46 protein-coding genes are annotated in these 53,385 nt (G+C 55.2%); 29 read left to right on the plus strand and 17 right to left on the minus strand.

Going from position 1 to position 53,385, the window contains the following annotated elements:
• A partial coding sequence (locus WCC56_RS10315) for an MFS transporter (protein WP_424692280.1) occupies positions 1 to 287 on the minus strand: 287 nt, incomplete at its 3' end.
• A gap of 116 nt (positions 288 to 403) precedes the next feature.
• Here WCC56_RS10315 and WCC56_RS10320 point away from each other — a divergent pair.
• From WCC56_RS10320 to WCC56_RS10330, 3 genes are all read left to right on the plus strand, one after another.
• The gene (locus WCC56_RS10320; protein ID WP_424692281.1) at positions 404 to 1,264 is read left to right on the plus strand and encodes a helix-turn-helix transcriptional regulator; all 861 of its coding nucleotides are present in this window, start codon (positions 404 to 406) and stop codon (positions 1,262 to 1,264) included.
• A gap of 162 nt (positions 1,265 to 1,426) precedes the next feature.
• A complete protein-coding gene (locus WCC56_RS10325) occupies positions 1,427 to 2,299 on the plus strand; it encodes an NAD(P)-dependent oxidoreductase (RefSeq protein ID WP_424692282.1) in 873 nt (290 codons plus the stop codon).
• 211 nt (positions 2,300 to 2,510) lie between these two features.
• Positions 2,511 to 2,993: an RrF2 family transcriptional regulator gene (locus WCC56_RS10330; RefSeq protein ID WP_424692283.1), complete on the plus strand. Its 483-nt coding sequence runs from the start codon at positions 2,511 to 2,513 to the stop codon at positions 2,991 to 2,993.
• A gap of 258 nt (positions 2,994 to 3,251) precedes the next feature.
• On the opposite strand, the gene WCC56_RS10335 is transcribed toward WCC56_RS10330, so the two are convergent.
• Positions 3,252 to 6,413, minus strand: a complete 3,162-nt coding sequence (locus WCC56_RS10335) for an efflux RND transporter permease subunit (protein ID WP_424692284.1) — start codon at positions 6,411 to 6,413, stop codon at positions 3,252 to 3,254.
• Between the two features lie 20 nt (positions 6,414 to 6,433).
• Complete coding sequence (locus WCC56_RS10340) at positions 6,434 to 7,597, minus strand: efflux RND transporter periplasmic adaptor subunit (RefSeq protein WP_424692285.1); 1,164 nt, start codon at positions 7,595 to 7,597, stop codon at positions 6,434 to 6,436.
• Positions 7,598 to 7,972: 375 nt separating this feature from the next.
• Here WCC56_RS10340 and WCC56_RS10345 point away from each other — a divergent pair, with 375 nt between their 5' ends.
• The 6 genes from WCC56_RS10345 to WCC56_RS10370 all read left to right on the plus strand — a co-directional run bounded on the left by WCC56_RS10345 (position 7,973) and on the right by WCC56_RS10370 (position 12,445).
• Entirely contained in the window at positions 7,973 to 8,314 is a 342-nt protein-coding gene (locus WCC56_RS10345) for a helix-turn-helix domain-containing protein (protein ID WP_424692286.1), read from the plus strand.
• A 167-nt stretch (positions 8,315 to 8,481) separates the two neighbouring features.
• The gene (locus WCC56_RS10350; RefSeq protein WP_424692324.1) at positions 8,482 to 9,495 is read left to right on the plus strand and encodes an AI-2E family transporter; all 1,014 of its coding nucleotides are present in this window, start codon (positions 8,482 to 8,484) and stop codon (positions 9,493 to 9,495) included.
• Between the two features lie 161 nt (positions 9,496 to 9,656).
• Positions 9,657 to 10,610 (plus strand): AEC family transporter, encoded by a 954-nt coding sequence (locus tag WCC56_RS10355; RefSeq protein ID WP_424692287.1) that lies wholly within the window; start codon positions 9,657 to 9,659, stop codon positions 10,608 to 10,610.
• Positions 10,611 to 10,752: 142 nt separating this feature from the next.
• Positions 10,753 to 11,673, plus strand: coding sequence for a sugar ABC transporter substrate-binding protein (locus tag WCC56_RS10360; protein WP_424692288.1), 921 nt, complete (start codon positions 10,753 to 10,755; stop codon positions 11,671 to 11,673).
• Between the two features lie 33 nt (positions 11,674 to 11,706).
• Positions 11,707 to 12,174 (plus strand): ribonuclease domain-containing protein, encoded by a 468-nt coding sequence (locus WCC56_RS10365; RefSeq protein WP_424692289.1) that lies wholly within the window; start codon positions 11,707 to 11,709, stop codon positions 12,172 to 12,174.
• A gap of 1 nt (position 12,175) precedes the next feature.
• A complete protein-coding gene (locus WCC56_RS10370) occupies positions 12,176 to 12,445 on the plus strand; it encodes a barstar family protein (RefSeq protein WP_424692290.1) in 270 nt (89 codons plus the stop codon).
• 2 nt (positions 12,446 to 12,447) lie between these two features.
• Here the strand turns inward: WCC56_RS10370 and WCC56_RS10375 are convergent, their stop codons facing one another.
• The 9 genes from WCC56_RS10375 to WCC56_RS10415 all read right to left on the minus strand — a co-directional run bounded on the left by WCC56_RS10375 (position 12,448) and on the right by WCC56_RS10415 (position 22,830).
• The gene (locus WCC56_RS10375; RefSeq protein ID WP_424692291.1) at positions 12,448 to 13,296 is read right to left on the minus strand and encodes a VOC family protein; all 849 of its coding nucleotides are present in this window, start codon (positions 13,294 to 13,296) and stop codon (positions 12,448 to 12,450) included.
• A gap of 16 nt (positions 13,297 to 13,312) precedes the next feature.
• Entirely contained in the window at positions 13,313 to 14,455 is a 1,143-nt protein-coding gene (locus tag WCC56_RS10380; RefSeq protein WP_424692292.1) for an amidohydrolase, read from the minus strand.
• Between the two features lie 8 nt (positions 14,456 to 14,463).
• On the minus strand, positions 14,464 to 15,564 hold the full coding sequence (locus WCC56_RS10385; RefSeq protein ID WP_424692293.1) for an alkylhydroperoxidase domain protein: 1,101 nt from the start codon (positions 15,562 to 15,564) through the stop codon (positions 14,464 to 14,466).
• A 12-nt stretch (positions 15,565 to 15,576) separates the two neighbouring features.
• Positions 15,577 to 16,578, minus strand: a complete 1,002-nt coding sequence (locus WCC56_RS10390; RefSeq protein ID WP_424692294.1) for a putative FMN-dependent luciferase-like monooxygenase — start codon at positions 16,576 to 16,578, stop codon at positions 15,577 to 15,579.
• Positions 16,575 to 18,194 carry a dipeptide ABC transporter ATP-binding protein gene (locus WCC56_RS10395; protein ID WP_424692295.1) on the minus strand — a complete coding sequence of 540 codons (1,620 nt, stop codon included), beginning with the start codon at positions 18,192 to 18,194 and terminating at the stop codon, positions 16,575 to 16,577. The genes WCC56_RS10390 and WCC56_RS10395 overlap by 4 nt, the downstream gene beginning before the upstream one ends.
• A complete protein-coding gene (locus tag WCC56_RS10400; protein ID WP_424692296.1) occupies positions 18,191 to 19,042 on the minus strand; it encodes an ABC transporter permease in 852 nt (283 codons plus the stop codon). Before WCC56_RS10400 ends, WCC56_RS10395 begins: the two co-directional genes overlap by 4 nt.
• Positions 19,039 to 19,983, minus strand: coding sequence for an ABC transporter permease (locus WCC56_RS10405; RefSeq protein ID WP_424692297.1), 945 nt, complete (start codon positions 19,981 to 19,983; stop codon positions 19,039 to 19,041). The genes WCC56_RS10400 and WCC56_RS10405 overlap by 4 nt, the downstream gene beginning before the upstream one ends.
• A 10-nt stretch (positions 19,984 to 19,993) precedes the next feature.
• Positions 19,994 to 21,634: a TIGR04028 family ABC transporter substrate-binding protein gene (locus tag WCC56_RS10410; protein ID WP_424692298.1), complete on the minus strand. Its 1,641-nt coding sequence runs from the start codon at positions 21,632 to 21,634 to the stop codon at positions 19,994 to 19,996.
• Positions 21,635 to 21,882: 248 nt separating this feature from the next.
• Positions 21,883 to 22,830: a sulfonate ABC transporter substrate-binding protein gene (locus tag WCC56_RS10415; RefSeq protein WP_424692299.1), complete on the minus strand. Its 948-nt coding sequence runs from the start codon at positions 22,828 to 22,830 to the stop codon at positions 21,883 to 21,885.
• Between the two features lie 191 nt (positions 22,831 to 23,021).
• On the opposite strand from WCC56_RS10415, the gene ssuD reads away from it, so the two are divergent.
• A complete protein-coding gene (gene ssuD, locus WCC56_RS10420) occupies positions 23,022 to 24,188 on the plus strand; it encodes an FMNH2-dependent alkanesulfonate monooxygenase (protein WP_424692300.1) in 1,167 nt (388 codons plus the stop codon).
• A 175-nt stretch (positions 24,189 to 24,363) separates the two neighbouring features.
• Here ssuD and WCC56_RS10425 read toward each other — a convergent pair whose 3' ends face one another.
• Positions 24,364 to 25,500: an alpha-hydroxy acid oxidase gene (locus WCC56_RS10425; protein WP_424692301.1), complete on the minus strand. Its 1,137-nt coding sequence runs from the start codon at positions 25,498 to 25,500 to the stop codon at positions 24,364 to 24,366.
• 449 nt (positions 25,501 to 25,949) lie between these two features.
• Here WCC56_RS10425 and WCC56_RS10430 point away from each other — a divergent pair, with 449 nt between their 5' ends.
• The 16 genes from WCC56_RS10430 to WCC56_RS10505 all read left to right on the plus strand — a co-directional run bounded on the left by WCC56_RS10430 (position 25,950) and on the right by WCC56_RS10505 (position 41,121).
• Positions 25,950 to 26,939: an ABC transporter substrate-binding protein gene (locus WCC56_RS10430; RefSeq protein ID WP_424692302.1), complete on the plus strand. Its 990-nt coding sequence runs from the start codon at positions 25,950 to 25,952 to the stop codon at positions 26,937 to 26,939.
• A gap of 44 nt (positions 26,940 to 26,983) precedes the next feature.
• Complete coding sequence (locus tag WCC56_RS10435; protein WP_424692303.1) at positions 26,984 to 27,829, plus strand: ABC transporter permease; 846 nt, start codon at positions 26,984 to 26,986, stop codon at positions 27,827 to 27,829.
• Positions 27,829 to 28,593, plus strand: a complete 765-nt coding sequence (locus tag WCC56_RS10440) for an ABC transporter ATP-binding protein (protein ID WP_424692304.1) — start codon at positions 27,829 to 27,831, stop codon at positions 28,591 to 28,593. Before WCC56_RS10435 ends, WCC56_RS10440 begins: the two co-directional genes overlap by 1 nt.
• Before the next feature lie 12 nt (positions 28,594 to 28,605).
• A complete protein-coding gene (gene hisD, locus WCC56_RS10445) occupies positions 28,606 to 29,934 on the plus strand; it encodes a histidinol dehydrogenase (protein ID WP_424692305.1) in 1,329 nt (442 codons plus the stop codon).
• Positions 29,927 to 31,213 carry a hypothetical protein gene (locus WCC56_RS10450; protein WP_424692306.1) on the plus strand — a complete coding sequence of 429 codons (1,287 nt, stop codon included), beginning with the start codon at positions 29,927 to 29,929 and terminating at the stop codon, positions 31,211 to 31,213. The genes hisD and WCC56_RS10450 overlap by 8 nt, the downstream gene beginning before the upstream one ends.
• A 9-nt stretch (positions 31,214 to 31,222) precedes the next feature.
• Entirely contained in the window at positions 31,223 to 32,188 is a 966-nt protein-coding gene (locus tag WCC56_RS10455; protein WP_424692307.1) for a zinc-dependent alcohol dehydrogenase, read from the plus strand.
• On the plus strand, positions 32,185 to 32,943 hold the full coding sequence (locus tag WCC56_RS10460) for an SDR family NAD(P)-dependent oxidoreductase (RefSeq protein WP_424692308.1): 759 nt from the start codon (positions 32,185 to 32,187) through the stop codon (positions 32,941 to 32,943). The genes WCC56_RS10455 and WCC56_RS10460 overlap by 4 nt, the downstream gene beginning before the upstream one ends.
• 242 nt (positions 32,944 to 33,185) lie before the next feature.
• Positions 33,186 to 34,190, plus strand: coding sequence for an MsnO8 family LLM class oxidoreductase (locus tag WCC56_RS10465; RefSeq protein ID WP_424692309.1), 1,005 nt, complete (start codon positions 33,186 to 33,188; stop codon positions 34,188 to 34,190).
• Between the two features lie 14 nt (positions 34,191 to 34,204).
• Positions 34,205 to 35,368: an amidohydrolase gene (locus tag WCC56_RS10470; protein WP_424692310.1), complete on the plus strand. Its 1,164-nt coding sequence runs from the start codon at positions 34,205 to 34,207 to the stop codon at positions 35,366 to 35,368.
• A gap of 13 nt (positions 35,369 to 35,381) precedes the next feature.
• The gene (locus WCC56_RS10475) at positions 35,382 to 36,692 is read left to right on the plus strand and encodes an LLM class flavin-dependent oxidoreductase (RefSeq protein WP_424692311.1); all 1,311 of its coding nucleotides are present in this window, start codon (positions 35,382 to 35,384) and stop codon (positions 36,690 to 36,692) included.
• A gap of 14 nt (positions 36,693 to 36,706) precedes the next feature.
• Positions 36,707 to 37,648, plus strand: coding sequence for an ABC transporter substrate-binding protein (locus tag WCC56_RS10480; protein WP_424692312.1), 942 nt, complete (start codon positions 36,707 to 36,709; stop codon positions 37,646 to 37,648).
• 10 nt (positions 37,649 to 37,658) lie between these two features.
• Complete coding sequence (locus WCC56_RS10485; RefSeq protein WP_424692313.1) at positions 37,659 to 38,171, plus strand: GNAT family N-acetyltransferase; 513 nt, start codon at positions 37,659 to 37,661, stop codon at positions 38,169 to 38,171.
• 9 nt (positions 38,172 to 38,180) lie between these two features.
• A complete protein-coding gene (locus tag WCC56_RS10490) occupies positions 38,181 to 39,107 on the plus strand; it encodes an amino acid ABC transporter permease (protein ID WP_424692314.1) in 927 nt (308 codons plus the stop codon).
• Positions 39,091 to 39,885: an amino acid ABC transporter ATP-binding protein gene (locus WCC56_RS10495; protein WP_424692315.1), complete on the plus strand. Its 795-nt coding sequence runs from the start codon at positions 39,091 to 39,093 to the stop codon at positions 39,883 to 39,885. The genes WCC56_RS10490 and WCC56_RS10495 overlap by 17 nt, the downstream gene beginning before the upstream one ends.
• 12 nt (positions 39,886 to 39,897) lie before the next feature.
• Positions 39,898 to 40,830 carry an ABC transporter substrate-binding protein gene (locus tag WCC56_RS10500; RefSeq protein ID WP_424692316.1) on the plus strand — a complete coding sequence of 311 codons (933 nt, stop codon included), beginning with the start codon at positions 39,898 to 39,900 and terminating at the stop codon, positions 40,828 to 40,830.
• Between the two features lie 108 nt (positions 40,831 to 40,938).
• Positions 40,939 to 41,121 carry a hypothetical protein gene (locus tag WCC56_RS10505; protein WP_424692317.1) on the plus strand — a complete coding sequence of 61 codons (183 nt, stop codon included), beginning with the start codon at positions 40,939 to 40,941 and terminating at the stop codon, positions 41,119 to 41,121.
• A gap of 261 nt (positions 41,122 to 41,382) precedes the next feature.
• Here the strand turns inward: WCC56_RS10505 and WCC56_RS10510 are convergent, their stop codons facing one another.
• The 4 genes from WCC56_RS10510 to WCC56_RS10525 all read right to left on the minus strand — a co-directional run bounded on the left by WCC56_RS10510 (position 41,383) and on the right by WCC56_RS10525 (position 49,931).
• Positions 41,383 to 43,776 carry a virulence factor SrfC family protein gene (locus WCC56_RS10510; RefSeq protein ID WP_424692318.1) on the minus strand — a complete coding sequence of 798 codons (2,394 nt, stop codon included), beginning with the start codon at positions 43,774 to 43,776 and terminating at the stop codon, positions 41,383 to 41,385.
• Complete coding sequence (locus tag WCC56_RS10515; RefSeq protein WP_424692325.1) at positions 43,773 to 46,757, minus strand: virulence factor SrfB; 2,985 nt, start codon at positions 46,755 to 46,757, stop codon at positions 43,773 to 43,775. Before WCC56_RS10515 ends, WCC56_RS10510 begins: the two co-directional genes overlap by 4 nt.
• 2 nt (positions 46,758 to 46,759) lie before the next feature.
• Positions 46,760 to 48,217 carry an SrfA family protein gene (locus WCC56_RS10520; RefSeq protein WP_424692319.1) on the minus strand — a complete coding sequence of 486 codons (1,458 nt, stop codon included), beginning with the start codon at positions 48,215 to 48,217 and terminating at the stop codon, positions 46,760 to 46,762.
• Between the two features lie 199 nt (positions 48,218 to 48,416).
• Positions 48,417 to 49,931: an ABC-F family ATP-binding cassette domain-containing protein gene (locus tag WCC56_RS10525; protein ID WP_424692320.1), complete on the minus strand. Its 1,515-nt coding sequence runs from the start codon at positions 49,929 to 49,931 to the stop codon at positions 48,417 to 48,419.
• A gap of 393 nt (positions 49,932 to 50,324) precedes the next feature.
• On the opposite strand from WCC56_RS10525, the gene WCC56_RS10530 reads away from it, so the two are divergent.
• From WCC56_RS10530 to WCC56_RS10540, 3 genes are all read left to right on the plus strand, one after another.
• Positions 50,325 to 51,644, plus strand: a complete 1,320-nt coding sequence (locus WCC56_RS10530) for a methyl-accepting chemotaxis protein (protein WP_424692321.1) — start codon at positions 50,325 to 50,327, stop codon at positions 51,642 to 51,644.
• 204 nt (positions 51,645 to 51,848) lie between these two features.
• Entirely contained in the window at positions 51,849 to 52,865 is a 1,017-nt protein-coding gene (gene ahr, locus WCC56_RS10535) for an NADPH-dependent aldehyde reductase Ahr (RefSeq protein WP_424692322.1), read from the plus strand.
• Positions 52,866 to 53,020: 155 nt separating this feature from the next.
• Positions 53,021 to 53,368: a VF530 family DNA-binding protein gene (locus WCC56_RS10540; protein ID WP_424692323.1), complete on the plus strand. Its 348-nt coding sequence runs from the start codon at positions 53,021 to 53,023 to the stop codon at positions 53,366 to 53,368.
• Positions 53,369 to 53,385 lie beyond the last annotated feature (17 nt).

A 53,385-nucleotide genomic window follows, 5' to 3' on the forward strand; every position in this document is an offset into this window, starting at 1 on the left:
CCGCATAACAGCGAAGCAAGGCCAAAAACCACCACGCCAAGCGTAAATACCCGGCGGCGACCATAGTTGTCACCCATTCTTCCGCCCATCGCCAGACTCACGGCAAAGGCAATGCCATAGACGGCGACAATCAGCTCCAGCTGAATAGGCGAAGCGTGCAGGGTAGTTGACATGGCGTCCAGTGCCACGTTAACGATGGAGAAGTCGATCATTGGCAGAAGCTGCCCCGCCAGTAAAACCAGCAGCCCGCTGCGGCCAAGCATGGGTGAATCGGAGGCGTTATTCATCAGGGTAAACCTTGTCACAGAGCAGAATGAGGCATAGCATCAGCGATCTGTGAAACGGGTACCAGTTTTTGTTTATCAGGGTATAAATGCTACCTGTCTGCCCCGGAGACCCCGAAATGCCTGAGATTACTGTTATTCCTGTTGCCGAAAATAATCGACAGTTGCTGGGGGCGTTTTTACGCCGTCGGCGAGAGAGTCTTGACCCTAACCGTCTTGGGCTTCCGCGTATGCGAAACCGCCGTACGCCGGGGCTGCGGCGGGAAGAAGTGGCACAAATGGCCGACGTTGGCGTCACCTGGTACACGTGGCTGGAACAGGGAAGGGAGATTAAAGCCTCGAATAAAACGCTGACGGCGATCGCCTCAGCGTTACAGTGTAACGAAGCGGAAACTCAACATCTGTTTTCGCTGGCAGGTCATCAATACCCGGTTCAGGCGGCTGCCAGGGTTTGCGCTAAGGTGTCGGCTCACGGGCAAATCACGCTGGATGCGTTGCATCCATTACCTGCCGTTATTCAGTCTGCGCGCTTTGACATTATCGGTTACAACCAGGCCTGGCAGAAGTTAGTCAATCTGGATTTAGAGAGCATTCCACCGGAAGACCGAAACTGCATTTTACTGGCTTTCACCCACCAGGCCTGGCGTGACTCGATGCTGGACTGGGAAACAGTGATGCCGAATATGGTGGCCAGATTTCGCGCCCAGATGGGGGACAATCTTGAAGATCCGCACTGGAAATCGATGGTCGATCGTTTGCTGGCCTGCTCTGACGAATTCCGAAATATCTGGGAACGCTATGAAATCCGGGCAATAGAAAATCAGGTAAAACGCTTCTTCCACCCTAAAGTCGGGGCGCTGACGTTACGGCAGAATAACTGGTTCTCCGCGCCCAGAAATGGTGAACGTTTATTGGTTTATATTCCGGAAGATGAGATCAGCGCCGCGGCGTTGAGCCAGATCGCTTCTGACAGTAAATGAGCGCATCAAGCCTGCAATTTCAGCCGGTTATTAACACACTTTTACCAATTCAACGGGGCAGTAAGGGGTCTCAGACCGAGCATTCCTGTGCGCATTGCGCTACCCTGGTAAGTGAAGGCGGCCAGGCTGCCGCCCCCGTTTCTAACCATAAGGAATTCAGCAATGACTCAAAGTCCCACTGTTGCAGTATTAGGATTAGGCGCGATGGGCCACGCCTTTGCCGCTAATTTAGTGAAAAATGGCCTGACAACGTTTGGCTGGAACCGCACCAGGGCTCGTGGTGAAGACCTGCAGGGCGCAGGGCTGAAACTGACGGAGACCCCAGAACAGGCTGTAGAGCAGGCAGATGTGGTGATTGCCATGTTGGCCGACGCGCAGACCACCGAAACGGTGCTGGCGCAAGCGCAGGCTTCTTTAAAACAAGGGGCGATCGTGGTGCAGATGGGCACCATTGGCGTGGAATCTACGGAAAAATTGATTGCCACCTTCCTGCAGCACCGCCCAGATGTGGTGTTCCTGGATGCACCGGTCTCCGGCACCAAAACCCCAGCCGAAAATGCCCAGATTGTGGTACTTGCCAGTGGCGATCGTGAACACGCTGCCGCGGTTGAACCGGTGTTTGCCGCTATCTCTAAAGGCACCAAGTGGCTGGGCAAAGCCGGCGCGGCGTCGAAAATGAAGCTGGTAGTCAATGCGTGGTTGATCTCAATGGTGCAGGGCCTGTCAGAAAGTACGCAGATGGCAAAAGAGTTTGGCTTCACGCCTGACGATCTGTGGTCTGTGCTGGAAGGTGGCCCGCTGGCGGTGCCTTATGTAAAAGGCAAGCTTGAGATGATTAAAGAGGGAACTTATGACCCGCAAATGCATCTTACCTGGGCAGTGAAGGACGTTAACCTGGCGCTGGCCGCGGCGAAAAACAGCCAACTGCCTGGCCTCACTTTAATTTCAGATGTCTGGCAGGATGCTGTGGATGCCGGCTATGGCGAGAAAGATTTATCGGTCATTTACCGCTATCTTAGCGAAAAATCCGGCTAAAAAGCGGGCCGATCGGCGATCGGCTCTGCCATAATCCCCTAAAAATCATACTGATATGGGGAATAGCAGTAATCGCTTAGGCGGAACCTTCTAAAGTGCAACAGTATTTGTTATATTAACCACGTAGTGTTTTTACTAGTTGACTGATTTTTAATGCTTTTTAAGACCGCCGCAAACACGGTGATGCACAGCTAAAAGCAAGGATCTGAACATGCTTGATATTCGTTTTCCTACAGCCTTACAAATGGTGCTCTGTGTGGCCCACGCGGAGCGGGAAGGTAAACGCAGCACCAGCAAAATTTTGGCGATGGGCCTTGAGGCTAACCCAAGTTTTGTGCGCAAGATGATGGTGCCGTTGACTCGCGATGGCATTATTGTCTCCACACTTGGCCGAACCGGGACTATCCGTCTTGGACGTCCGGCAGACGAGATCACCTTGTGTGATATTTACACGTCGGTGTTGGAAGACAAGCCGCTGCTGGCAGGGCGCCCTGAAGTGCCGGCCCGCTGTCTGGTGAGTGCTAATACCTGTTGGTTTTTCAAAGAACTGGCGCGAGAAGCTGAACAAGCTTCCCTGGACGTGCTGGCTAAACGCACTGTGGCCGACGCGCTGAGAGAGATTTTTGAGCGCGACAGGCGTAACCCGGAAGGCAGCTGCGAGGCAACAAGAACCCGCGAAGAAGCTGAATCCTGATGGAACCCCGCGGTAAAAAAGAAACCGGACATCGTTAAGATGCCCGGTTTTTTTATGTCTGAACCCGAGCCGGAAAGCCCCATGCGGATTGCCGCGGGAAGAGATGCGGTTGCGCTAATGAACGAGTGATCGTAACGCAGGGAAAACAAAAAAAAGCCGGACAACATAACGATGTCCGGCTTTTGCGTTGAGGGGGTAACCGTTTAAAAAGGTTTGATGATTAACCGGGACAAAAGCCTTCGCCCCAGTTAAGACGGCTTAGCCTTCAAAGGCCGGTTTGTTTTCTGCTGCGGGTTCTTCATGTTTCACCAGCTTGCGCAGGGCAACATAGAACACAGGCGTCAGGAACAGACCAAACAGCGTAACGCCCAGCATGCCGGCAAACACGGTAATCCCGGTTACGGTACGCACTTCTGCACCGGCGCCGTGGCCCAACATCAGCGGGACAGTCCCGGCGATAAAGGCGATTGAGGTCATCACGATTGGGCGAAGACGCAGGCGACAGGCTTCCAGCGCGGCCTGAACAATCGTCCGGCCCTGCATCTCCAGTTCGCGAGCAAACTCAACGATCAGGATGGCGTTCTTACAGGCCAGACCCATCAGCACCACCAACCCAACCTGCACAAAGACGTTATTATCGCCGCCGGTCAACCAGACCCCAAACAAGGCGGAAAGCATGGTCATTGGCACGATAAGGATTACCGCCAGCGGCAGCGTCCAGCTTTCATACAAGGCAGCCAGCACCAGGAAGGCCAACAGCACGGCCACCGGGAAGACGATAATCGCCGCATTACCCTGCGTAGACTGCTGATAGCTCAGGTCGGTCCACTCAATGTTCATGCCGTTAGGCAGGATCTGGTCGGCAATTTTCTGTACCGCCTGCATCGCTTCGGCAGAAGAGAGCACACGCGGATCGGCATCGCCAATCAAATCTGCCGCCGGGAAGCCGTTATAGCGGATCACCGGATCGGGCCCATAAGTGGTGCCGATATGCACCATGCTGCCAATCGGCACCATTTCCCCGTTAGCGTTTCGGGTGCGCAGGTTGGCAATATCCTCAATGCTGTCGCGGAACTGACCGTCAGCCTGAGCATAGACTTTCCAGGTACGACCAAAGCGGTTGAAGTCGTTCACATACGACGATCCCAGATAGGTTTGCAGCGTACCAAACAGATCGGTTAACGCCACGCCCTGAGCCTTCGCCTTATCACGATCGACCTGCGCATCTAACTGCGGCACGTTAGCCTGATAAGTAGAAATCGGGAAGTGCAGGCCAGGCGTTTGCATAATCGTTCCGGCCATCCCATTGGCGGCATCCTGCAGCGCACCGTATCCCAACCCCGCACGATCCTGAATATACAGCGAATAACCCGCCCCCTGGCCCAGACCAAGGATCGGTGGCGGCATAATCGAGAAGGTGAAGCCTTCCTGAATCTGCGCCAGCTTTGAGTTGATTTCAGCGTTAATCTCAGCGGCGGAACGTGTGCGCTGGTTCAGCGGTTTCAACGCAAAGAACACCGTGCCAGTATTCGGCGTGTTGGTGAACTGCAACGCGTTAAGACCAGGGAAAGCCACCGCGTCGGCTACACCTTCGGTGTGTAGGGCGATATCGCTCATCTGACGAATCACTTTATCGGTGCGCTCCAGCGACGATCCTTCCGGCATTTTCACGCCACCAATCAGGTAGAGCTTATCCTGAGTGGGGATAAAACCAGCCGGAACCGCTTTAAACATCACCCCTGCGCCAATCAGCAACAGAATATAGACGCCAAAAACCGAGCCTCTGCGCTTAAGGATACGGGAAACGCCACCCTGATAGCGCTCAGAGTTACGATTAAAGAAGCGGTTGAACGGGCGGAACAGCCAGCCGAATAAAGCATCAATGATCCGGGTAGGGCGATCCTTCTTCGCATCGTGCGGCTTCAGTAACAAAGCAGCCAGCGCCGGAGAAAGCGTCAGGGAGTTAATGGCTGAGATCACCGTTGAAATGGCGATGGTGACCGCAAACTGCTTGTAAAATTGTCCGGTCACGCCCGACAGGAATGCCATCGGGACAAACACCGCACAAAGCACCAGCGCAATGGCGATGATCGGACCTGAAACTTCACGCATCGCCTGATGCGCAGCCGCTCTGGGAGCCAGGCCTTCTTCAATATTTCGCTCGACGTTCTCCACCACCACGATGGCATCATCGACCACAATGCCGATCGCCAGCACTAACCCAAACAGGCTTAGCGTGTTAAGCGAGAAACCTAGCAGATAGAGTATGGAGAATGTCCCGACTACCGAAACCGGCACCGCCAGCAACGGGATAATCGACGCGCGCCAGGTTTGCAGGAACAGGATCACCACCAGCACCACCAGCAGAATCGCTTCCAGCAGGGTATGCAGTACTGAACTGATCGAATCACGCACAAAGATGGTCGGGTCGTAAGGGGCTTTCCACTCCACGCCATCCGGGAAGCGGGTCGCCAGCTCCGCCATTTTTGCCCGCACCGCGTTCGACAGATCGATAGCGTTGGCGCCAGGTGCCTGGAAGATACCAATCCCTACCGCATCTTTGTTATTCAGCTGCGAGCGCAGGGCGTAACTGCCTGACCCCATTTCAATGCGGGCCACGTCACGCAGGCGAACAATCTGTCCGTCATCGCCGCTTTTCAGGATGATGTTGCCGAACTCTTCCTCATTCTGCAGGCGTCCCTGAGCGTTGATCGACAGCAGAAAATCGCTTTTATTCGGCATGGGCTCAGCACCCAACTGACCGGCAGAAACCTGGACGTTCTGCTCCTGGATCGCCGCCACCACATCACCCGCGGTCATGCCACGAGCGGAAACCTTGGTCGGATCCAGCCAGATACGCATCGCATACTCACCGGCACCGAAGATCTGCACCTGGCCAACGCCCGGCAGACGAGCCAGCTCATCCTTCACCTTCAGCTGCGCATAGTTACGCAGATACAGTGAGTCGTAGCGGCCAGAAGGTGAGTCCAGATGGACGACCAGCGTCATAGTCGGCGACTGTTTCTGCGTGGTGACGCCCTGACGGCGCACATCCTCAGGCAGACGAGCCTCGGCCTGCGCCACACGGTTTTGCACCTGAACCTGAGCCTGATCGGGATCGGTTCCCGGGCGGAAGGTCACGGTGGTCACCAGCACGCCATCCGAACCGGCAATCGATTTCATGTACATCATGTTTTCGACGCCGTTGATCGCTTCTTCCAGCGGCGTAGCCACCGTTTCAGCAATCACTTTCGGGTTAGCGCCTGGGTATTCAGCGCGAACTTGCACGCTGGGTGGCACCACATCGGGATATTCACTGATCGGCAGCAGCGGGATGGCAATCAACCCGGAGACGAAAATCAGAATCGACAGCACGGCCGCAAATATCGGTCGGTCGATAAAAAATCTGGAAAAATCCATAACAGTTCCCGCAGCTCGAATTAAAGGGAGGCTGGCGCCATAGGCACCGTTTTGGCGTTAACCGGCATCCCCGGCATAAAGACTTTTTGCACGCCGTCGACAATCACCCGATCGCCTGAATTCAGCCCGTGCTGCACAATGCGCAGGCCGTTAGCCATCTGGCCGGGCTGGATATCGCGTCGCTGTGCTTTATTCTGTGCATCAATCACCCAGACAAATTTGCGGTCCTGGTCAGTCAGCACGGCTTTATCATTGACTAACAGGGCAGGGAAGTCGGCGCGGCCAGGTAACTGCACGCGGGCGAACAAACCTGGGGTATACAGTCGCTGGCCGTTATCAAGCAGCGCGCGCATACGGATGGTGCCGGTGCTGGCGGTCAGTTGGTTATCGGTAAAATCGACGGCCCCGGTGTGCGGATAGCCCTCTTCGCCAACAAGGCCAATTTTCACCGGCAGGGCATGATGCGCAGTCGCTGCGCTCTCTCCTTCACGGCTGATCCTTTGATAGCGCAGGAAAGTGGCTTCATCGACGTCGAAATAGACATAAACCGTGTTCAATGACACCAATGTTGTCAGCACGCTGCTGCTGTCTCCGGCGGTGACCAGGTTACCTGAGGTAATCATGGCCCGGCTGGCGCGGCCATCAATTGGCGCGGTGACTTGCGTAAAGTCGAGGTTCAGTCGCGCCATATCGACAGCCGCCTGCGCCGCCAGCACGTTAGCCTGCGCCTGAGTCGAAGCCGAACGTCTCTGTTCCCATACCTCACGCGAGATCGCCTGGGTGCCAATCAACTTTTCCGTCCTTCCTGACTCGCTGCGGGCCAGCTGTGCCTGCGTTCTGGCACTGGCCAGATCGGCCTGAGCACGTTCCAGCTCAGCGCGATAAGTCCGGTCATCAATGGTGAACAGCACGTCGCCTTTTTTAACTTCCTGGCCTTCGGTGTAGTTCACTTTATCGATATAGCCGGTTACGCGAGGGCGCAGTTGAACGCTTTGTACCGCTTCAATGCGGCCATTGAAGTTATCCCACTGGCTAACGGTTTGTTGCTGAACCTCGGCCACACTGACCTGCGGGGCAGGCGGTGCGCTCTGTTCAGCCCCTTTAGAGTCACATCCCACCAGCCAGAAGGCGGAGAGAAGCGGAAGCGCGGTAAGGCTCAGGCGCGATGAGGTGATTGGTTTCATGGTTGATAATCCCTGTTGCAGATGCTGACGACGTGAAAAAAGGAGCACGGCATAATGCATAAAATGTACTTATGATAAGTACACTAAACACAGGGAGTGTAAGGAGAGGGTAAATTAAGTGCAAGTGTTATTGTTGCTTTTAGCATTTTCTTGTCAACACGGGTATCAAAATGTTAACGGCAAGAAAATGGGGTGAGGCGAAGGCGATAACGAGGAGAGTGCCAGCGAATCGCATTTAATGCAACAATTAAACTTGCATTAAGCGGGCGGCTGCTTTAACTTGTTGGAACTGCATTCATTACAGTTACCTTTTACCCTGCTGCAGGGAAGAGGTCAAGCCGGGCCAATAACAAAAAGCATTAAAGGGGAAGAGCAATGAGCCATGATGATTTTATTACCGATCTCGTAAAATGGATCGACACCCACATTGAAGGGAAAATGGATCTGGATACCGTGGCCGATCGTGCCGGTTATTCGAAATGGCACCTGCAACGGATGTTTAAGCAGCATACCGGCTATGCCTTAGGGGAATACATCCGTGCCCGCCGTCTGAAAAAATCTGCAGAGCGCCTGGCAGCGGGGGGTGAGCCAATTCTGGACGTGGCCATTTCCTTTGGATTTGATTCCCAGCAGTCGTTTAACCGCAGCTTCAAACGTCAGTTTGGCCAGTCTCCGGGCGCATGGCGTCGTCAGGTGCAGGTTAGCGCCTGTTCATAATCTGCGCACCTCTTCAATAGCGGGCGTCTCAGCCCGCTGTGAACCCTTCAAATAGTCCTGCCTGAACCTAAGACTCGTCCTGTTTAATCCGCCTGTTAGCCTCATCGCATTGTATACTGTCTGAATCACGCTGATTTTTATTACTTTTCAGACAGGATTTGTCATTGATGTGGAAACAGAACAAGCAGGGTTGGTGCGAGGTTGCCAGTTATCTACTGATTTTCGCCGCACTTTTTATGATTTTTCCGTTACGCCTGCTGCCCTGTTTTCTGGCCGGATTTATCGTCTACGAAACTATCCTCGCGCTGACACCCTGGGTTGAGCGGCTGGTCAAGGGCCCGATTGCCCGCTGGATCATCATCTTTTTCCTGACCGTGGTCATTCTGCTGGCGCTGGTGGTTGGCGTAAGCAAACTGATTGGATTCCTGCTGAATGATTTCCAGAACCCTGCGGCATTTCATGCGGCGGCAAGCAAGCTGCTGGAAGATGCGCAGCGAACCCTTTCTCCTGTCGTTTCCCGCTATTTGCCCGCCGATATTGATGAACTGCAGCATCAGGTTGTGACCTGGCTACGTGAGCATCTGGTGGTGGTTCAAACCTTTGGCCGTTCAGCGGCGCATACCTTCGCCACGATGTTGATTGGCATGTTGCTGGGGGCGATCATCTCACTGCGTATCAGCAGTGTTGATAGTCAGGATGCGCCACTGCGCCATGCGCTTTTGGAACGTCTGACCGTGCTGGCTGACTCCTTCCACAATGTGGTGTTCGCCCAGATCAAGGTCTCACTGGTGAACACGGTCCTGACTTGCGGTTTCCTTTTCGGCGTCCTGCCGTTATTTGATTTACACTTCCCGTTTGGTAAAACGGTGGTCGTCCTGACCTTTGTCGCGGGTTTGCTGCCGATTATTGGCAACCTGATCTCCAACACGGTGATTGTGCTGATCGGCCTGTCGATTTCCCTGGAAGCGGCAGTGATCTCGCTGGTGTTCCTGATGCTGGTGCATAAGCTTGAGTACTTTATCAACGCGCGAATTTTTGGCTCCAGGATCAATGCCAAAACCTGGGAAATCCTGCTGGCGATGCTGGTGTTTGAATCTGCCTTTGGCCTGGCGGGGGTAGTGGCTGCGCCGGTCTATTACGCCTACCTGAAAAGTGAACTGCGGATTGCCCGGTTGATTTAATGCTGCTGATGGGTCTGATATCAGGCCCATCAGGCATCTGCACAAACGGCTCACCCCTGGCCGGGTTCCCCGGCCTTTTTCATCCTCTTAATCACATCAAGGCTTTACGTAGATTCCCATCGATCTTATGGTAGGGAAAACGACTGACAGTTGAGCCCTCCATGCCTGCGCTTTTGGACACCTTGTTGCACCAAATCCTGCTTTCTATGCCGCTGTTTATCCTGATTGCTTTGGGCTGGCTGCTGGTCCGCTGGCGAAAATGGCCCGACAGCATCAGCGAAGCATTGAACCGCGTGGTGTTCAAAATTGCGCTTCCCGCCATGTTATTCAGGCTGATGAGTGACTTCAGCAAAAGCCCCCCGGTCGATGCCCGTTTACTGATCGCCTTCTTTGGCAGTTGCCTGATAGTGTTTGTGCTGGGCAGGGTGATTGCCACTCGCGTATTCAAGCTGGATGGCATCTCGGGATCGGTCTTTGCGTTGGGCGGCATCTTTTCTAATAACGTCATGCTGGGATTGCCGATTGCCACGGTAATGCTGGGTGAAAAGGCCATTCCCTCCGTGGCGCTGGTGTTGGTGTTCAACGGTCTGATCCTGTGGACGTTGGCTACGGTTTCCGTTGAATGGTACAAGCATGGCGCGCTCAACCTGAAAGGGTTTGGCAAAACGGCGATCGGCGTGCTGAAAAACCCACTGATTATTGCCATCCTGTCTGGCACCTTATTCAGCCTGAGCGGTATTCCGCTGCCGCAGATGATAGAGATTCCCGTCAGCATGCTGGGCACCATCGCCGTGCCACTGGCGCTGGTGGCATTAGGGATGAGCCTTGCGGCGTATCAAATGAAAGACGGGTTGAAAGAGAGTTACGCTATCTGCCTGCTGAAGCTAATCGTCCAGCCGCTGATCATCTGGGGGCTGGCGGTGATGATTGGTCTGCCGCCGCTGGAAAGTAAAGTGGTGGTGCTGCTGGGGTCAATGTCGGTTGGGATTAACGTCTATCTGATGTCACAACAGTTCAATGCCTTAACCGGCCCGGCCGCGACCAGCATGCTGCTGTCGACCATTTTCTCGGCGGTGACCACGCCAGTGCTGCTGCTGTTAATGGACCTGGCTTGACGAGGAAGTGTGAGCCAGCTGGCGGAACCGGAGTGAGAGGCTTGCGGTAAGTTCATTTATTTCATTATCTTCTTGTATCGGTAATTTCGTTTCGTTTGACGCTGGAGCGAGGCTGGCCGATCCTTACCCCTGGAGAATAATAATGAAAACCTGCAAAGTCCTGCTGTTAGTCGCTTCACTGAGTTGTTCCACCGCCGTTCTGGCCGAAACCATCGGCGTTTCAATGGCCTATTTTGACCAGAACTTTCTGACAATCATTCGCCAGTCGATTGATAAAGAAGCCAAAGCCCGCGGCATCACCGTGCAGTTTGAAGATGCGCGGGGAGACGTGGGCAGGCAAACCGATCAGGTGCAAAGTTTCATCAGCGCCGGCGTTGATGCCATCATCGTCGATCCCGTTAACTCGGCAGGAACACCAGCGATGACCAAACTGGTCACCTCTGCCAACATCCCACTGGTCTACGTCAATCGCACGCCTGGTGATGTCAAACTCCCACCTGGTGTGGTCTTTGTTGGCTCCGATGAGAAGCAATCCGGCACCTTGCAGATGGAAGAGCTGGCTCGACTGGCAAACTATCAGGGCAAAGTGGGCATTATGATCGGTAATCTGACGGATGCGGGCGCTATTCAGCGCACCAAAGACGTGGAGCAGGTTGTCGCTAAGTACCCGAAAATGAGCGTGGTACAGAAACAAACTGCTAATTACTCCCGCAGTGAAGGGATGGATCTGATGCTGAACTGGATCACCAACGGCGAAGAGATCGACATTGTGGCTGCGAACAATGACGAGATGGCCATTGGCGCGATTATGGGTCTGCAGCAGGCCGGTAAAAAAGACAGTAAAATCCTGATTGGCGGCATTGATGCCACACCGGACGGGCTGAAAGCGATGTCGACGGGCAAAATGCAGGTGACCGTTTTCCAGGACGCTATCGGCCAGGGTAAAGCCTCAGTGGACGTTGCGCAGAAGATGATCAAAGGCGAAAAGCTGGACTCGTATTACTGGATCCCGTTTGAGCTGGTGACGCCTGCGACGTTGCAAAAATACGTTGATAAGGAATAGACGTTAAATCTGCCGGCGCGGTAAACTCCGGCGATGAATAAAAAACTGATTATCGCGGCGATCCTCGCCATTGTGGCCACCGCCGCAGGGTTACGCCACCCGTCCAAAGCGCCTGCTCAGCAGCAGCAGGCGTCACAAACCGCTTCCCAGACTGACAGCAGCAGTGATATCAGCACGCTGACCGAACAACAGCGCGTGGCGGACTATCTGCACCAGCATCAGCGCCTTCCCGGCTATTACCTGACCAAAGGTGAAGCCAGAAAACAGGGTTGGGAACCTTCCAAAGGCAATCTGTGTAAGACCCTGCCAGGTCGGGCGATCGGTGGCGACCGCTTTTCTAACCGTGAAAAAGTCCTGCCAGAAAAGCAGGGCAGACGCTGGTTTGAAGCGGACGTGAATTATGACTGCGGACGCCGTGGAAGCGACCGCATGCTCTACTCCAGTGACGGGTTAATCTACGTCACCAAAGACCATTACCGCCACGTCGATCAGGTCTACTGAAATGCACACCATCAGCTTCGATTTTGACCATATTGCCGACACAGCTGAATTTTACCGCCAGTTTTGCGAAAAATTCGCCATTGATATGGCATTTGGAAACAATCTGGATGCGCTGTGGGATGCGCTAACCGGCATGATCGAACTGCCGGCGCGCGTCACGCTTCGTCATCTGACGACGCAGGCTAATCCTCAGCAGTTTGACGGCGTGATTGCCGTTCTGCGTGAGGCCGAAGAGGCTTCTGCCGGGAAGTTCAGCTTACGTATCCGCTAACGCTATGGATGGAAGCGCAGGGCAACATCAAAGCCCTGCTGCGGTTCGACCACAATAGCGCCCTCAGTTTCCCTGAAGTGCAAATCTCCCTGAAGCAGGGCCGCTTTTACCTTCGCCAGATCCTCGGTCTGGAAACTCAACGCCGCCATGCGAGCCGAGCCGTCATAGTTATCCGGTAACGACTGGAAACGGGTCCGCACATACTCTTCGGTAGCAAAGCGCACGCTGGTCACGCCAGCCTTCAGTAAAAATGCGCCTTCCTGGCAGGCTTTAAGACTATTTGTGCCAAACAGTCTGCTGTACAAAGAGGCCACAGAAGCCGGATCCTGCGCAACAATGACAAACTCGCTGATGTTCTTCACGCCGTTCGGGTGCGTTTGCCACGCAGGCTGCCAGACCGCTTCAGGCGTTAAATGCTGACAGAAAAAGCTGCGGCCATCAGCAATCAGCGACGGGCGGATCCGCACGGTGCGAAACTTTGCTTCAGACACCGTCCCATCAGGCAACGTCACCGGCCGGTGAAAAGAGGCGGGTTCATCACCGTCTAAATCCTGACGCAACAGGTGCTTATAATCCTGATCGGCATCTTCTGTTTTCCACACCAGGCCACTCAGCCCCGGTGAAGCCTGCCAGAGGTCGGCACGGCTGGCCTTTTTGCCTTTTTCATAGCCCAGCAGTTCCAGGTAGTTTTCACCAAATATCGCCAGGTGATTGCTGGATCCAAGAGAATGATGTCCACGCTCAGTCAGGTGAAAACCCAGCCTGCGGTACAGTGCGCTGGCGGCATCTAACTGGTCGGTGACGTTAATAACCACATGATCAACAACAGCCTTGGGGGTAGGGACAGACATAATCGCACTCCTGGTTTTATTCTTTAGCCGCAATCAACGTTAAGGCGCGGGGGACCAGCTGGGTGAAATAGCTGACGGCTGACTCCATGATCTGTTCATTGGGATCAAAGCCGGGGTGATGCAGGCCAAACTCGCTTGCACTGCCGATGCTGACAAAGACGCCCGGCACATGGTGCAGATAGAAGGCAAAATCCTCACCGCCCATCTGTGGCGTTGCTGCGGCTTCAGCCTCAAAGCCCGTCTCTTTCGCCAGCGCCAGCGCGAAGTCAGCCCACTCCGGCGTATTGACCAGCGCGGGTGGGCCTTCCGTCCATTCCAGTTCTGCTTTTGCCCCAAAGCCACCAGCAATGCCTTTGATCAACGCCGCCATTTTCTGCGGAATGTCAGCACGGATGTCTGCATTGTGGGTTCGCACGGTTCCTTCCAGCTCCACGCTCTGCGGCAGCACATTCCAGGTATTTCCGGCGGTAAAGCGGGTGACGCTGACCACGACCGACTCCAGAGAACTGAACGTGCGACTTGGCAGGGTTTGCAGTGCGGTGACGATCTGGCTGGCAATCACGATTGAATCAATCCCCTCATGCGGTCTGGCAGCATGGGCACCTTTGCCTTCCAGGCGGATCACAAAGCGGTCAACGTTGGCATAGAACGGACCCGCGCGGGTTTTGAAGCTGTTCAACGGCAGATCTGGCGCATTATGCATGCCAAAAATAGCCTGTACGCCGTCCAGCACGCCAGCTTCTATCAGCTGTTGCGCGCCGTTAAAGGTCTCTTCAGCGGGCTGAAACAGGATGCGCACCCGGCCAGTCAGTTCGGCTTCCTGCTGCTTAAGCTGATGAGCCACGCCGAGCATCACTGAGGTATGAATATCATGACCGCAGGCGTGCATCACGCCAGGATTTGTTGAGGTCCAGGGGTGAGAAACCGCCTCGTCTATGGGCAGCGCATCGATGTCGGCTCTGAGAGCGATCAGCGGTTCTCCCTGACCGATTTCAGCCACCACACCGGTTTTCAGCTCAAACGGCAGCAGACGAATATTGCCTTGCTTCAGCCAGGCGGTGATACGTTCCGTGGTGGCGAATTCCTGATTCGACAACTCCGGGTATTGATGCAACTCACGGCGCCATTGCACCAGTTGGCTGGAGGGTAACGAAGTCATACAGATCCTTATGCGTCAGAAGGTAAAAAGGGCTCGCCAAGCGTCAGCATCAGGCGGTTAGCCCAGGCGAAGAAGGCGCTGGACTGGATCACATCCAGCAGCGAAAGGGTATCCAGGCCTTGCTTTTGCAAAGCGGAAATCTGCTCAAGTGTGGCCTGCTGTGGGGTGACGGAAAGGGCGGCAGACAGGTCGATAATGGCGGCCCAGCGCTCGGACTGGCCTGCGGAAAGCGAAGCGCCAGGCGCCACGCCGATCAGTGTTTCTACCGACTCAGACTGTTTCGACAGCTGGCTGGCTTTGCGTGCATGCACAGAGGCGCAGAAGATACAGCCGTTGACCTTGCTGACCACGGCGGCCGCCAGCTCACGATCGGCACGGGGTAACCCGCCGGAGGTGAAGAAAATGCCTTTGTCGGTGAGTGTCCGTTGTTCCAGTACCGGTAAATTGCGGGCAAGAAGCCGGAAATAATCCGACTCGGAATGGCCAAACCTGGCCAGAATAACCTGCTCTTCAGCGGAGAATTCCGCCAGCGGTTTAGCGGCCAGCCAGGGTTCCCAGCCCAGCTCCTGCTGAGTAAATTTCGTCGGTGCTGTTTTACCCCTAAGGGTTTTGGCCGCATCGTGCCATTTACCGGCAACCACAGGCTGAGGTGCCGCCGCCGACTCTTTGCCCTGCAACAGCTGTAATCCGGCCAGCAGGCGACTCTGGAAATTGATAAAAGAGATCAGCTGTGACAGTGTCACGATTCCGCGCGCAGTCCAGCCCGCGTCCTGCAAGGCCTGAAGATGCGCTGGTGTGGCGTTTACCGGTTCAAATGTCAGCAAATGCGCATAGTCTTTTGCCCGTTCATGCCGGTTGGTGTTGCCAAAGGAGCCAGCCTGCTGCTGGTAATGGGCCTGCAGCGAAGGTTGAGCATTCCACCCCGCTACCAATGCCGCCAGGGCGAAGCGTTCAGCCAGCGGGAAATCTTCATCCTGTTGAGTAAAGATCACCTCATAGCTCCCCTGCGCGTGGCGGGTTGCCGCTTCCCGTGTATGACGAGCCTGGGCAAGGTCAGAATCAGGCGCAATATCCGCCAGCGAAGCCAGTAAATCATTGGTACTGGTCATGACGTTCTCCGGTTAAGGTTTCAGGGTTCTTAGCTGTGGAGCAATATGCTCAGCAATCAGCTCAACAGAGCGCAGCGTGTCGACGTGCGGGGGTTCAACGGAGTGAACCTGGAATGAGATATCGGTGACGCGTGACAAGACGCTGTCCTGCAACAGCGAAGCCGTAACCTGCTCAGCGTTGCCAACGTGGGCGTCAACCTGCAGTAAATAGTCGTCAAAACTGTCGCCACGCAGCGGTTGCCCGGAAGCTACCGACTGTCTCACCTGGGCTCGAATACCGGGCTCAGCCAGCTTACGGGCGTAATGATCTGAATCTGCGACAAATGCTGTTCGGGAAGCGAGGATCCTAGGTTCCACGTCAGCCGGCAGCGCTTCCAGATAGGCATCAATCATCGGGTTTTGCAGGGCATCCAGCGGCAGATTGGGCTGGTTAACCGGACGAGGCTGAGTGCGTGAAAGCATCAATCCATGGCCGCTTTTTGCCGCTCGTATTGCGCCTTCAACCGAAAATGTCGCAATCCAGACGCGTTGCGCTAGGTGAGGAGCAGGCGGATAAAGATGGTTGTCAGGATGCGCCAGAGAATCGCCACGCCAGGCGCTGAGCAGGGTATGCAGGTTCTCCGCGAAGGCATGACCACGCTGTTCCAGGGTCAAGCCAAAAGGCAGGAATGAAGTGGGAGTGCCGCCAGAACCCAGCCCAATTTCCAGCCTGCCGTCTGCCAGCAGGTCGAGCACGGCGGCGTCTTCAGCCACGCGCAGGGCATTTTCCAGGGGCAGAGTAATGATTGCGGTGCCCAGACGGATGCGCTGCGTATGGGCGGCTACGTGGGCCAGAAACACCAAAGGAGAAGGCAAACCGCCTTCATCTTCATGAAAATGGTGCTGAGCTATCCAGGCACTGTCAAAACCCAGGCGCTCAGCGTGCTGGATTTGTTCCGTTGCAAGCCTGTAGCGCTCTTTGGCCGACCCTTTATCCAGCAGGCGGGTGAAAAAGCCGATGCGTTTAACCTTCATGAGAATTCCTTAACCGGCGTCGAATACACGGGGATCGCGGCTAACAGCTCGCGAGTATAGGGATGCTGCGGCGCAGCAAAAAGAGTGACAACGTCACCTGACTCCACCACGTCACCGGCCTTCAATACGGTCAGCGTGTCGGCAATCTGCCGAACCGTAGCCAGATCGTGGGTAATGAACAGGTAGGTCAGACCTTGTTCAGCCTGTAACTGCTGAAGAAGCGCCAGAATCTGCGCCTGTACCGTCACGTCCAGCGCGGAGGTGGCTTCATCCAACACCAGAATTGAGGGCTGCAGGATCAGCGCGCGCGCCAATGCCACACGCTGGCGCTGACCGCCAGACAACTCTCTGGCGCTGCGGGATAAGATGTCTAAGGGCAGCGCAACACGCAGCGTCACCGCTTCCACACGCTGACGGCGCTCGTCACGGCTTAAACGATCGAAGTTGAGCAGCGGCTCTTCAATAATACGAAACAGCGTTTGCCGGGGATCTAACGAAGCAAAAGGATTTTGATAGACGAACTGAATGCGACGGCGCAACTGGCGTAAAGACTCGCCTTGCAGGCCGTTCACTGCAATCCCGTCCAGCGTTACGCTGCCGCTGTCTGATTGCTCAAAGCCCAGCAGGATCCTCGCAAGGGTGGTTTTACCGGAACCAGATTCGCCGACAATGGCGTGCGTGGTGCCCCGTGCAACGTCAAAACTCAAGCTGTTTAAGGCCTGAAGCTGCTGAGTTTTCCCCAACGCAAAGCGCTTACTGATGTCTGAAGCCTGAATGGCTGGCGCAGAGAATCGTCGCTGGTTTCTTTGATCCCGCTGGCGAGGTCGCGGCAGGGCATCGGCCAGCAGTTGACGCGTGTAAGCCTGCTTCGGCGAGCCAATGACCTCGGCGGTAGGGCCTTGTTCCTGAATCTCGCCGTTGCGAAACACAATGACGCGATCGGCGCGCTCGGCAGCCAAAGCCAGGTCATGCGTCACAAACAGCACGGCAGTGCCGGACTCACGGCGTAGCTGGTCGAGCAGGTCGAGGATGCGCTTTTGCACGGTGACATCCAGCGCGCTGGTCGGTTCATCGGCAATAATGATGTCCGGCTCCAGCGCCACGGCGATGGCAATCAGCACGCGCTGCTTCATCCCGCCTGAAAGCTGATGGGGATACTGGTTGAAGCGCTGCTCAGGATGGCTCAGGCCAACTCGCGTCAACAGGTCAATCACCTGCTGCTTACGCTCCGTGCTGGCGGATAAGCGGTGAAGACGCAAAATCTCCCCGACCTGTTCCCCAATCGTTTTGACCGGATTCAGCGAGTTGCCAGGATCCTGCGGCACCAGACTGATGCGTGCTCCCCGCACGCTGTCCAGCCGCTTTGAAGACCACTGGCTGATCTCTTCGCCATTCAGCAGGATCCTGCCTTCGTCACGGCGGCCATTTTCAGCCAGCAGACCAATAATCGCCTGAGCGGTGGTGGTTTTACCGGACCCTGATTCGCCCACCAGCGCCACCATTTCCCCTTTGTTCAGCTGAAAACTGACCTGGTGAACCACCTCTTTCCAGGCCGCGCCGCTGCGGTAGCTCAGGCTGAGCTGTTCAACGTTGAGTAATGCGGAGTGAGAACTCATTTCCGTCCTCCGGAAAGTTGCTGGCTGATGCGGTTAGCAGAGAGCACCACGAACACCACTACCAGACCAGGGAACGTCGTCAGCCACCAGGCGGTAGCCAGATAATTGCGGCCTTCGGCGATCAATAATCCCCATTCAGGTGCTGGCGGCGGAGTGCCGTAGCCGAGAAAACTCAGGGTAGAGAGTGCAAGGATCGCCTGACCAAACTGCAAGGCGGCATAGGCGATAACCGGGGCCAGCGCGTTGGGTAAAATATGGCGCCACAGCACGGACAGGAAGCGTCCGCCGCTGCCAAAAGCCGCCTCGACATAATCGCTGTGGCGAATTCGCACGACTTCACCTCGTGCCAGACGGGCAAAGCTGGCGATGGAAGCAATCCCGACCGCCATCGCCGCGTTTAGCGTGCCAAAACCTAACAGGATCAATACGCTTAACGACAGCAGCAGAGAGGGAATGGACAGCAGTACGTCAACTGTGCGCATGGCCAGTGATTCCGTTTTGCCGCCAACTGCCCCTGCCAATACGCCCAATGCCGTGCCAAACACCAGCCCCATAGCCACGGCCAGCAACGCGGCAGACAAGGAGTGCGAGGCGCCATAAACAATGCGGGCAAACACATCGCGGCCAAGCTGGTCGGTTCCCAGCCAGTGTCCGGCCTGCGGAGCCAGCCGTTGGGCTCCGGCAATCCCTTCAACCGCGCTGTAGCTGGTCAGCAAACCAGGGAACAGGGCGGCGATCGCCGCCAGCAGCATCACCAGCCACGCCAGCCACAGTCCTGGTTGGAGGTTCCATACAGGACGAACTGACTGGGTTTTTTGCCGTGCGGTAGCAAAATCGACAAGGCTCATACGGCACCTCTGGTGACAGTTTGCAGACGGGGGTCAAACAGCGGCATTAACAGATCGACCACCATATTGATCAGCACAAAGCTCAGTGCCGAAATCATCACTACAGCCTGTAACACCGCGACATCCTGATTATTCACCGCCTGCTGAGTGAGCTGGCCCAAACCGCCCAGACCAAATACCGTTTCGGTAATCAGCGCTCCGGCTATCAGTTCGCCCAGCAGCAATCCGGCAACGGTCAACACCGGCAGCATGGCGTTGCGTAACACATGCCGCCATAACACGTAGGTTTCGCTGGCCCCCTTGGCGCGAACGACCGCGACAAAGGGTCTTGTGACCACATCGTCGATGCTGCGCAGCAGGATTTGGGCAAGCGGGGCGGAGATAGGGATCGCCACGGTGATCACCGGCAGGATCAGCCCTTCCACTGGAGAAGGGTTAATCACCGGTATCCACCGCAACTGGAAGGAGAACAGCTGAATTAAGGCAATGCCCAACCAGAAGGTAGGAATTGAGATAAACAGCACCGGAACAGACTGCAACAGATTGCGCAAGCTGCGCAGCGCTGGGATGCGTGACAAAGCCGCCAGCACAAAAGCCAGCACCACCGCCAGAACAAATCCGCTGCCTGCCAGACGAAGCGTCTCTGGCAGGTTACTTTTCAACTGTTCGCTTACTGGCACTCCTGCCTGCACTGAATAGCCAAAATCGCCTTTCAGCATCGCGCCAAGGGTATGCAGATACTGTTGCCATAAAGGACTGTCTGCGCCATAAGTCTGACGCATCTCGGCGATTTGTTGCGGGCTCAGGCCAAGATCGGGATTCTGAAATTTAATCAGGATCGCATCGCCAGGCAGCACTTGCAGCAGCACAAAAGAGAGCGTAAAAGCCGCCCAAAGCACCAGCAACCCATGCCCGACCCGATACAGCAGATACTGGCTCATGCAGACCTCCTTAATGCTTTTCAAGCCAGGCGCCATACAGCGAAGGACGACCGACGGCTTCGAACTTGACGCCTTTCAGCCACGGCGCACCGGCAAAGACCTGCGGCTCTTCAAAGATCGGGATCACGTAAGCCTGGTCGAGCAGGTAACGTTGCACATCACCGGTTAACTGAAGGCGTTTAGCGGGATCGATCTCGGCGGAAATGGCCACCAGCAGCAGATTCAGCTGGTCATCACGGAAGCTTTTGACCTTGTCGCTGGAGCCGCCTTTTTGCAGCAAAGCGTCGCGGTTCGCAGGATAGAAGCTGCTTTTGATCACGTCAGGATCGGCCCGTCCTACTTCGGTTACATTCAACGGTGTTTTCAGCGGGTCGAGGCTGTCCAGCGTTTTGCTGCCTGCATCGCCGGCCTTCACTTTTAATTCCACCCCAACCTGACGCCACTGTTGAGCGACCAGTTGCAAAACCTCTTTATTCTGTGGCTGCGGAAGGGACTCATAAACAGTCAGCGATAAAGGCTTACCGTCTTTTTCGCGGATGCCGTTGGCACCGGCTTTCCACCCTGCTTCATCCAGCAGGCTTTTGGCTTTTGCCTGATCGAAGGTCAACTTGTCCGCCAGGTTTACGTAGCCCGCCGCAGTAGTGGCAATAACGGAAGTGGCCTGTGGATAGTTAGGAGAGAACAGCGTTTCCACAACTTGCTTTGCGTTGGTGGCATGCAGCAGCGCCTGGCGCACGCGCAGATCGCTGACCAGCGGGTTATCGGGACGGAAACTCAGGCTGTCGTTAACGCCACGGGTTGGGGCGGCGTAAAGGGGGAAGTTTTGATCTTTGGCCTGTTTCTCATCATAGGCCTGAACCTGCCGGATAAAGTCAGCCTGACCTGCCAGCAGCGCACCGATGCGCACGCTGTCTTCCGGCGTGACAATAATTTTGATGCCGTCGAGATTGGCCGGACCTTGCTGCTTAACGTTTGCCGGGCCCCATTGGTACGCTTTGCGGGCCACCAGATCAACCTCACGCCCCAGCTTCTCATCGCTGACCACAAACGGGCCAGAGCCAATAATATGGCGGGCATCACCGAGCTGGTCGAAACTGCGCGCCAGCGTGCTGAGTGAAACCAGGCCAGAGCCGATAGTCGCCGTGCCCTGCAGGAAGCCCGGTGAGGACTTTTTGAAATAAAACTTCACGGTGAGCGGATCGATCACTTCGCTGCGATCGTAATTATTAATGACCTCTGACACCGGCAGGCGCTGGGCTTTATTCCCAAGACCGTAAGTGTCGAAGTTTTTGGCTACCGCGTTAGCATCCAGCGGCGTGCCGTCTGAGAAGGTGACGCCAGGGTGCAATTTAAAGGTGTATTCGGTTTTATCAGCGTTCGTTGTCCAGCTTTGGGCAATCCACGGCTCCACTTGCAGCGTTTCCGGGTTTTGCCACGTCAGCTTATCGGTGATTTGGTTCAGGATGCCGCCGTTGGGGTAAAAGCCACCGGCCGGGGGATACAGATTGGTGTGCGCCTGCTGCTCCAGATAAATCAGCGTTCCGCCTTTAACCGGGGCATCTGCTGCAACGGCGTTTCCGCCGAACAGGGCAAAGGCAATGCTTAAAGCCAGCGGACGAGCCAGCGCCTCAGGGCGAAAAATGGTCGGCATAGGTAATCCTTTAACGTCAATATTTTCAGGGAAGTGACGTTAAATATCAGGCTTAAGCCGCCGTCTGGTGAACCAAGGAAATCCGCTAAGGTTACTCGGTAAGTGAATATGGACTCCCGTCCAGAAATATCCTGCAGAGACAATGAACGAACGCTGACTGCGCCACTGTCTGAGTTTTCAGTCGGCGTAAAAAAGGGCAATCAACAGATTGCCCTTTTAGCTTGTGCCGCCAGAGAACATAGGGCGGATTATTTCTTATCCAGTGACCAGGTCGCGCTACTGACATTAACCTTCACCGGCAGCAGGCCAATTTGGGTGAACTTATCGGCCAGCGCCTGCTGTTCTTTAAACACTTCCGGCGTCATGCGTTCTGCACCAAACGGCATTCTTGCAATGGCTCGCTGCCAGATGGGCTGGGGCAAACCGGTGGAGGTCGATAATATCTTGGCCGCTTCATCGGGGTTTTTGTTGGCCCAGTCACTCAGCGTGCCTAGCTGATCGACCACTTGTTTGGCGGTCTGCGGATAGGTATCAGCAAACTTACGACTCGCGAGGTAGAAGGTGTAATGCGGCACCAGACCTTCTGCATTTTTAATCAGGCGAGCTTTGGCGTTGGTCTCGACCTCTGCGTAATACGGATCCCAAATCACCCAGGCATCTACTGCGCCACGTTGGAAAGCCGCGCGCGCATCGGCTGGCGGCAGATAAATAGCCTTTACATCTTTGTAGCTCAGCCCGGCATTTTCCAGCGCGCTGACCAACAGATAGTTCACGTCAGAGCCTTTATTCAGCGCTACGCGTTTACCTTTCAAATCCGCCACGGTTTTGATGGCGGAGTTTTCCGGCACCACAATCGCTTCGGTTTTTGGGTTAGCAGGCGAATGGGCCAGATAAACCAGATCGGCTTGCGCGGCCTGGGCGAACGTTGGCGGAGCATCGCCAGTGGCGGCCAGATCGATACTGCCCACGTTCAGTCCTTCCAGCATTTGTGGCCCGGCTGGGAATTCAACCCACTTCACCGCGATACCCTGTTTTTTAAACTCGGTATCGAGCGTGCCACGGTATTTCAGCAGCGCAAAGATATTGGCTTTCTGGAAACCGATGGTAACGGTTTTCGGAGCGGTTTCTGCCAGTGCGTTAAAAGCAGAAGCGCTGAGGGCAGCGGCAATCAGGCCACTAAGTAAGACTTTTTTCATCATTTTCCCCTGAATATAAATCGGTGTTTCAGCAACATAGCAAACCACCCCGTAACGGCTTAATGATGAAAACTGCTGTTCTATGCAGAAAAACGCATGTTGAAACGTGCCTCTTTGCTGCTAGGTTGTTTATAACCAGATTTGATCAATACTTATAATAAATTAATATACTGTTATATAGGAGCCGACTAATGAGTGACTCAGCGCAGGACAATCTCAACGTATTTTGGTTTTTACCGACCCACGGTGACGGCCGTTATCTGGGGACAACGGAAGGAGGAAGAGCGGTTGATTTGCCTTACCTGCAGCAGGTGGCGTTAGCCGCCGATAACCTGGGGTATTACGGCGTGCTGATCCCCACTGGCAAAAGCTGCGAGGATTCATGGTTAGTGGCTTCGGCGCTGGCACCGATCACTAAACGGCTGCGTTATCTGGTCGCCGTGCGTCCCGGCTTACAGCCACCCACTCTGGCCGCCCGCATGGCCGCCACGCTGGATCGCCTGTCTGAAGGCCGTCTGCTGATTAACGTGGTGACCGGCGGCGACCCGGTAGAAAACAAGGGCGATGGCATCTTCCTTAGCCACGCCGAGCGTTATCAGGTCACCCGCGAATTCCTCGACGTCTATTCCCGCCTGTTGAAGGGCGAAAAGGTGGATTATCAGGGCGAGCATATCCGTGTGGAGGGGGCTGAAGTGCTGTTTCCTCCTGTTCAGAAGAATGGTCCTCCGCTGTACTTCGGCGGATCCTCTGAAGAGGCGCTGGAGGTGGCGGTAAACCAGATCGACACCTATCTGACCTGGGGAGAACCGTTAGAGCAGGTAGCGGAGAAAATCGCCGTAGTTCGTCAAAGGGCAGAAGAGCGAGGCCGCACGCTGGATTACGGCATTCGCCTGCACGTCATCGTACGGGAAACTGAAGAAGAAGCCTGGGCCGCTGCCGACAAGCTGATCGCCCATCTGGACGAAGAGACGATCGCCGCCGCGCAGAAAATTTTCTCCCGCATGGATTCAACCGGCCAGGCCCGCATGAGTGCGCTGCATGGCGGATCGAAAGACGGTTTACGCATCGCGCCGAACTTATGGGCAGGCGTCGGTTTGGTTCGCGGCGGTGCCGGAACTGCGTTAGTAGGCAATCCGCAGCAGGTTGCGGAACGTATTCGTGAATATCAGGCATTAGGCATCAAAAACTTTATCTTCTCCGGCTATCCGCATCTGGAAGAAGCACACCGCTTTGCCGAACTGGTTATGCCGTTGCTGCCACTGGCGAGCAATGAAGAGAAACGCCAGCGCACCATTAACACCGGACCTTTTGGCGAAACTATCGGTGGCGATCGTCGTCCGGTTAAGCAGGGCAGCTGAGGTCTGGACCAGGTACTCGGTACAATGAACCCAACGTGCCAGCGGCAAGGATGCTGTTCTCTGCTGCGGAAGAAGGGGACTTTGACCGCTTGTATCGCGCTTGCAGCCTTCAGGATTGAGACAAAGCACTGTGGCAGGACAGTAAAGTCTATTCACATCAGAACGGAAAGCAGCCTCACACCTTGCGAAGCAGGTGCGGGCCCAGATCCTTCAGACTCCGACAGCCAAGTTGGGCCAGCGTCCGGTCAATCTCGCTGTGCATTATGGCCAGCGCCTGCTCCACGCCAGCCTGACCGTAACTTGCCACTGCGTAGAGCATCGGGCGGCCCAGCAAGACGGCGTTAGCGCCCAACGCCAGCGCCTTCACCACATCTGTACCGCGTCTGAAACCGCTGTCGATCAGGATCGTGGCCTCACTGCCCAGTGCCGCGCGGATCTCAGGCAACATCTCCATCGGGCTGACGGTGCCATCTAACTGACGGCCACCATGATTCGACAGCACTACGCCTTGCGCACCCAGCTCTATGGCCTGTTGCGCGTCGCTCACCGTCAGCACGCCTTTCACCAGCAGCGTTCCTTGCCACTGTTCACGTACCCAACGTAACGTCTCCCAACTCAGTGCGCTGTCCATCTGCTGGGAAAAATAGCTGGCTCCCCCGGCCCCACGCTGAAACTCTGGCGGCGTATAAGGCTGTAAATTACCAAACCCAGGCATACCTTCAGGTCGCAGGGTGCGCCAGAGCCAACCCGGCTTAGTGGCCACATTCAGCAGGCTGGGCAATGAGAGTTTCATCGGTCGGCGGTAATGGCGTTTATCGCGCTCGCGATTGCCAAAATGTACCGCATCCACCGAGACCACCAGCGTGCGACAACCGGCTTGATGGGCGCGCTTCAATAAGTCCGTGGTGATCTGACGATCTTTTAACACATAGAGCTGAAACCAGTGATGCCCCTGACCGTCAGCCGCAATGCTCTCCATCGAAGCGGTAGACACCGTGCTTTGGATCCAGGGAATTCCCTGCTTACGTGCCGCACGCGCCAGCGAAAGGTCTGCCTGATAACGCAGCATGCCGTTATAGCCAGTAGGGGCGATTAGCAGGGGAGCGGTACAGAGTTCATCACTCAGCGTGACGCTCAACTCGCGCTGGCTTGAATCCTGCAATACCGGCGGCACGAACTGCCAGCGGGCAAAAACGGCCCGATTGTAGAGCAGGGTTTGTTCATCTTCCGCACCGCCATCCACATAGTTAAACGCGAAGGCAGGCAACACGCGTTTTGCCTGCTGGCGCAGATCGTCCAAATTCAAAATCATCCTAATTTCCTCAAAGCAGCGAGAAGACGCGGTTTATTCACTTTGCAGCCAACCGGCTGAGCGTATCGCCACGGTACAGTCCTGTCTATACAACTAAGCAATCTCCATGCCAGAGACCTGCAAACCTCCCCGTCAGGTGGTGCAGAGAGAAATCTTGGCAACACGCACTGCGATGAAGCAGTAGGCGTACATCAAGAATAGTTCTGAACCAGAGGATCACTCTTTAGACGTTATTGCGTGTTTTTTCTGCTGATTATCCTGACAAATACTGTGGAGGATTTTTGAGCTATGCTGGTGCAATGTGCTGAAAAAATGAACTCTTATTGTGCAGTGATTTAGCAGAACCCCGCCGCATCTCCCTTTTTTGGTTGGCATAGCTCTTGCATTGGCTTGTATATACAGGATTCTACATTACCGTCACCCCTCACTTTCATCAGAAGGAAATCACTATGCTGTCACCGCGCGTGTTGAAAAATTCCGTTGCTCTGGCCTTCAGTTTGACCGTGCTGGCTTCCGCCTGCAGTTATGCAGCCACTGCGCCGGAAGCGGGTACGTTGAAAATGGGCGTTGAACCCTGGCTCGGTTACGGTCAATGGCATGTGGCCACGGCCAACGATCTGTATAAAAAGAACGGTCTGGAGAAGGTTGATGTCATCAACTTTGCTGAAGATAAAGACATTAACGCCGCGCTTGCCAGCGGCCAGATAGATGCAGCAAATATTGCCACCCACACTGCGATGGGGATGATTGCCGCCGGGCTGCCGGTGAAAGTGGTGTTACTGCTCGATCAAAGCCAGACCGCTGACGCGATGCTGGTTTCCGGTGACGTGAAGACATTGAAGGACTTGAAAGGTAAGCAGGTGGCTTTCGAAGAGGGAACCACCAGCGACATCCTGCTGCACAGCGCGCTGGCTTCTGCCGGGCTGTCTTTCCGCGATATCAAGCCGGTGCCGATGCCTGCAGCCACGGCCGGAAGCGCCCTGATCGCAAAACGCGTGCCGGTGGCGGTGACGTACGAACCTTATCTGACCGTAGCGATGAAAGGTGACCCAAGCCTGAAAATGCTCTACAGCGGTGCCTCCGATCCTGGCCTGATCAGCGATGTGCTGGTGGTACGTGATGAGGTGATCAAAAACCGCCCGGGCCAGATTGCTGCGCTGATCAAAACCTGGGATGCGGCCGTTGCCCATTATCAGGCCAACACTCAGGCCGATCGTGATGTGATCGCTAAGGCCGTGGGCGCCACGCCGGAAGATTTAAAGACCGCTTTTGATGGCGTGAAGTATTACTCCCTGGCGGAAAACAGAGCCTTGCTGGGCAAAGACTTCACCAACAAAACCTTCCCTCATGTGCTGAAAGCGGCGACAGAGGCCGGCATCGTGCAGCAGCCGGTCACGCCGGAACAAGTGATCGACGCCAGTTTCGTCAACGCAAAATAACGGGTTAAGGCTCCTCACGCGGTGGGGAGCAGTCTGGAGGCGTTATGAGTTCATTAAAACTGGAGGGCGCAGTGCCGCCCGGTAAACCCCGGCGGCGGCGCATGACCCTGCTGACCATCGGTAAAGCGCCGACCCGCACGCAGTTTGTCTCTATCGGCATCGCGGTGTTTGCCATTTTGCTGTTGAGCTGGTGGCTGGCAACGCGTAACGGCGCTATTCCGGCTATCTTCCTGCCAAGCCTGGGCAATGTCTGGCATCGCATGGTCACGCTTGCCAGCAACGGTACCCTATGGAGCGACGTACAGAGCAGTCTTTATCGCATCGTCATCGCCTTTTTGATCTCTTCAGTGATGTCGATTGTCATCGGCGTACTGGCTGGCTGTTATGGCTTGTTCAAGGCGATTGTCGAACCGCTGGTCGATTTTATCCGCTATATGCCGGTGGTGGCGTTTGTGCCGCTGACCATTCTCTGGACCGGCACCGATGATATCCAGAAATTTCTGGTGATCTGGATCGGCACCTTCTTCCAGCAGGCGCTGATGATGATTGATGCGGTCAAGCGGGTGCCGGTCGACTTTATCGGTCTGGGCCGTACGCTTGGAATGCCGGACCACAAAATCCTGCTGCGTATTGTTCTGCCTGCCGCGCTGCCAGCCATCTGGGATGCGCTGCGCATCAGCCTGGGTTGGGCATGGACCTGGCTGATCCTCGCCGAACTGGTGGCCTCCACTTCAGGTCTGGGTTACCGCATCGTGGTTTCCCAACGCTACTTCCAGACCGACACCATCATCGGCTACATCCTGCTACTGGGGCTGTTAGGGCTGATTACCGATCAACTGATGCGGGCTGCCGAGCGCGTCCTGTTCCGCTACAACCGGAGAAGCGCCTGATGGCTACGTTAACGCTACAGAATCTGGATAAAAGCTTTGCGATGGGCAAAACGCGACGTCGCGTGCTGCACGGCATCGATCTCACGCTGAACGATAACGAATTCGTGTCAATTGTAGGTTCGTCTGGCTGCGGCAAAAGCACCTTACTGTCGATTGCCGCCGGGCTGGAAGAGTTCGACAGCGGTGATGTGCTGGTAGATGGCGAGTCGATTACCGGACCCGGTCTGGATCGCGGGGTGGTGTTTCAATCCTACACCTTGCTGCCCTGGCTGACCGCGCGGCAGAACATCGAGTTCGCCTTGAAAGCAGCGGGAACGCCAGCTAAACAGTGCCGTGATATTGCGCAGCAACATCTTGAACTGGTGAAGTTGGGTAACTCGGCTGACCGCTGGCCGGGCGAGCTTTCCGGCGGCATGAAACAACGCGTGGCGATTGCCCGTGCGCTCTCTTACCGGCCAAAAATACTGCTGATGGACGAGCCCTTTGGCGCGCTGGATGCCATGACGCGCCACCAGATGCAGCAGTTGCTGATTGAAATCTGGGAGCAGCACCGCCTGACGGTGATGTTCGTGACGCATGATATTGAAGAAGCCGTCTGGCTTTCCGATCGCATTGTGGTGATGGGGCCAGGCGTGATTGACACCACTTTTGCCGTTCCGCTGCCGCGTCCACGGCTGGCGAGTCTGAGCCGTGATGCTGACTTTATCGATCTGCAACACCGCGTGCTTGAACGTATTCATCAGCCTGAATTGGCCAATCACTAAAGGGGATCCACGATGTCAGTCACTTTTCACGACCTCAGCACCACCGAAATCCTGCCAGCCGAGCTATTTAAACGGACTGAATCTGACCTCTCCTTTTTTAGCGAGCGCGTCACGCCGATTATTGCGGCGGTAAAAGAAGAGGGCGATGCCGCCTTGATCCGTTTTGCGCGCGAATTTGATGGCGTGCAGCCCGACACATTTTCACTGCGTGCCGAAGCGTCGGAGTTTGATGAAGCCTTTGCTCGAATGGATCCAGAAGTGATCGAGTCAATCCGCTTTTCGGTAGAAAACGTGCGTGCCTTCCATGAAGCGCAAAAGCCGGAAGAGATGTGGCTGAAAGAGATGCAGCCGGGTGCGTTTGCCGGCGATCGCCACGTGCCGATAGATGCAGTGGCTTGTTACGTGCCGCGAGGCAAAGGCTCTTTCCCAAGCGTGCTGATTATGACGACTATCCCGGCTGTGGTTGCGGGGGTTCCCCATGCCATCGTGATTACGCCGCCAGGCCCGGACGGTAAGGTTGACGATGCCACACTGGTCGCCGCCAGGCTGGTAGGCATTAGCGAAATCTATAAATGTGGCGGCGCACAAGGTGTGGCAGCGGTGGCTTACGGCACCGAAACCGTGCCGAAATGCCTGAAAATCGTCGGTCCCGGCAGTCCGTGGGTGGTGGCGGCAAAACGTCAGCTGACCCATCTTCTGGATCCGGGCGTTCCAGCCGGACCAAGCGAAAGCATCATCCTCACAGATGACAGCGTTGACGGGGCGCTGGCGGCGCTGGATCTGATTATTGAATCAGAGCACGGGCCGGATTCTTCAGCCTATCTGGTGACCTCCAGCCGCCGTGTTGCCGAGCAGGCTATCGCCGCGTTGCCGGGATACTGGGCGCAGCTTAGCGAAAAGCGTGCTGAATTTTCCCAGGCCGTCCTGTGCGGCACCCATGGCGGTGTGGTGCTGACCAAAGATTTCGCCACGGCGGTAGAATTTGTGAACCAGTATGCGCCGGAGCATCTGGAAATTTTGGCTAAAGAGCCGATGGCGGTGATGACGCAGATCCGTAATGCGGGCGAAATTCTGCTGGGCAAACATACGCCCATTACTCTGGGGAACTTTGTGCTTGGCCCAAACGCCGTCCTGCCAACCAATGGCGCAGCGAAAACCGCGGGTCCGCTGTCGGTGTTTGATTATATGAAGCGCATTTCGGTGGGGTATGTCACCGAAGCGGGCTATGACGCGCTGGCGGTAAAAGCCAAACGCTTTGCGGAATATGAAGGTTTTCCGGGGCATGCCCTGGCCGTTTCTGACCTGCGTACCCGCCTGATAAAAGGGGATGGCAATGACTGAACTCCTCCGCGAACCGCTGGCGGCGCAGGCGCGTACCCTGGCTCGCGCTGGTGAGTGGCAACAGGCACAGGAGAAATTGCGCCAGCTGATTGCTGAGATCACCGGTTGTCAGGCGACAGACCTGACCATTAACCGCGATCAGTACAGCCTGAACTCGTTAAATGGCCGCGTCACGCTCGCCGACGATCGCACCCTTTTCTTCAAATATCACCACGAAGAGGGGGAAGATCACACCATTGAAGAGTATTACCGTGCTGAACTGCTGCGTGAATATGGGTTTGCTGTCGATGTCCCGGTGTTTGCCTGCGGTGAGCCGGGCAGACAGATCCTGCTTTATACCATCCGCGAAGATAAACGGCTGGCCGATGTTTGCCGCGAAATTGAAACTGCCCAGGCCTGGGATCTTATCGAGCCTGTGGTTAAGGCTCAACAGCGTGCTGACAGCGCTATTTTGCAGAAGACATTACCGACCTTGCGGCGTGGCAGCGTTGCTGACGTAGTGGCCGAGCCAATTCATCAGCTCTTCTGGCATCGCCTGGTTTCCCCCAATGTGCCAGCCGGGCTCGGCGGTCGGGTAGAGCAGTTTTATGTCGGCAAGGAATTCGCTCTGGCGGGTGAAACGCTCAGCTGGCAAACGCTGAGTAATCTGCACTGGGAGATCAACGGCGTTCGCTATCCGCACACTTTGCGGCAACTTTTTCTCGAGGCAGGTACTGTTTTAGCGCCGAACGCACTGGCGATGCAGGGCGTGGTGGTGGCTCATGGCGATGCTCACAACGCTAACGTCTGGTTTGATACTCAGGGTGAACAGCCTGAGTTGATCAGTTTCGATCCGGCCTTTGCCGGAAAGGATATCCCGGCGCTGATCGCCGAAATCAAAGCGACTTTCCACAATATCTTTGCCCATCCCAGCTGGCTGTATGAACCTGCTGAAGTGGTCGATCGCTATCAGGTCAGCGTCAGGCGAGAAGGTGACACCCTGTCAGTTACCCATAACTGGCAGCTGACGCCACTGCGTGAAGCTTTTCTGCAAAGTAAGGGCGAACGCTACTGGCAACCGATGCTTGCGGCCCTTAAGGCGGAAGGCTGGTTGCCTGCCAACTGGCAGCGTATCGTCCGCCTGGCGCTGTTTTGCTGCCCAACGCTGGTGCTGAATCTGCGCCCTGGAGGCGGAAGCGGGCACACGCCAGAGAGTGCATCTCTTGGGCTGGCCATAGCGGTGATGTTGGGCAGTGAAGGTGAGGATCTGTTCAACCGCTGGCTGCAAAAACTGGTGTGAGGAGCGAATATGAAAGCGGTGCGTTTATACGGTGTCGGTAAGCTTCAGGTTGAAAATATTCCCGTTCCAACGCCAGCAGCGGATCAGCTTCATCTGAAGATCCTGGCGGCTGGCATTTGCGGATCGGATCTGCATAACTTTCGCACTGGCAAGTGGCTAGCTCAGCTGCCGGTGACGCCTGGGCACGAGCTGTGCGGAGAAGTTATCGCGGTTGGGTCTGAGGTTAGCGGCTTCGCCATTGGCGATCGCGTGGTGGCCGATTCCCGCTCCTGGTGCGGGGAGTGCCCTGCTTGCCTGAGCAAAAAATACAACTTGTGCCGCTCGTTGGGTTTTGTGGGGGAGGTCTGTGACGGCGGCTTTGCCGAACAGACGGTTTTACCTGCACGCGGACTGATGAAAGTGCCCTCTGACTTACCTGCGGAAATCGCCGTCCTGAGCGAACCGCTTGGCGTTGCCTTGAGGGTGGTTAATCAGCTTAACGCGCCAGCGGGCTCATCGGTTCGCGTTGCGGGTGGTGGCACCATTGGCGGACTGGTTGCCTTGCTGCTTCACCATGTAGCCAAATGTCAGGTTCAGCTGGTTGAGCCAAACGCCTCACGTTATCAGCGTCTGGCCGCCTTGATCCCGTTACAACCGCCAGCTGAATTTGACTTTGCCGTTGAAGCCACGGGCATTGGCGCTGTCATGCAGCAGCTGATTGAGGGCATTGAAGCGGGCGGGCGTATTGCGCTGGTCGGGCTGTTTCATCATCAAAGTGAGATCGATTTTAACCAGCTGGTGGAACGTGAAATCGGCCTGGTCGGTTGCAGCGTATTCCGTGATGAGCAGCGACAGGCATTATCGCTGCTGCCTGAGCTGGCAGACCAGTTGGCCACGCTGACCGCGCCAGTTATCGGGCTGGATGAGGTTCCTGCAACTTACCAGATGTTGATAGCCGGGCTCAGTCCTTACCTTAAATCGGTGGTGGTGCCATGAACAGTGCGCTGCAACGTTTTTCTCTTACGGGTAAACAGGCTTTGGTCACTGGCGGCAGTCGTGGTATTGGTCACGCGCTGGCGCTTGGGCTGAGTGAAGCCGGCGCGCAGGTGACTATCACTGGCCGCGATGCCAACTCGTTGGCTCTTGCGCTGGACAGCCTGCACAAGATTGATCCCAGCGCCCGTGCAGAAGTGGTCGATGTTACCCAACAAGGAGACATTGAACGGCTGTTCACGAAGATCTCGCCAGATATCGTGATCAATAATGCCGGGACCGAACAGCTGTGCCCGTCACTGGAGGTAGATGAAGCGCTATGGCAGCGGATTATCGACACCAATCTGAAAGGGGCCTTTTTTACCGCACAGGCCGCTGCACGCCAGATGCAGCAGCGCGGCGGCGGATCGATCATCAATCTCTGCTCGCTAACCAGTGAAGTTGGCGTACCGGGCGCGGCAGCTTATGGTGCCTCCAAATCGGGATTACTTGGCTTAACTCGCGCGCTCAGCAGCGAATGGGCCAGCAAGAATATTCGCGTCAACGCCATTGGGCCGGGTTATTTTAGCACCGATCTCACCGCTGAGTTTTATCAAGACCGGCAGTGGTGCGAACGCATGCTGGAGAAGATCCCGTTAGGGCGATTCGGTGAACTGGACGATCTGGTCGGTGCCGGCATTTTTCTCAGCTCCGATGCGGCCCGCTATATTACCGGGCAGGTCATTTATATCGACGGCGGCTATCTGGCTTCGATCTGAGTGTGAAAGTGAACACAACCGGTTCCAACGGTAAATCTCTATTTGGTCAAAGCTTAGCTGAAAAATAAAATACCCCTTCCGAAGCCCTCAGCCAGAGGGCTTTATAATTTATTCCCTGCCATAAAAAGCCCGAATACTCTCTATTGCCATTTTATCACTTCATATTTCACTATTTGTTGTTTTACCTATTAGCGTTGCCACTCCACACTCGGTTCAAATAGAGAGTAATAAGGAACAGGTGAATGGCATATCGATTGAGTCTGTTAGATAAATCGCCGGTTGCACCGGGAGAGACACCGGGCGCAGCCTTACAGCGCACGCTGAAACTGGCTCAGCAGGCGGAAGCCTGGGGCTATCACCGTTTCTGGCTGGCTGAACACCATAATACGTCAAGCCTTGCGAGTCCTTCTCCGGAGGTATTAATTGCCTGGATTATTGCCCAGACCAGACATATTCGTGTCGGGTCTGGCGGCGTAATGTTGCAGCATTACAGCCCTTATAAAGTGGCTGAGAACTTTAATTTACTGGCTTCACTGGCACCGGGTCGAATTGATCTTGGCGTAGGTAAAGCGCCTGGTGGTTTACCGCTTTCAACCCATGCGTTACAGCAGGGCATTCATGCGGACGAAAAGGGCAGCTTTGCCGATCAAGTGAGCCTGCTCGACAGCTGGTTGCAGCCTCCTGCACTGACTGATGAATTCGATGAAGAAGCGCTGAACGCCACGCCAATCCCCTTAAAACCGGCCAGCCGGTTCCTGTTAGGGGCGAGTGAAGAGAGTGCGCGCCTGGCTGCTGAGCTTCACTGGCAGTTTGTCTTCGCAGCCCATATCAACGGCGACAGAAAGCAGCTGGAAAACTCCCTTGCGACTTATACGCGCTTGAGTAAAGGAGAAAAAGCGTTGGTGGCCGTTCAGGTGGTCGCGGCTGATTCTCCGGCGCAGGCCGAGCTGCTGGTTTCCGGCCTGAAGCAGTTCCATGTCCAGGTTAAGAACGGTCCAGCGGTGAATGTTGCCAGCCTTGAGCAGGCGGAGCGCTATGTGCGGCAGGGCGGTTTTAAAGATTACCTGATCGAACCGCGAACCCCTTCATTGCTGAAAGGTACCGCCGCGCAGGTTCACGCGCAGTTTGAGGCGTTGCATCAGAACTTCGGCATTGATGAATTCATTATCGATACACCAATCGTCGATGCTGCAGCGAGACGACACTCGCTGGAACTGCTGGCTACCCATCATCTGATTGCGGCCTGAAGCGGAGGTTTACCTTGAAGCCAAATAATGAAGCACAGCTGATTGAATGGCGTCGCGAGTTGCATACCTGGCCGGAACTGTCCGGCAAAGAGTTTGAAACTACCCGACGACTACGTGAATGGTTGCAGAAGGCTGGCATCAGGTTGCTGGACACGCCGCTGGAAACCGGAGTTGTGGCTGAAATTGGCGAAGGTGAAACGCTGATTGCGCTGCGTGCAGATATTGATGCGTTACCGATTTTTGAAACCAGTGGCGTCCGTTTTCACTCGCGGGAATCTGGCGTAATGCACGCCTGCGGCCACGATCTGCACAGTGCGGTGATGTTGGGTGCGGCACTTGAACTGAAGGCAAATGAAAAGCAGCTGCAAGGCCGTGTTCGCCTCCTGTTTCAACCTGCTGAAGAGATTGCCGTGGGGGCGAAGCAGCTCATTGCCGCTGGTTTGCTGGACGGCGTGCAGGCGATCTTTGGTATGCATAATGAGCCAGGATTGCCAGTGGGCACGTTTGCCACCCGTAGCGGCGCGTTTTATGCCAATGCCGACAAATTTATTATCCGGGTAAAAGGCAAGGGTGCTCACGCTGCGCATCCTGAACAAGGTGTCGATGCCATTGTGGTCGCCAGCCAGATCATCCAGGGGCTACAAGCACTTACCAGCCGCAGCTTCAACACCCTCGACAGCCTGGTGCTGAGCATTACGCGCATTGACGGCGGGAAAACATGGAACGTGCTGCCTGCTGGCGTGGAATTTGGCGGCACTGCCCGTACGCACGATCTCACCGTCCGGGCCGAACTGGAAGCCAGAGTCCGCCAGTTGGTGGAGAGTTATGCGCTGGCGAGCGGAGCTGAAGCCACGCTGAGCTGGCATCCCGGTCCACCGGTACTGGTGAACGATGCTGACTGGGCTCAATTCAGCCTTGAAGTGGCTCAGTCTGTAGGGTATCGGGTGCTGAATGCCGATCTGCATCTTGGGGGCGAAGACTTCGCTTTCTACCTGCAAAAGGTGCCCGGCGCCTTTGTCAGCATCGGCAGTGCCAGTGACTATGGCCTGCATCACGGCAGCTTCAATCCTGACGAAGCGTCCATTGCCCCGGCCTCACACTATTTTGCTCAACTGGCGCAGCAGGCGGTTCAGCACCTCAATACAGCACACTCCACGCCGCTGAGCGAAACTCACTAAAAGGGAAACCCTCATGACCACAAGACAACTTCGATTGGGCACTATTCTGCATGGCGCGTCGGGAAACATGTCGGCATGGCGCCATCCGGCGGCTCAGGCCGATGCGAGCATCAACATTGAGTACGCCAAAAAAATCGCCCGTAAAGCGGAGCAGGGCAAACTGGATTTCCTGTTTGTCGCCGATGGTCTGTTTATCAACGAAAAATCGATTCCGCATTTCCTGAACCGCTTTGAACCTTTGACCTTGTTGTCCGCCCTGGCGGGTGCTACCGAACATCTGGGGTTAGTGGGTACGGTGTCCACTTCTTACAGTGAACCTTTTACCGTTGCCCGCCAGTTTGCCAGCCTTGATCACCTGAGTGGCGGTCGTGCTGGCTGGAATGTGGTGACTTCGCCATTAGAAGGATCGGCCAAAAACTTTTCCCGCCAGCAGCACCCGGAACATGCGCTGCGTTACCGCATCGCTGACGAATATTTGCAGGTGGTCAAAGGGCTGTGGGATTCCTGGGAAGAAGGCGCGTTTGTGCGCAATAAAGAGAGCGGTCAGTTCTTTGATCCGCAGAAATTGCACACGCCGAATCACCACGGTGATTTCTTCCAGGTACAGGGCCCACTGAACATTGAACGCACACCGCAGGGACGCCCGGTCATCTTCCAGGCCGGTGCGTCTGAAGATGGCCGCAAACTGGCCGCTCGCCATGCCGACGCCATTTTCACCCATCAACCCACGCGTGAAGAAGCGCAGGCTTTTTACCGCGATGTGAAAAATCAGGTGGTGCAGAACGGCCGCCAGCCGGAAGAGTTGCATATCTTCCAGGGCGTCAGCGTGATTGTCGGTAACGATGCGCAGGATGTTGAAGACCAATATCAGGCCACGGCCGCGCTGGTTTCCATCAAAGATGCGCTGAACTATCTGGGCCGCTTCTTCGACCACCATGACTTCTCGCAGTACCCGCTGGATGAGCCGTTCCCGGAACTGGGTGATATTGGTCAGAACAGCTTCCGCAGCACCACCGATGAAATCAAACAGAAAGCCCGTCAGCACGGACACACTTTGCGCCAGGCCGCACTGGAAGCCGCCACGCCTCGTCCGCTGTTCCATGGCACGCCAGAACAGGTCGCAGACGGTTTGCATCTGTGGTTCGAAAGCAAAGCGGCTGATGGCTTCATCATCAACGGCGGGACACCGGATACTTTTGAACGCTTTGTCGATCGTGTTGTACCGATCCTGCAGGCAAGAGGCCTGTCACGAAGTGAGTATCCAGGCAAAACCTTGCGTGACAGCTTCGCGCTGAAAAATCCCCTTAATCAGTTCGCCAAATAATAAGAGCCCTTGCTATGCAGAAAACGAAAACACTCCTCGCTTTGCTGTTACTGGCCGCCAGCGGCAGCAGCTTTGCGGATACCACCAATGTGGCGGTAAACGGTCAACGCGTCAGCCTTGAAGCCAATAAAACGCCAGTCAATACAGCGAAGAATCCGCAGGCGGTTTCGGCCTTACCTGCCGGATTCCGCCCAGCGGTTCCGGGTTCATTCACTGTCGCGGTAGCCGCACTGAATTCACCGCCACTTACTGTGTTCTCTGACGACAACAAAACCCTGCTCGGCAGCGAGGTCGACATTGCCCGACTGGTTGCAGACAGCCTGGGCCTGAAGCTCAACGTGGTGCCCACTTCCTGGGAAGACTGGCCGCTGGGCGTGGCCTCTGGCAAATATGATGCGGCGATCACCAATATTACCGTCACCAAAGAGCGTAAAGAGAAATTTGATTTCGCTACTTACCGAAAAGACTCGCTGGGCTTTTATGTGAAAACCAGCAGCCAGATTAAGTCTCTGACCCAAGCGGAAGACATTGCTGGCCTGCGGATTATCGTGGGTTCAGGCACCAATCAGGAAGCCATTCTGTTGGCCTGGGATAAAGAGAATCAGGCGAAAGGGCTGAAGCCGTTCACGCCGGTGTATTCCAAAGATGACGCAGCCCAGACGCTGGCACTGCAATCGGGAAGGGCTGATGCCTATTTCGGCCCTAACGTGATTGGCGCGTGGAAAGCCGCACTGACCGGCAAAACGCGACTGGTTGGCAGTGTGGATGGCGGCTGGCCGAAAGCGGCGCATATCGCGGTGACGCTGAAAAAAGGCAGTGGCCTGGTCGATCCAGTGAGCATTGCCCTGAACGGCGTGATGCAGAACGGCGACTATCAAAAAGTCCTGAACCGCTGGGGAGAAGGTGTGGAAGCCATCGACCATTCTGAAATCAACCCGCCGGGATTGGGCGACTGAGGAGCCAAAAATGAGCCACAGACACTTTCGTGACCTGTCGCCGGAAGCCCCTGAACTGCAACCGATCCTGGCTGGCTTGTTTGGGGAATATGCCGCGCGCTACGGCGATTACTTCGCCCGGGCAAAAGAGGTGGAGTTAACCGAATGGTATTTGCCGCCGCAGGGGCTGTTTATCGTGCTGGAAGAGGAAGGCGACATCATCGCGATGGGCGCTTATAAGCCTTATGACCAGCAGACCGCTGAGCTTAAACGTATCTGGACGCGCAGCGATCTGCGCCGTCAGGGGCTGGCGCTGACTGTGGTGAAGGAGCTTGAGCGGCGCGCCATTTTGGCGGGCTATCAGCGATTTTTCCTGACTACGGGGTTTCGTCAGCCTGAAGCCGTCCGGCTGTATAGCGGCCACGGTTATGTGCCGCAGTTCGATCTGAGTGGCGATCTGGAACGTTACAGCCAGCCGCCTCATGACGGTCGCCTGCGTTTTATCAAAGTGGTGGATGCTGACCACATCGCTAAAGCCAGTTAAGGAGTGAACATGGAAAAGGAACAGCAGTTAGACGTGGTGCCAGCGCGTTACCCTGGCCGCATTATTGGGGCGGTCATCGCCCTGTTTATTCTTGCCAGCGTGGTGCAATCGGTGGCCTTCAATCCCCGTTGGGAATGGGGCGTGTTTGCCCGCTGGTTCTTTGATCCGGTGATCCTGCACGGAGTGGGACAAACGCTGCTACTCACGCTGTTGGGCACGATCTTTAGCCTGGCTTTAGGCGGCTTACTGGCGCTGGCCAGGCTCTCTTCCTCCTGGTTGCTGAGCAGCCTGGCCTGGGGCTATATCTGGCTGTTTCGTTCGCTGCCCCTGATCGTGGTGTTGATCATCCTCTATAACTTCTCGTATCTGTACGAAACGCTGTCAATAGGCGTGCCGTTTACCGGGTTATCCTGGGGGCATTTCCAGACCATTAATGTGCTCGGTCAGTTCCCTGCGGCGATTATTGGCCTGACGCTGGTGCAGGCTGCTTACAGCGCAGAAATCATTCGTGGCGGCTTTCTCGGGGTGGATTATGGCCAGCATGAAGCGGCTTCCGCGCTGGGATTATCGGCGTTTCGCCGCACCTTCCGCATCATTTTGCCGCAGGCTTTACGCGCCATCATTCCCACGGCTTTTAATGAAATTATCAGCCTGGCGAAGGGCACCGCGATGGTTTACGTGCTGGCAATGCCGGAACTGTTCTACACCATCCAGATGATTTACAACCGCAACCAGGAAGTGATCCCGCTGCTGATGGTAGGCGCCGCCTGGTATCTGATTATCACCACCGTCCTGTCAGTGATCCAACATCACGTGGAAAGCTGGCTGGCGCGCAGCGTTACCCGGGAACCGAAACCTTCGCGCTGGCGTCAATGGCGCACCCGCGTCACGCCACTTACCCCGTCAGAGGAGATCGTGCATGTCAGAAGCCATTGATTATCGCCAGGCAAATGCCACCGGAGCGATCAGTATTACCGGTGTCAGCAAAAGCTTTGGGCAGCATAAAGCGTTGAATGCTGTCTCGCTGGAACTGGACCCCGGTTCGGTCACGGTGATCCTCGGCCCTTCGGGGTCAGGCAAATCCACATTATTGCGATCGATCAACCATCTTGAACGGGTAGACGAGGGCTTTATCCGCATTGATGGAGACTACATTGGTTATCAGCAACGGGGTAACAAGCTGTATGAACTGAAGGAGAAGGCGATCCTTCGCCAGCGTATCAACGTCGGTTACGTGTTCCAGAACTTCAATTTGTTTCCTCATCTGACCGTGCTGGAGAACTTGATTGAAGCGCCAGTGGCCCATCGTCAGCTGTCCAAACGCGATGCCATAACCCGCGCAGGCGAACTGCTGGACATTGTTGGCTTGCGGCATAAAGCCGATGCCTGGCCGCGCCATCTCTCCGGCGGGCAACAGCAGCGAGTCGCTATTGCCCGCGCGTTGATGCTCAATCCGCGCGTCATGCTGTTCGATGAACCTACTTCTGCACTGGATCCTGAACTGGTCAGCGAAGTGCTGGACGTGATCAAGAAACTGGCGAGGTCTGGCACCACGCTGGTGATTGTCACCCATGAAATCGGCTTCGCCCGGGAAGTGGCGGATCATGTGGTGTTCATGGACGAGGGGAAAATCATCGAGCAGGGCAGCAGCACGCAGGTGCTGAACAATGCCCGTCATGAACGAACGCGCCGCTTCCTGGCCCGTGTACTGTAAAAAAGGGATCTTATGATCAACGGAAATGCGCCTACGGCCTGCTCAATCATTGCCGCTTCGCTGACCGGCGCTTTATGGCTGAGCAGTTTCAGTGTTTCAGCGGCTGAAAAGCTGGACGTGTTGAAAAACGAAACGCCGATTAATGCGCCTGCCAACCCAGAGGCGATAAAAAAAATCCCCGCTGGTTTTCACTTTATCGAGCCGGGTTACTTAACGGTGGCCACATCAGCCACCAATTCACCGCCGCTGGCGTTGCTGGCCTCGGACAATAAAACGCGGATTGGCAGTGACCCGGACATTGCCAGATTATTAGCCGACAGCCTGGGGCTGAAACTGAAGCTGGTGCCAGCATCGTGGGAAGACTGGCCGTTAGGGATTGCGGCGGGGCGCTATGATCTGGCGATGTTTAATATTGCGGTCACCGAAGAGCGAAAGAAGAAGTTTGACTTTGCTACCTATCGCTCTGATAACCATGCGTTTTCGGTGAAGGTGAACAGCCCGATTGCCTCGATAGCTTCGCCGAAGGATGTGGCGGGTAAGAAGATCATCGTGGCTTCCGGCACTAATCAGGAAAGGATTTTGCTCAGTTGGGACAAGGAGAACCGTGAAAAGGGGTTAGCGCCGGTAGAGCCGATCTACCTGACGGATGATGCCTCTGCCACGCTTTCGCTGCTATCTGGGCGGGCTGACGCAATGTTTGGGCCGCACTCTATCGCCGCGTGGAAAGTGGCATCAAGGGGGCAAACCAGGCTGGTGGGAAACGGCCCCTTCCGTGCCTGGGTGGCGGTAACCACGAAAAAGGGCAACGGGTTAGCCCCGGCGTTACAAACCGCGCTGGAGGGCACCATTGCGGGTGGGCAGTATCAACAGGTGCTGCAACGTTGGGGAGAACAGGATGAAGCTATTGCTCATTCGACGGTGAATCCTCAGGGAATTGTTTATTAAGGCCATATCTGCTCACCGCATAACGGATGCAGATATCCTTATTTCCGTTCTTTTACGCAATCGGGTAAATCTGTAGTCACAGAACGCACAATCCATTGGGAGAAGATGATGAGCAACTGGTTTACTCGCCTGTTTGGGCAGATGGCTAACGAGTTACCTGACGAATCGGTAGCCAGGCAGCACCCCAACGTTGAACGCATCTTTGAGTCGATTATTCCCATCGCCGGCATGTATGGTCTGGATTTTGGTCATTTCGATTCGAAGGGGTTTATGCAGACCGAGTCGCATTAATCATTGCGGATGGTGAGCCTGTTACCGGGTCAGGTTGCAGGCGTAGAGCAAAGGTGAACGCTTGAACGTTGCTGATGAAACTTAATGGGTTGTTGATATCGCGGTGTGATGCGTTGACGGATGTGGAGTGAAAGTAGGGCTGTGTGTTGAGGTTTGCTGTAGTTTTTGCACTTATCGTGTTGCCGGGGCAAGGTTAATTCTGCCCCGGATTTTTCTCGTTTACAGCTGTTCGTCTTACCCTTTGACTCTCGACTTACAGGCTTATCGCCCAATCTGCTTCAGAATGGCTGCCAGCTCGTCGCGGTGCTCACTGTTGATTTCACGGGCAGCGGAGTAGCCCGCATTCTGCAAAATCATCTCGTTTAAGCCCACTAACCAGTCGTAAATGTACCAGGCCGCGTAATTATTCGGCTTCAAATCCAGTTTGGTCAGGCGCTGGCCTGGGCCAAGGCTGGCTGTCTGCGTCTCAGGTTTGGCAAAAATCTTTTTGCCCCGGTTGATCTTACTCTCCGGACGTTCGGCCTCTGGCAGATGCTGGAAACCCAGCCAGGCAACAAAATCACCCATCACGCTAAGCGCACGAGAAACCTGACGGTCAGCCATCATTTCTACCGGTGTGCCTGGCGCTTCATGGTCGGTCAGTTTCTTCACCAGCAGGGATTCAATATCCAGACGGATACTGGCGGTGACTAACTCTTCGGTCAGCATTTCAAGCGTCGGTTTCGTGACGCCCAGCAGTTCTAGCAGCGGGCCCTGATCTGGTAACTGACGAAGAATATTGATCCAGTGACGATAGACTTGCTGAGCAAACTCGGCTTCTGGCTCTTCCGCCACGTGGGTTTCTTCCGCATTGAGTAAACCAGCGACCGGCTCATCACTCAGCAGATCAATGCTCATGCCGATGCCAAACGGATCGTCCTCACTCAAGGCATATTCTTCCACCAACGGTCGTTCGCCAGGGTTCTGACGTTGCAGGAACAGGTGGCGCAGCGTCTCACGCGCGGGTAACAAACGTTCCAGCAGCTCACCATGCACGCCGGTTCTTGCCTGCAAAGATTTCAGCAAGGTTCCCGCAATGCGAATGCGCGCCTGAGGTTCTTCTTTCTCAGAAGCAAGATACCAACGGCCAAGTAAATTCTCAGACAGCTCACGGCGGATTTCAGCGCTTTGTTCCTGAAGCCTTTCCACCTTGGCTTCACGACGAATTTCTGTCATCAGCCAGCCAGCCATGCGCTTAACGCCTTTTTCATCCATCGCCAGCATCGATCCCCAGACATCGCCTGGATTACCGACGTAACGCTGTACGGCGGCATCAAAGTTTTGTCCGCGAGTGATGCGCTGGTCGAAGGGTGTCAGTGCCCAAATCAAACCGGGTTTGCGACGACTGCGAACCTGGGTATTTTCTCCCTGAGTTTGCTTTACCCAGTTATCCAGAACACGACCAACGGTGCGAGTCTCAGCCCTGTGGCCGACAGCGCTGCAAACCATCAGCAGATTAACATCCTGATGTTCCGCTGCACGGGTTAACAGGAAAGGGCGCTTAGCGGTCATAAAGGCCAGCGCCAGTTCATGATGTTCGTCATCTGGCAGCACGGCTGGCTGTTCAAAGCCCGGATAATCCAGCAAGTCGACCTGCTCGAACAGGTTTTCACGCGGGGCACTGTACAGTGGCATCAGCACTTCACGGCCCAGCAGCGCCAGTTCAGCCAGTGGCAGATTCACGGGCTGAAGGTTTCGGCCATTATGCTGAGGCACAACCTGAATAACGCGATCGGAGGAGGCGTTAAAATAACGCAGACCGTTACTGTTCAGAATGCTGAGTGAAGCCTCCTCCAGCGCAGCAAGCGGAGCCAGCAAACGCGGTACGCACGAGACGTGATGCAAAACGTGAGCTAACTGACGGTAGAGGGCGGTAAGGCCGCGATCTTCATTCCATAGCAGTGAGAAAAGGCGTGCACGATCGTCCACGCCGAGCATCGGGGCCAGTTCAATCGCCAGCGGCCAGAAGTGGGTTTCCAGCGCTTTGCCTGAACAGAGCTGCGAGGTCGCCAGGCGATCCCATAAAGCCACCACGTCAGTGCGGCTCATGCCGTCGATCTCTTCCGGCTGACGGTACATAGACACCGTTTTCAGCCGCTCAGAAATCTGCTGCTCATCCAGCAACGCAGGCTGGTCGCCACAGCGGCGTGACCAGACGTCGGCCAGAATCGCCACCAGCTCTTCTTCACGTAACAGCGCCAACTGCACCGGCCATTCGTTATCAACCGGAATTTGCTGACCGCTGTAACGGATTACCATGGTGCCGGTCAGCTGCTGGGGATTCAGCAGGCTGTAGTCGAGCACAGAACTGCCCAGCGCGATCTCGGTTTTGCCTTTTTCACTGGCAGCCAGTGAGGTGATCAAATAGGATTTTCCAGCCTGAGACAGACCAAAGAAACCAATCGCGCACTCTTTGCCTGCGGCTTCCAGCAGGTTAGTGGCTTTGTTGCGCTGGCGTTGCAGCCTGACGCTAAGACGATCGGCTTCCATATTCAGGCGCGGTGCGGTTTCACGGGCATTGTCCAGCCAGACAATCGACTGATCGATGTTTTTAGTCAGGGTTTCCAGCTTTTTGCCAAAGGTGCCGGACAACTGTTTAGGCGTCAACGGTTTCATTTCTTGTATACGCTCCCACTGTCGATCCAGTAATGGGTTAATCCCGATCCGCTGCTGGCTAAGGTGTTCAGCTTCAGGCGTAAATGCTCCAGGGGAACCTGCGTGCCATCATCCAGCGTGGCATCAGCAATTTCAAAGCGTTCCGGGCCAAACTCACCGGCTTCTTTTGCCACCGCAAGTTTAATTTTCAGGACCTTGTCGCCTGCCACGCTGCGCGCCAGCAGAGGGTCGGCAATTTGCAGAGTATACAGCGGCGAAGCTGGCCAACGGTCGTTATCCAGTTGACGGAAGCCCAATGTCAATGCGCCGCGAACCTGGAAGCGCTGGCGGGAATCCAGACTGAATTTCTCGTCATCCAGGTCAATATCGCCATACCAGACGTTATCGGCACTCAGCGAGCCATTGCTGTCCAGCATCCCCAGATAGCGGATAGTGGAATAAGGTTGGAAGTCTCCGGCCTTGAACCAGAAGTTCGCCAGGCGTAAATCCAGTGACAGCAGGCAGAGCATCGCGCCAACCGCCGCTGTAGATTTTGGATTCTCAATGCGGCCCTGCTTGTTGAACGGATACCAGTCGTTGGTGTGATAACCATCCAGCGACAGAATCCGGCTGACCGGCAACGGCTGAAGGTGGCGGAACAGCGCCTGCACGCCAGGGAAGCGTGAAGGGCGGCCGGTTAACAGCAGCACATCGCAGTCATACACCGCCACCACTTCCGCCATCGACCGCAGGCTGTGGGTGATGTTCATCCGCGGTGACAGGAATTCCGCATGCAGTTTGCTCAGCTTAACGATCAGCGGCACCCGTAAAATATCAAATTCATCGGCTTCGCCCGGCAATTCGCGCTGGATTTCACGGTTGATGTAATCCAGTAATTTGCTGGTAGGGGGCAGAGCCAGCAACTCTTCAAAACGTGCATCCACTTCCGCATTCAGATCCAGCGGGTCGAAACGCTCATAAGCTTCCAGAATCGCCTGACCTACCGGGATAAAGACCTGCAGAGTGACCTGCTGCCGCAGCGTGGAGTGCCCATCCAGGCGACCTTCATGGCCGAATAAACGGGTCATGACGCCTTCCGGATTTACCATGCCGGCTTGTTTGAACGCGGCCTGTAAAGCAGGCAGGACATACAGCTGGATCACGTCCAGCAGAATATCGTCACCCGCCAGCTTGAAGCCTTCACGGAACAGCAGGCGTGGCATGATTTTGACGTTATTGCCCACACCATCATCAAGACGGTACTGAGTAATAGCCAGATCGGTGGTGCCTCCGCCGATATCAATAGAGGCGATGCGCAGCGTTTTGCCTACCGGCTCATCAGCTGCACGGGCACGGTCCGGGCGCGCCATACTGACAAAGAAGGCTTCAGCACGGCCACCAAAGTTCACCTGGGTCTCGTTATAGAGATACACCATCTGACCACAGGTGGCTTCATCCCACTCCATCTGCACTTCCGGCACCGGCACCAGGCTTTTCGCCTTGTCTTTGGCGCTGGTAAAATCGTCGTCAGCCGGATGCCAGCCCATCGCTTTCCACACCAGCGCGATGGCTTCGTGCATACGGCGACGGAAGATTTCACGTTCCGGTTTCGGCATGGCAGAAGGCAGCGTCAGGATGATATTGCGTAACTGGCGCGGCGCGCTGCTGTGCAGCATTTTCTGGCGCTGGATGGCGCTGTTCATCTGCATTAAGGCCTGAGCCAGCAGTTCAGAAAGCATAAAGCTCATCACCGAACTGCGGCTGTACTGCGGCAGGAATACCGGCAGACGCTCATCAAACGGCTGGTTATACAGCGGCTGCCCTTCATCGTTGACCAGATTGGTCATCGGAGCGGCGGTAGCCAACGGCTCCTGAGCAGAATTGCCCGGCGTACGGCTAAAGCGCCAGCCTGGCGTATAGCTCTCTTCATCCCACAAATAACGGCGTGGGCTGGAGATACCGGTTGCCCCTTCGGTGCCTAAACGCTGCAAGGCCAGATGGCTGGCTTCACGTCCTACGCGGGTGATCGACGGCCAGATAAAGGCATCATCCCGGCCGCTTTCAACCGAAAAGTTTTGTTTACCAAAATTGGCTTGAGCAAACTCAACGCGGCTTTCAAACAGTTCATTAAACAGCTGATGAGGCTCGCTAAGGTTGCGCAGATGCAATTCGTAGGTGTGCTTCAGACCATGATGATCGTCAACATGTTCTTCCACCATAATCCCGCAGGTGTGGGAGTTGCCCACATCGAGGATCAAATCAACCGGGATAGCCGGTTCCTGCAAGGTTGCGGCGCTGATTTTCAGCTCCGGCAACGAAAGTTGCTCACCCAGCATGTGCAGAATATTGAGGTAATGCGCCTGATATTCGAACTCACGCAGGGCGGCACGAATATTGACCTGAGGACGATCTTCAACGCTGGCGGCCTGCTGGCTGAACACTTCACGCAGCCAGCCATCGATCCAGGTATGATCGAGGAATTCGTCCAGTTCGTTGCTGCGATGGGCCAGGGCAAAGCTGACCCCGTTTTTCACATCGCTTTCATTCAGCGCCAGCGATTCATCCTCGCCTTCCGCCCAGACACGGGTCTCAAAGGCCAGACAAACGCGGTGCGTATTGCCATTCTGGTCTGGCTTCTGCAGGGCGATAATCTGCACGCGTGCCCAGTTATCCGGGCCACCAATAAAGGTGCGTGGCGGATTAAAGCGCAAGAAGGGCAGCGGCAGCCAGATACCGTTCAGCAGTGCAAGTGACTGCTCAAGTGGGAAACTGAACTCAGGCTTGACCACTTCAGGCGTGGTGCCAGCGTTGACCGGCAGCAGATATTTGCCATTCTGCGTGTTGAAGTTCAGGCGCAGCAGCGGGCCGTTAGCGGTCTGACGGACAAATTTGCCAGGCAGGTCGGCGTCCAACTCAGGCGTCAGCGCAAAATCGAGGAACTGAATGCCACTGTTCTGAATCAGCGTCATGTTCGGTTTAAAATCAGCGATCGTTGCCAGCATCATCATTTACTCTCGCGCTTCATCGTCATCGGTAACACCGTATCGGCATTGTACTGTCCACTGCATTGGGCTGCGCCAGTGAGGCCTTGCTTACAGACCAGGTCTGGCACTTTATAGCGCGAACCGTCGCTGCATCTCGCTTTGGTGCGGTTGTTGATGACCAGGTTGCCTGACTGCATCAGCCCCGCATACACGTCTACACGACAGCTGATGCCATCGCCCATGGTCAATTTGGCCACACCTTTGCCGTTGTTCATCTGGTAGCGCAGGATTGGCGGCTTGCCGGTGATCGGGTTTTTTCCGCCGACAATGACCCGCCAGTTTCCGTTGAGGAATTTGGTCGACCCCAGCTTCACTGCGTTAGCTGGCATCACTAAATCATCTTTCTGCGCTGGCGGGAGATCTTCAGCAGGTTGAGCCGGTTCCTCTGCTGCAGTTTGTGCTGGAGCCGGTTCAGCAGGAGCCACGCTTGAAGGGGCTACTGGCAGCGTGTGGGTGACTTCAGCCGGCGGCTGTGGTTTTTGCTGTTCAGGTGCTGCAGGAACGGCAGGGGTCACTACAGGTGCCGGCTCGGCAGCTTTTTCCTCTGTTGGCTGAGGCTTAGTCGCTTCAGGGGCCGCTGGTTTGGCTGCTTTCACGTCAGCCGTAGCGTCCGTTTTGGTCTGTTCAGGCTGTGATACGCACCCTTTAATCTGCACGCCGAGGGCAATCAGTAAGGCGGCAGCGGGCAACATCCAGCCGTAACGAATCAGGTTGTTTTTAGGTGAGGAAGACGTAACCGCCTGTTCAGGCACTGCGGCTGGCGGAGCGACATCAATCGGGGCTTCTGGTAGCACATCCGGCGTGACGGCAACAGGTTCAGGCAGCGGTTCAGGCGCGGCAGCAACGGGGGCAGGAACGATAACCGGAGCCACGGCGGTAACAGCGGGGATCGCCGGAGCAGCGAGTTTGGACAGCGTCAGTGGCGGCACATCCTCTTCAACGGCACGCAGACAGTCCAGCGCATCCTGACGGGATTTTTTATCCAAGCTGACAAAGCCCCAGAAAGTAAGAACCGGCTTACCGCCCACCAGATAGACAAAGTTCTGGTCAGGGAATTGCAGGGCCTTGGCGAGCAGGGCGCCGAAGAGCTTCTGGCTGGTTTTTTCTGACTGTTGCGCCTTCTGGCACATATCAGCCACGGCCTGCTGACAGGCAATCAGCTGATTCAGCGCATGGCTGCGGGAGCTTTCGCTCGCGGCGGCCCAGGAAGTGACCTTTCCGGAAATCGGGGAATACCAGTCGAGGCGATCGCCTGCATCATTGGGCTGAGGGATAGCCAGGCAGTCAGCAATCTGAGGTTGTTTTCTGAGGCGCAAGGTTTCGCGCAGCTGCAGGGCCGACAAATAAACGGGCTGACCGTTCTCGCCAAGAGGCAGAACCGCATCCAGACTTCCGCTGCGTAAGAATGATTTTGCCACGCAAAAAGGACCTTCTAGTCAGAAGTGGAAAGTAAAGTATTCTCCAGTGTTGCCGATAGTGTAGTTGAATTTGACTTAGGGCTAAGCCGGAAATAAGAGGGTAAACAGGTGATTACTTTCGCAATGAGATTGCAGAAACACCCTGCTGAATAGGGTGTTGCCACCGGCGAGGCCTTCCCTGGCCTCCAATCTTCTTCCCTTAAGGTCTGGCTAAACTGGCGTAGAGTTTCTCCAAATCATGCCATTCCTCGATGCGCTGCTGGTCGATTAGCAGGAAACGATTGCAACTGGCGGCGATCAGTTCCCGGTCGTGACTGACGATCAGCGCCGCGCCGCGATACTCGCGCAACGTGGCGGCGAGGTGCTCTTTGCCTTCCAAATCCAGATGGTTGGTCGGTTCATCGAGCAGCAACAGGGAATAGCGCGCCAGAGAAAGACCGACAAAAAGTAGCCTCGAGCGTTCGCCACCGCTCAGCGTACTGACAGCCTGCTGATGCCGTATCCACGGAAAACCTGCGCTGATTAATGCCATCTTCCGCTGTTCGCTGGTCATCGGCGCAAAGTGTGCCAGCGCATCGCTCAGGGTTTCGCGCTCATCAAGTTGCATCAACCGCTGATCGTAGTAGCCCATCTCGACACGCGGATGAAACACAATCTCCTCGCTCATTTGCTGAGAGGCTCTCCAGACAGCCCGCAAGAGAGAGGATTTACCGCCGCCGTTGGCGCCCAAAATCGCCACGCGATCGCCACTTTTCACCTTCAAGTGGTTCACCGTAAACAGCGTAGGGCAGTCGATATCTGCGGAGATCGCCGCAGTGTTAAGCTCAATCAACCGATCGGCCGGCAGCGCTTCACCCTGCAGCGTCAGCCGCCATCTGGATCCTTCCGTTAACAGGGTTTGCTCATCCTTTAGCTTGTCCACGCGCTTTTCCATCTGCTTGGCTTTACGGGACAAATCTTCGTTGTCGTAAACCTGTCCCCACACCGCCAGACGTTTTGCACTTTTGGTTACCCGATCGATTTCCCGCTGCTCTGCCTGATTGCGCAAAGCATCGGTTTCATCTCTCAGTTCCAGTTCCGCCAGCGCTTGCGTGCAGGGTAAGTGAAAGCTGTGCAGCCTCTGATCACGCATTATCCAGCTGCGATTGGTCACACGATCCAACAGATAGCGGTCGTGAGACACCAGCACAAAACTGCCGTGCCAGCTTTTCAGGAACTGCTCCAGCCAGAGTAACGTCGGTAAATCCAGGTGATTGCTGGGCTCATCCAGTAGCAATAAATCGGGCTGCAAAATGAGCGCTCTTGCCAGCAGCAGACGTGTGTGTTGCCCGCCACTTAACGTATCAACCTGTTGCTGCCAGACCGCTTCGTCAAAGCCGAGTTGGTCGAGCATCACTTCAGCCTGCCAGCGGTCGCTCTGCTGTTCGGAGGCTGGAAGCTGTGCGACAACCGCGTCAATTAACGACGACTTATTCAGTGCTTCAGGGAGGTGCTGTTCAATGTGCGCCATCAGACACTGGCTGGCCTGGGTCACCGAACCAGAAACAGGGTCGATATCAGCGGAAAGCAGATGCAAAAGGGTGCTTTTACCACAACCGTTATGACCAATCAGGCCAATACGATCGCCGCGAGAAAGCGTGAGGGAGACCTGGTCTAACAGAGGACCGAAGGCATTATCGAAACAGAGAGAGTGTGCAGAAAGTAATGTGCTCATTGCTTAATCCAGAGTTACAGGCATTAGCATGCCCGTCGTCATAAAAGGCAGACGACAACCCGGAAAGCCGGAGGGAAGGGAGGATCAGTTTACAGCTTCGCTCAAGCTCAGGTCATCGCCGCGTGATAGCGGAGTAGCCTGAGCAGACCTAATACCAAAAGTACGTGAAAATAAATTCATTTCACAATACTGCATGGGGGCCTCCTTAATAGTGGTTAAGTGTTAATCGGTGGCAAGATTATAGCCATGAAATCAATAATGTTTCAAATATCGCTGTGAATTAACGACCAAAAACCCATCAAAGATGCTTTTAATCTACAGCTTAAATTTACGCCAACGCTGCCGATACCTTACTTGTGACGAATACCATAAATATGACAATAAGGTTACACCATGATCAGCACGATTAAATCCGGGGTTTTATCGCGTGTGTTTTATAACAATTCCCGTCATTCAAAAGCGACATTAAGTTCGCTAAATGACGCCATTGCCATGATCGAATTCACACCAGATGGCCTCATTCTAAATGCCAACACACTCTTTTTAGAGAAAATGGATTACGCATTGCATGAAGTTGTCGGGCAACATCACAGCATGTTTTGCCCACAGACGCTGGTCAGTTCATCAGAGTACAGCCACTTCTGGCAACGCCTGCGGCGTGGAGAGAGCTTCAGTAATAAATTTTTGCGTATCGCCAAAAACGGCCGTCCTTTATGGTTAGAAGCCAATTACGTGCCGGTACAAGACCGCAGCGGCCGGGTGATTAAAATCGTTAAGCTGGCCTCCGATATCACTGACCGTATTCTGGATGCGCAGGAACAGCGGGCGATGACCAATGCAATTAACCGCTCAATGGCGGTGATTGCCTTTAATCTGCGGGGCCAGGTTCTGCGCGCCAATGACAATTTCCTGAAAACCATGGGCTATCAATCCCAGGAAATTATCGGCAAAAATCACAGCCTGTTCTGCACCCCTGAACTCGCCAACAGCCGGGAATACGCAGAGTTCTGGAAAAAACTGCGCCGGGGTGACTTTGTCTCCGGGCAGTTTGCTCGCGTCAGTAAGCAGGGCAAAACCCTCTGGCTGCGGGCAACCTATAACCCGGTGTTTGACGAAAACAATCAGTTGTACGAAGTGGTGAAGTTTGCCACCGATGTCTCTCCGCAGGTGCTGAAAAACCTGCAGGAGCGTGAAGCCGCTGAACACGCTTATCAGGCCGCGCTGGAAACCAGCGAAAATACCCGCGTGGGGGTGAGCGTGATTGAAAACAGCGTGCGGAAAATGAATGAAATTGCTGGTGAGCTGCGCAAGGTGTCCAACGATATTAATGGGCTTAGCTCTCAGTCTGCCCAAATCGGGGTGATTGTTGAAACTATCCGTTCGATTGCCAGCCAGACCAACTTGCTGGCGCTGAACGCCGCTGTTGAAGCCGCACGCGCTGGAACGCATGGCCGCAGCTTTGCGGTGGTCGCTAACGAAGTTCGCAGCCTGGCGGCCAATATTCACAGCGCCAGTCAGGAGATTTCCGGCGTGGTTGATCGTAACCATGAACTGGCCGCTATGGCGCAGAAGAACATTACGGCTAACCTGGTTCGCGCCGATGAAGGGGTTCACCTTGTGCGTGAAGCGGGGAACGTGATCGTCGATATCCAGGCTAATTCCGCCCAGGTTGTCGAGGCTATTGGTCACGTTACCCATAAATTGACGGATTAAGTCGCGGACCCGTTAAGCGCTTCGATAGCCAGTTTCCCAAAAATTCACCTTCTGGCGAGGTGAATTTTTGTGCGGTGAGCACAATAAAACCACAACAGTTACAAACAGATACAATCCACTGTCTTCCCATGACTCGTTTCGGTCCATGGCAAGCGATGACGGTTTGCTAAACTCTCTCAGTAATTTCAAAAACCGAGGTGATGAGTGAAAATTAAAAGCTACGCAGCTATGCAAGCCGGCCAGGCCCTTGAACTGTACGAATACGAGGCAGGTGAACTGAGTACAGAAGAAGTGGAAGTTGAGGTGGAATACTGCGGCGTCTGCCATTCGGATCTGTCGATGATTGATAATGAGTGGGGCATCTCCAGCTACCCGACCATTGCAGGCCATGAAGTGATTGGTCGTGTGTCGGCGCTGGGTGAAGCCGCTGCTGCCAAAGGCCTGAAAGTAGGGCAGCGTGTAGGGATTGGCTGGACAGCCAAAAGTTGTCAGCACTGCGATTCCTGTATTAAGGGTGAGCAGGTGAACTGTGAGAATGGTTCAACGCCAACCATCCTGAATCACGGCGGTTTTGCTGAAAAACTGCGTGCAGACTGGCAGTGGGTGATCCCGCTTCCTGAAAGCCTGGACGTTGCCAGCGCCGGTCCTCTGCTGTGCGGTGGCATCACGGTGTTCAAACCGCTGCTGATGAGCAACATCAACGCCATGAGCCGCGTCGCGGTTATTGGGATTGGTGGTCTGGGCCACATTGCTATCAAGATCCTGCGTGCGATGGGCGCGGAAGTGGTGGCGTTCAGTTCAACGCCAGCAAAAAAACAGTCCATTCTGGATATGGGCGCAGATGAAGTGGTCAACAGCCGCGACCCTGAAGCCCTGAAAGCCCAGGCCGGACGTTTCGATCTGATCCTCAGCACCGTCGCTGTCGATCTGGACTGGAAACCTTACTTTGATGCGCTGGCACCACAAGGTAAATTCCATACCGTGGGTGCAGTGATGAAACCTTTCCAGGTCAGTGCGTTTGATCTGATCATGGGTGATAAAGCGGTAACCGGTTCTTCTACTGGTTCGCCGGGTCAGCTGCGTTCTTTAATGAAGCTGGCCTCCCGCGCGAATATCGCCCCGCAGGTTGAGTTCTTCCCGATGTCTAAAATCAATGACGCGCTGGATCATGTTCGTGCAGGTAAGGCGAATTTCCGTGTGGTGTTGAAAGCCGACTTCTGATCGGGTAAAAGTTCCTGACTTTGCTAACCAGCGCACTGTGCGCTGGTTTTTTTTCGTCTGGAGCAAGGATATCCGCCACTATAATGAGTGTTATTTGCACTCCCGCGCAGCATTCAGTATGTTGTCCGCCATTCTCTCCCCGACCAGGACGTATCATGACCACTCACTCTTCAAATGACCCAATGCATGGCGTAACACTGGAGGCCGTGGTTCTCGCTTTAGTGGATCGTTATGGTTGGGCCGAGTTGGCCAACCGCATCAACATCAACTGCTTTAAAAGCGACCCCAGCGTGAAATCCAGCCTGAAATTCCTGCGCCGCACGCCCTGGGCACGTAAGGAAGTAGAAGATCTGTATATTGCCTCTCTGGAGAGCAAGCCTGCCGGTAAAGTCGATGCTGCGCCTGTTCAACGTTCGGCGCCCGTCCCGGAGCATAATTCTTCACCAGAGCCAGACATCCTCACTGAAGATCCCTGGGCTAACTGGAAAAAGAAAGACCAGTAAATCAGAGGTTTCTCAGC

It is taken from the genome of Erwinia sp. (assembly GCF_049696395.1).
Lineage (GTDB): Bacteria > Pseudomonadota > Gammaproteobacteria > Enterobacterales > Enterobacteriaceae > Erwinia.

Coding starts and splice junctions, on each gene's coding strand:
- WCC56_RS10330 (WP_424692283.1), top strand. CDS start 2,511: ATGCTTGATATTCGTTTTCCTACAGCCTTACAAATGGTGCTCTGTGTG.
- WCC56_RS10415 (WP_424692299.1), bottom strand. CDS start 22,830: ATGAAAAAAGTCTTACTTAGTGGCCTGATTGCCGCTGCCCTCAGCGCT.
- WCC56_RS10395 (WP_424692295.1), bottom strand. CDS start 18,194: ATGAGTTCTCACTCCGCATTACTCAACGTTGAACAGCTCAGCCTGAGC.
- WCC56_RS10340 (WP_424692285.1), bottom strand. CDS start 7,597: ATGAAACCAATCACCTCATCGCGCCTGAGCCTTACCGCGCTTCCGCTT.
- WCC56_RS10455 (WP_424692307.1), top strand. CDS start 31,223: ATGAAAGCGGTGCGTTTATACGGTGTCGGTAAGCTTCAGGTTGAAAAT.
- WCC56_RS10450 (WP_424692306.1), top strand. CDS start 29,927: ATGACTGAACTCCTCCGCGAACCGCTGGCGGCGCAGGCGCGTACCCTG.
- WCC56_RS10510 (WP_424692318.1), bottom strand. CDS start 43,776: ATGAAACCGTTGACGCCTAAACAGTTGTCCGGCACCTTTGGCAAAAAG.
- WCC56_RS10365 (WP_424692289.1), top strand. CDS start 11,707: ATGAATAAAAAACTGATTATCGCGGCGATCCTCGCCATTGTGGCCACC.
- WCC56_RS10475 (WP_424692311.1), top strand. CDS start 35,382: ATGACCACAAGACAACTTCGATTGGGCACTATTCTGCATGGCGCGTCG.
- WCC56_RS10430 (WP_424692302.1), top strand. CDS start 25,950: ATGCTGTCACCGCGCGTGTTGAAAAATTCCGTTGCTCTGGCCTTCAGT.
- WCC56_RS10490 (WP_424692314.1), top strand. CDS start 38,181: ATGGAAAAGGAACAGCAGTTAGACGTGGTGCCAGCGCGTTACCCTGGC.
- WCC56_RS10360 (WP_424692288.1), top strand. CDS start 10,753: ATGAAAACCTGCAAAGTCCTGCTGTTAGTCGCTTCACTGAGTTGTTCC.
- WCC56_RS10530 (WP_424692321.1), top strand. CDS start 50,325: ATGATCAGCACGATTAAATCCGGGGTTTTATCGCGTGTGTTTTATAAC.
- WCC56_RS10350 (WP_424692324.1), top strand. CDS start 8,482: ATGTGGAAACAGAACAAGCAGGGTTGGTGCGAGGTTGCCAGTTATCTA.
- WCC56_RS10485 (WP_424692313.1), top strand. CDS start 37,659: ATGAGCCACAGACACTTTCGTGACCTGTCGCCGGAAGCCCCTGAACTG.
- WCC56_RS10425 (WP_424692301.1), bottom strand. CDS start 25,500: ATGATTTTGAATTTGGACGATCTGCGCCAGCAGGCAAAACGCGTGTTG.
- WCC56_RS10390 (WP_424692294.1), bottom strand. CDS start 16,578: ATGAAGGTTAAACGCATCGGCTTTTTCACCCGCCTGCTGGATAAAGGG.
- WCC56_RS10435 (WP_424692303.1), top strand. CDS start 26,984: ATGAGTTCATTAAAACTGGAGGGCGCAGTGCCGCCCGGTAAACCCCGG.
- WCC56_RS10410 (WP_424692298.1), bottom strand. CDS start 21,634: ATGCCGACCATTTTTCGCCCTGAGGCGCTGGCTCGTCCGCTGGCTTTA.
- WCC56_RS10345 (WP_424692286.1), top strand. CDS start 7,973: ATGAGCCATGATGATTTTATTACCGATCTCGTAAAATGGATCGACACC.
- WCC56_RS10460 (WP_424692308.1), top strand. CDS start 32,185: ATGAACAGTGCGCTGCAACGTTTTTCTCTTACGGGTAAACAGGCTTTG.
- WCC56_RS10405 (WP_424692297.1), bottom strand. CDS start 19,983: ATGAGCCAGTATCTGCTGTATCGGGTCGGGCATGGGTTGCTGGTGCTT.
- ssuD (WP_424692300.1), top strand. CDS start 23,022: ATGAGTGACTCAGCGCAGGACAATCTCAACGTATTTTGGTTTTTACCG.
- WCC56_RS10320 (WP_424692281.1), top strand. CDS start 404: ATGCCTGAGATTACTGTTATTCCTGTTGCCGAAAATAATCGACAGTTG.
- WCC56_RS10525 (WP_424692320.1), bottom strand. CDS start 49,931: ATGAGCACATTACTTTCTGCACACTCTCTCTGTTTCGATAATGCCTTC.
- WCC56_RS10495 (WP_424692315.1), top strand. CDS start 39,091: ATGTCAGAAGCCATTGATTATCGCCAGGCAAATGCCACCGGAGCGATC.
- WCC56_RS10505 (WP_424692317.1), top strand. CDS start 40,939: ATGAGCAACTGGTTTACTCGCCTGTTTGGGCAGATGGCTAACGAGTTA.
- WCC56_RS10465 (WP_424692309.1), top strand. CDS start 33,186: ATGGCATATCGATTGAGTCTGTTAGATAAATCGCCGGTTGCACCGGGA.
- WCC56_RS10375 (WP_424692291.1), bottom strand. CDS start 13,296: ATGTCTGTCCCTACCCCCAAGGCTGTTGTTGATCATGTGGTTATTAAC.
- WCC56_RS10440 (WP_424692304.1), top strand. CDS start 27,829: ATGGCTACGTTAACGCTACAGAATCTGGATAAAAGCTTTGCGATGGGC.
- WCC56_RS10500 (WP_424692316.1), top strand. CDS start 39,898: ATGATCAACGGAAATGCGCCTACGGCCTGCTCAATCATTGCCGCTTCG.
- hisD (WP_424692305.1), top strand. CDS start 28,606: ATGTCAGTCACTTTTCACGACCTCAGCACCACCGAAATCCTGCCAGCC.
- WCC56_RS10355 (WP_424692287.1), top strand. CDS start 9,657: ATGCCTGCGCTTTTGGACACCTTGTTGCACCAAATCCTGCTTTCTATG.
- WCC56_RS10385 (WP_424692293.1), bottom strand. CDS start 15,564: ATGACCAGTACCAATGATTTACTGGCTTCGCTGGCGGATATTGCGCCT.
- WCC56_RS10370 (WP_424692290.1), top strand. CDS start 12,176: ATGCACACCATCAGCTTCGATTTTGACCATATTGCCGACACAGCTGAA.
- WCC56_RS10540 (WP_424692323.1), top strand. CDS start 53,021: ATGACCACTCACTCTTCAAATGACCCAATGCATGGCGTAACACTGGAG.
- WCC56_RS10380 (WP_424692292.1), bottom strand. CDS start 14,455: ATGACTTCGTTACCCTCCAGCCAACTGGTGCAATGGCGCCGTGAGTTG.
- WCC56_RS10335 (WP_424692284.1), bottom strand. CDS start 6,413: ATGGATTTTTCCAGATTTTTTATCGACCGACCGATATTTGCGGCCGTG.
- WCC56_RS10325 (WP_424692282.1), top strand. CDS start 1,427: ATGACTCAAAGTCCCACTGTTGCAGTATTAGGATTAGGCGCGATGGGC.
- WCC56_RS10400 (WP_424692296.1), bottom strand. CDS start 19,042: ATGAGCCTTGTCGATTTTGCTACCGCACGGCAAAAAACCCAGTCAGTT.
- WCC56_RS10480 (WP_424692312.1), top strand. CDS start 36,707: ATGCAGAAAACGAAAACACTCCTCGCTTTGCTGTTACTGGCCGCCAGC.
- WCC56_RS10515 (WP_424692325.1), bottom strand. CDS start 46,757: ATGCTGGCAACGATCGCTGATTTTAAACCGAACATGACGCTGATTCAG.